A 57671-nucleotide genomic window follows, 5' to 3' on the forward strand; every position below is an offset into this window, starting at 1 on the left:
TAATATTTTATTTTTTGTGTTTGCCACACGGAATAACCAAAACCTTCATTCTTTATTATCATTCCCGGCTGGTATAGATTCCTAATCTTTATGGCTATTTCCTGTTATTTTTAATTGGGAAAAATAGAATTTCAGCTATCTACATTGTTTTGTTTAGATTAATGCACATAACACAGATCTTCGCCCGGAAATTTCAACATTATAATTGAATAACATTTTCTACGCTCTATTTCGAAACTTTTAAAAAGTTCTTAAACTAAAGAAAACACTGCGTTTATTTTAGCCGGCTGCCAGCAGCTTCTTTCAAAGCCTTATCTATCGCAGGCTTCAGCAATTTTTCCATAGCCTCATAACCCATTACAGTAGGGTGTATGCCATCTTCCGCATATTGTTTAGGGAGACCATTGCGATCATCCTTCATGGCGCTATGGTAGTCTACGTACATTATCTTGTTGGCATCAGCATAGCTTCTTATAAGATTATTCAACGCGATAACATCGTCAGCCGGTTTTAAGTCTTTACGCCAGCTAAATTCATATGCCGGCAATATTGAACAGAGGATAACCCGAATTTTATGAAGCCTGGCCAATTCGCACATAGAAATAATATTTCCTAAAATATTTTCCAAAGAGATATAGCCATTATTTTGAGCAATATCATTAGTACCTGCAAGTATCACTACTGCCTTTGGTTTAAGATCAATTACATCCTTCCTGAAACGCACCAGCATTTGTGATGAGACCTGCCCGCTAATACCCCGGTTTGTGTAATTATTTTTTTTAAAGAAATCAGGCCGGTTGTGAATCCAAGCTTCAGTGCTTGAGCTGCCAATAAATACAACACTTCCGGCTGGTACCATTCTATTCTCCTCCTCATATTTTACAAAATTTGCCCAGTCATTTTTTTGCTGCGCCAAAGCAGAAAAAGAAATATAGAAAGAAAAGAATGCTACAAAAAAATACTTCATGATAAATTCTTTTTATTATGTAAAAAATCAGTGCCTGTGTTCTTTGCTTTATTTGAGCGTGCAATATATTAAGATTAAGAGTGGCGCCTTTGTGAAGATCAAAGTAATCTAATAATCTTTGGCTACCGGTTAGCCATCAAATACAAGCTTGTTTACCTATTTATGTACGGCATTCACAGCGGGCGCGCCGATGATAAGTTGCTATAAGCAATGCTTATATAGCAGCATCATCCAGGTATTCTTTCCATAGTTCATCAACAGTTTTTCCAAAAATAGTGCTCCACATGTTTGAATTGTAACGATTTGTTCTTAGCGCATGATCAAATGCTTTGACACAGCCCGGTTTTTTGTTCTCGCACCATACTAAAAACCTTGCAGTAACCCGGTATCCGTTATCATACTTTTGTGAAGATGTTACTTCTGGCAGATGCCATCCTCCTGCAACATTGGCTACGCCGTACTTATAGCGTACATAGTCTGCGATGCCTTCCACCAGCCACCAGGGATCATAAGATGGATAAGATTGTGCAATATGCATGACCTCATGAGTAACTACATCAATGTCTTTAGGGTATTTTGTAAACCAGGCTGAACTATAACGTATTGTATCACCCCATCTTGCTGCTGGATATTGATTAAATGAGGTATCCATCAGGAAGTAAATTGTTTTACTCGCTTCCGGATTAAAATGTTCTATAAGTTGGGGATATACTATAAAGAAAGTTTCAATTAGCTTAGCTCGTGTATCGCCACTAAATTGTGTATCATTACTTTGATAATTTAATACTAAACCATTTCGCTGGAAGGCGATCCATTCGCTTTTCAAAGGATTTTTTGTTGTTGCTTTAAAAGAGCATGACCAGAAAATACTGATAACAACAAATATTACAACACGAAACAACATAATCTACTATTTTTAAAATACCGATAATTAAAATTAAATCAAATTTAAGTGCCAGACAATTCTTTTATACTTCTACATTTCTACATTATAAAGCTGCCAGGAAGGAATCTTTTTGCCTTTTGTCCTGATCACAACCGGCGCGTTATCCAGATTCCATGGGTAATCTTGTATTAGTTGTAGACAGGGTACTTTTATTTATGAGATACATTATTTATCTTCTTTTATATTTCAATTTTTCTATTGTATACATCAATATATTTATTTCACAGGTCACCAGTTCAAATCGAAAACCCATTACGCACATGCACTTTCGCCCGATGCTAAAAGCATCCATTTTTTAGGCTGTCTATAATTTTATCAGGCTGGTATGTCTTTATTTTTTTTATATAGTCTGTAGGCTTCATATTAAATTGTTTCTGGAAATTCCTGCCGAATTGACTTTGAGAACCATAACCTACTGTATAGGCGATTTCATTGATCCTGAAATTTCCCTTACTCATCATTTCAGCTGCTTTCTTTAACCTTGTAACATTGACAAGCTGGTGAGGCGACATACCAGAAAGAGATTTTATTTTCCTGTAAAAAGTGATACGGCTCATATTAAATGCTGCCGCCAGATTTTCTATATTAATACCAGGTGCATCTAAATGCTCGAGAATTAACGTGTTTAATTTTTCCAAAAAATTTTCATCGTCTTTTGAATAGGCCATAGTATTGATATGAACAGAAGGAGATTTAGCAAAATATTCTTTTATTTTAACTCTGTTAGATATCAAATTCTCAATTTGAGTGTAAAGATAATCCGTTGAGAAAGGTTTTTCTATATACGCATCTGCGCCCAGTTTCAGGCCTTCAATTTTTGATTGTAAAGTATCTTTAGCTGTCAATAAAATAAATGGTATGTGGCTTAGTTCAAAGTTTGTTTTTACCTTGCTACAAAATTCAAAACCATCCATATTGGGCATCATGACATCGCTTACGATCAAATGTACTATTTCTGATGTTAATATATCATACGCTTCTTCTCCATCATTCGCCGTCAATACCTGATACTTTCCACTCAGATCTTCTTCAAGAATTTCTAATATCTCTTCATTGTCATCGACCAGCAACAACACCGGTTTTAATTTGAATTGAATGTCTTTCATTTTACAGGTAATTTTAAATGAAATGTATTGTACTTATTGTCGTGTATAAAAAACTCGAGGCTTCCTTCATGCAGCATTGCCAGTTCGCTCGCTATGGCAAGTCCTATACCCGAACCTCTGATATTTTTTACATTATTGGATCTGAAAAATGGTTCGAATATTTTTTCATGCAGTTCCGCAGGTACAATTTTTCCATCGTTGTATACATAAATTGAAATGCTATTACCTATAACTAACATGCGAACCATGACGGTGGTATAAGCATATTTGACAGCATTGTTCAATAAATTGCTAATGATTTTTGTAAATGCCTCTGCATCTACAAATGTTTCAACCGGCGCATTGGAAATGTGTGTTGAAAACTCCAGATAATTTTCCTCGGCAGCAATCTGAAAGGACGATAGTATTTTCAACAACAGCTCTCTTACATCCACCCTTTCTGTATTAAGTGTAATATGCTTTGACTCTATTTTGCGGAAATCAAGAAGTTCGTTAGTGAGAGAAATGAGCCTTTCTGAATTTTTATTTATGGCTAATATATATTTCTCAAAAGCCGGTATATCATTTATATTTTTCATTAGTTTCTCTACCGATGCTCTAATTAAGGTTAATGGTGTTTTGATTTCATGAGCCACATTGGTAAAGAAATCAATCTTTGACTCGGTTAATTCCTTTTCTTTGCTGAGCTCAAACCGTTCCATTTTCCTGGCCTGCTTAACTTTATTTCTTGCATAAATTGCCCTGGCAATAAAATAAGTAATCAACAGGATAATAAATACATAAACGGTATAGGCTATATTGGATTTCCAGAATGGGGGCATTATGGTAATACGTAATGTTTTCTCGTTGTTGATCCATCTACCGCTATTGTTCGTTGATTTTATGTGCAGGTAATAGTTGCCCGAAGCAACGTTCGTAAAATAAACTGTACGATTATTACCAATATAATTCCATGTATTATCCAATCCGTCTATTTTATAAGCATATTGCACACTATTAGGAGCAGTAAAATTAAGCGCTGCAAAATCAATACTGAAATTGGACTGTTTATAATTGAGTTTAATATATTTAGTTAATAATACAGATTCTTCTATAGGTGCACCGGGATCATCTGCATTGATTGTAATATTAGAAATACTTAAGCGTGTAAAATACAACGGAGGTGTATAATCAGTAACTTTTATACTATAAGGATTGAACCTTATAAGACCTTTAACGCTGCCGAAAAGCAAATGAAATTGGCTGTCTGTAAATCCGGATTGATAATTGAATTGGTCATTTAAAAGACCGTCGTTCTTTGTATATATCCTGATGTTCTTATACTTATCAATGCATACAAGCCCTTTAGATGTAGTTGTCCAGATATTGTTTAGCGTATCGCTCACTGCCGTATATATGATATTTCCCGGAAGCCCGTTGCTCATATTATAAGCAAAAACATTTTTAAGATGTTGAACTACATATAGGCCCGCTTCAGTACCTATCATCAAGTTTTTATCAAAGCTTTCATTCAAATACAATATCCTGGTTTCTGCGAGCAGATCTCTATTACCCGATATTAATTTCAACTTATACCATTTGCCGTTGGCGGTAAAAAACAGGCCTTTGTTATGTGTTCCTACCCAAAGGCGGTTTTTGCTATCTTCAGTGATGGCTGAACAGAATTGATCTTTTAATTCGGGGTGAAGGCCGGTAAACTTTTCTGTAAGCGGATCAAAATGGTACACTCCTTTGGAGGTGCCTACAATAATTTTACCTGATTTTGTTTTTTTGACAGCGTTGACAAAATTACTTTTCAGCTGATACATGCTGCTATCTGCCATATAATGCTTTACTATTTTATGATCCTGTATATTCAAAATATAAAGACCTTTCTCGAATGTTCCTACATATAGCAAATTATCATCCGTCATTATACCATGAATGTTAGAGGAGGATATGCCTTTAATACTACTGAATACTTTTTTGTGTATATCGAATTTATTTAGTCCGGCATCTTCTGTACCGATCCAATAACTTCCATATTTATCTTGTGTAATTTCCCTGACTACATTTCCCTGTATAGAATTCTCTGATTTACCTGTAAAATATTTATCAAAAAACAAGGGCTGATTTGGCAGATAATTAATTCCGCCGAAATATGTTCCTAACCATACACCTCCTTCCTTATCTTTGTAAAGTGAATAGATTGCATTGTCTGAAAGGGAATAGGGGTTTATATAATTTTTCCTGACGTTTCTATAGAGCTTCTTATCAACATCGTATATGTATAGACCGTCTTCTGTCGCGAGCCAGTAATATTGGTTATTTACTTCCAGGATATCTCTGACAATAATCTTTTTTTCTTTATAAAAACTGTTTAATACAGAACCGGAAAATGTGTTAGTACTGATATCAAATTTATAAAAACCAGAAGAAGTACCAAGCAAAAGATATTTATCTGTAGCATATATCTTTTCCACTATTGTACCATTTTTCGCGCTGAGCGTAAAAAAGCTGAACTTATTTTTCTTACTATTGTACTTCCCTATGGAACCGTCTTCTGTACCTATCCAGAGGTCACCACTTAAATCAGAGCAAATTGAAGAAGGAATTTTACCGTATGTATTAATTGTGCTCCTGGTTTGTTTATGAAGATCGTATTTGTATAATTGCTTCTCTTCTGCATAGAATATATGGCCATTTTTATTTTGATGAATGAACCTGATATTTTTACTTTCAGATCCTGCGGGTTTTATAAAATTTTCTTTTACAGGATTATAATAAAAAATCCCTTTTACGGTTCCTATCCATAATGTGTTATTACGGTCTTCAAATAAGTAAGTAATAGAGTTGCTTCCCAGGCTTGTTTTATCTTTTTCTATATTTCGGAATATTTTAAATGTATAACCGTCAAACCTGTTAAGCCCGTCTGAAGTTCCAAACCAAAGAAACCCCCTGTGATCTTGAAGAATGCTGATTACCGAGTTGTTAGACAAACCATCTTCTACCTGATAGTGCTTAAAATCAAATGATTGACAATCGGCAAAACAGGGAGCCATAAACATTGCAAAAAGCAAGATGTATTTTATCGACAAATTTCAATAACCTTTTAAATTTCAGAAACAGAATACGGCCTGTCGGTTTTATCGATTCCTCTTTTCTTATTCGGTTGATCTTTCATTTCAAAAATCAATTTGCCTCCGCGAACAATATCCTGGTACGTTATGTAGTTTTTAGTGTAATTTTTTGCGTTTAGTTTCCCTGATTGGATATATACATTATCGTTAGTATTATTTTTTGCTTCTATAATGAATTGCTTTCCGTTCTCCAGCGTAATAGTTGTTTTTTCGAATAGCGGGCTACCCATTACATATTGATTGGTTCCCGGACATACACTATAAAAGCCTAATGCACTCAATACATACCACGATGATGTTTGTCCCTGGTCTTCATCGCCGGGATAGCCGTTTTCCGTAGCATTATACAATTTACTCATTACCTCCCTGGCTTTCTGCTGTGATTTCCATGGCTGGCCGGCATAATTGTAGAGATATATCATGTGCTGAATGGGCTGGTTGCCGTGCGCGTACTGACCCATATTGGCCATGACCATTTCCGTCATCTCGTGTATCAAGCCGCCGTATGTACCTACCTTCACATCATTCGGCACGGAAAATACAGAATCAAGTTTCATACAAAATTTATTTTCACCACCTGACAGCCTGATCAACCCATTCACATCATGAAAAACAGACCACAGATAATGCCAGGCATTGCCTTCGGTATACGGACCACCCCACTCTATGGGATCAAAATTTTCTGTCCAATTGCCATCTTCTTTTCTGCCTCTCATAAAACCAGTGGAAATATCAAAAACATTTTTGTAGTTAAACATATGTTTAGCGAAAGACTCCTCATATTTTTTATTCCCCACCGTTTTTGCCAACGTATAGCCGCAAAAATCGTCATAAGCATATTCCAGTGTTTTGGCCGTGGCTTCGCGCACATTGGGATAAGGAACATAGCCGAGTTTATTATAAAACTCCCAGCCATCTCTGCCGTTTGCCGGCCCCCAGGGGCCTTTATTGTTAGCCTCATGATGATAAGCTTCCAGTGCTTTCTCTGGATCAAAAGTTCTTATTCCTTTTACCCACGCATCTGTAAGTAGGGAAATAGCGTGATTGCCTATCATACTTCCCTGTTCATTCGGAAAAGACCATGAAGGAAGCCAGCCACACTGATCTTTGGCATCAAGTAAAGCCTGCATATACCTGCCGTGCATGGTAGGATACAATAAAGCATTCAAAGGAAACTGCGCACGAAAAGTATCCCAAAAGCCGGTATCAGTAAACATATAACCCATGTGCAGCTTCCCATCATAAGGACTGAAATAATAAGGATTACCATTTTTATCTATTTCATAAAATTTCCTGGAGAAAAGGCTTGCCCTGAAGAAACAGGAATAAAACGTGGCTTTATCTTCTTGAGTACCACCTTCTACTAAAATCCTTGACAGATGTTTATTCCATACATTTTTTGCGTTTTTTTTCGTCGCCTCCAGGTTTTTATCTTTACCAAGCTCGCTTTGTAGATTTTGTGCAGCCTGTTCCGGGCTGATGTATGAAGAAGCCACTTTAGCCTGCACTATTGCGCCGTCGGCAAATTTTATAAAAGCTCCTTTGCCGTTGCCTTCGGCCTCTGCAGCATTGTGCTGGATAGTATTATTTTTGTTTTCCCATGTGCCATAGTCGATAAACGGCTGATCGAACTGTACTACAAAAAAGCTTTTCCAGCCTTTTTGAAAACCATGGCCGTTATTTACCCAACCGGTTATTTTCCTTTCGGAAGGAATAATCTTTACACTACTGATTCTTGTATATCCGTCCAGGATCAGATAATTTGTATGCCCTTTGGGGAAATTAAATCTTATATGTACGCCTCGTTCTGTTGGCGACATTTCAGTAGTGATATTATTTTCAAATTGTACTTTGTAATAATGCGGTTTGGCAATTTCTTTCTCGTGTTTAAACTCTGTAGCGCGGCTATCTTCGTTGACAACTAAACTGTCTATTACAGGCATAAAAGAAAAAACCGCATAATCATTGGTCCAGGAGCTGCATTGGTGCGCCTGCTGAAACCCTCTTATTTTATTTTTAAAATACTGATACTTCCAGCCATCGCCGTTCCTGCCGGTTTGTGGTGTCCAGGTGTGCATGCCAAAAGGCAGCGCCGTTGTTGGATATGTATTACCTCTTGTAAGCTCATGCTTTGAATTGGTTCCCTGCAAAGTACTTACATACCGCGTAAGGTCATTGCTTTGAGCAATAAGAGCATTTGCGACTATGAATAATGAAAAAATGAAAATAAAAATTTTACTGTTCATAAACTTTGTGTTTATATAAAAGAATAAAAGCTATATACAATATTATAAGCTAATATAGCAAAGAACAGCTACTCTGCCACAGGAAATTGGGTTATCCTTAATCTTGCTGCTCCCATTGGGATGAGTGTAACTTGTTCTTTTGGAGATATAGTAGTAACAGGGCTTTGCATTAGTTCTCCGCACAAACCATATTTATCGATGGTCCAACCGTGAACTTGTTTGGCACTGGAAGTAATTTGGATAGGTACTTCTGAAATCGTGAAAGGAAAATTATTTTCCGGCCACGGCTTTTTTACCACTTTAAAAGACAAATTTTTTACGGCAGGCAGATGCAAAGCATAGTTCCAGTTGCTTGCGGGATGAATCTCAAACGAAGGCCACTCATCTTTATCTACATTCTTCTGCCACCTAGAATCTTCTATTGCTGTTTTATCGCTTTCTTTTTTTATATAATTTTCATCAATCTTCAATGAAAAAGTCAGTGGCCCATAGTTGATACTTACGCTGTTTTTATTGTGTTTCCATTCTTTTACGGTCACTTCCATTGGCAACTTTAAAATTATGCGGTCATTGTTTTTCCAATGCCTTTGTATTTTTATATATTTTGAAGCAGTTGCCTGAATGTTTTCTCTTTTACCATTGATAAATAATTCCGCTTTGCCACACCATGCAGGAATACGCAAATAAAGTGGAAAATAAACTGATTTTTCTGAAGTAAAAGTAAATAACAACTCTTCATCAAACGGATAGTTGGTGACTTGCTCAAATTGTACTTCCTGCTGATCGGCTACTTTTGCATTTACCTTACTTGCAGCATACAAAACGGCAGCCAGACCATTATCCGGAGTTGCCATCCATAAATTTTCACTATAGTAGGGCCAGCCTTGTGAATGGTTGTGCTGGCAACAACGCGAGCTAAAAGGATTCATCATTAAGAAAGGCCCTTTATTGAAAATACCCGGACTGTGGTCTTTAGAATCATTCAAAACCATATTAGGCGATGTGATGTAGCGCAGCGATTTAAAATCGGGCATTACAGCCGCGGGGTAAGAATTGAATGCTACATTCTCTGCATTATCTGCCCACATAGCATCTCCTGTTATGCGCAGCATGTGCTCATCTGAATTCATTTCTTCTACAAAGCCACAGGTTTCTGTTCCTTGTCTGGGATCTGTATATCCGGGACGTGAAATTTCATCTCCACCAAACATCCCGCCTGGTACCTGGCCAAAATAATTTCTGATGATTGCAAATACTTCATAGCTCGCCTGTAAATCTTTTTTGTCTTTAGATAGTTGATAATAAGTTGCCGGCTCTCTAAAACCCTGTGCAATATTTACATTGTGCCAATCGGGCAGCAGCTTAAACCAGCCGGGTAGGTTTTTATCGTCGCGCATTGTATTCCTGTTAGACCAACTATTAGAATTTCTGTGAATTTTTCTTGCCAAATCCAATAGCCATGCGTCTCCGGTAAAGTTATAAAGCCACAATACACTATGCAGATTATCGCCGGTACGTAATCCCTGCCAATAATGAAAATGTTTGAGAAATTTTTCTTCAGGGTAATTTAGCTGATAACGAAAGAAATTCTGCATAAAGGGTATAACTCTTTTATCATTGGAATACTCATAATAAGATTGCAGGCAATACAACATAATCATTTTAGGCCAAAAATCTTCAGCATTATTTTTATCAACTGAAGTAGGCCCGAAATTTCCATCTGCGCGCTGGCTGTTTAAAACGCCTTCTATCCAAATCTTTGCTTCATCAATCATAGCCTTATCTCTTAGAATGTAGCCGATATTCGCATAGCCTTTTAACCAATAAGGCACTTCTTCCCAACCAAATTCTCCTTTACCATCTTTGGAAAGCCATGCATTATTTTCTTTTTGCAACCAGGCGCTGATGTTTCCAAGATTACCGGTAAGTCCGCTCCTCTGTCTTTGCAAATATTCATGAAGCCAGCCCATGGGTTGAATGGAGGTTACCGGCAGCTTTATAAAAGCATTCTGCAACAGCGGCTCCCTATTGCTGTAATAATTATTGCTTCGTTTTGTGATATCCGGTTTATCAACCACGGAGATTTGTGCATGTTTATCAGAAATTTTATAAGCCCAACATGAAAACAAACTTGAGAAAAGAAATATAGAAAGTATTTTTTTCACGCAGAAATTATTTTTTATTTGATTAATATTTGCTAAGATGATTCATCGTACAAAATAGTAAAGCATCCATCGACCTAAATAATACAAAGCTGATCAGGGAATGAATCTTTTTCAAAATGCCACGATAAGATTTATGCATTAATATTTGAAAAAAGAAATTAATAATATCACCTGTTTAGTTTCAGATCCAGTACTTTCATCCAATAGGCGCCCAGCACACTTCTGGCCTGGAACCCTTCTTTACGTCCGTCAGTAGTTTCATGCCAATCTCCAAAAGGTTTTCTGTCCGGAGTTTGCGTAGCAAATACATATACCGGATCTGTGAGGGCTTTAAAATGATTCAGATCTCCTGTAAGGCAGGCTGTCCAAATGATCCAATCGCTTTTCGTGTATGTTCTACGGCTGTCTAACGGCAGGCCAAATTTATTTTGATGTTGCAGATAGAATTTCATTTCTTTTTCGGCAACGGATTTTGGAAATATATTAAAGTCTAAAACCCTGTCCCATACCATATTATATTTCTGGCTCCATGTACCTTTTTTCTCAAACGCCAAAGTATAATGGTCGCCATCATCGGCAAGCTTCATCCATTCAGGCACCATGCTTTTTGCAATATTGTGGTATTTATTGTACACTTCATTCTTGCCTAACATTTTTGCCAGCATTGCATAGCCTTCAATAGCCATAATAGCTTTCAAAGAAAGATTCGCATTGCGTGCCATATGGCCGGCAAAATCATCCGTGCATAATTGATTGGCCGGGTCAAAACCTTCTTTAACCAGGTAATCTGTCCAGGTGGTTAATGTATGCCAATGCTTTTCAGCATATTTCGCATTGCCTTCCACCTTAGCAATAGCTGCCGCCAAAATGACCATGTTGCCTGACTCCTCTACAGGCATATCTTCTCCATAAACTTGTCCGTTGGCTATAGGATAAGTACCTATATCGTGTGCAGCAAAAGGTTTCGCCCATTTACCACTTTCACTGTAATAAAATATTCCATTCATCATCCCTTTTACAAGCTCAGGGTTGTATACCAGGTATAGTGGTGCAGATGGGTATGTAAGATCTACCGTGTTAATACAGCCATTACTAAAATTTTCTTTTGAGAGCCATAATAGTTGCCCTTGCGGACTTTCTACTAACTTGTGGGCAGCCATTACCTGGCGGTACACCATTTCGCAAAGTCGCGCATACTTCAAACCACCTGCTTTAAACGCATCATTATAAATACGTGCATCTAAGTCATTACACTTTTTCATTGTAGCTGCATAATCTGTATTGGCCGCTTCCAGTTGTGTTTCGATTGTAGTTTTATTATCTTTATTCCACCAAGGTCGAAGATTTTCTCCGAAGTATTGTATAGACCATATGTCATCATAACCAATCAATATTTTTTCTGTTGCTGATTTTGCATTGCCCAAATTTAGCACAGTCGCCAATGATAATTGCCTGCCATTTTGTTTTGATAATGCATCAGTTTTTTTTGCTTTAGTGAAAATACTTAATACATCATTTTCCGAAGTAGCAATAAATTGTGATGTGGATACATTTGCAGGAGCTGCTACATGCAGATAACCCCAGTCTATCCTCAAATCATCGCCTTTTTTTTGTAATACCGGTTGTTCTACTGTGCCTGCCTTTAGAACAGATAAGTTTTTTGTAGCGTACTTGTTTGCAGTAACTTCCTGCGAAGGCGTATTTACCGCAAGGTTTGATGATGCATTGAAAAGTATTTCTACTTTATGCGCTTTGCCATCGTTAGATTTCGTATGAAAAGTAATGTAAGAAACAGGACGCGCGAGCAAATCAAGATCATTTATAATCAACGGTGATGAAAAGGTAACAGTAAGATTTACCGGACCACAAATAAAGTTGTATTCCGTTTGAGTGGCTTTCAATGATAGGTTTTTTTGTACCGCATTCGCAATATTTGCCAGTAAAGCATTCTCTTTCTCTTTTACAAGGCCAAAATCTAGATGTTGTCCACCCGCCGTATTTTTAATATGCACAGCCAACACATTCCTTCCTTTCTTTAGTATGGAAGAGGCATCTTTGATGGGGATATAAATATATTTATCTACCCAGCCCTGATGTGCGTGTACTTTTGTGCCGTTCAGATAGACTTCTATATTGTCGTCGTAATCTATCTTCAGGTGTAAACCTTTAATATTATTGTCCGATAAAGAAAATTCTCTTCTAACCCATAGGTTATCAGAAGTCCAGGATGTATTGGCTTTATACGCTTTATCTCCATAATTTCCTTTACCGGATTTCCAACCCTGTGGGTGATAGTTTAGGTCTGTCCAGTTGCCGGTTGGCTTTTTTTCTGTATAGAGAGAAGCGTAGGTTCCTTCTTCTGTTGTAGGAATTACTTTATCAAAAGTTTTTAGTTCGCTACCCATGAAACGGTAAATTTTACCATCTATTTTTGCATAGCCGGTTAATGATTGATCTGTGCCCGTCCAATGTTTAGTAGCAGATGCATTCAGTTCATCAGTAAAGGACCAGATGCTTACATACGGGTCATGCATAATTAGCGGATATGCAGGCGCTTTCTGAGTTTGAGCATACAATCCTACTGTCGATAATACATACAAAAAGAAAAGAAAAAAACGTTTTTGCTTAAAAAGATTTGTCATGATAATTACTTGTCGTGTTGTTATATATTGTGTTTAGTTAATTAAATTTATTTTACTCTTTCATAAAGCTCTTAACCACTGAAGGATGATAAGGACCATTTCATTAAAAGGTATCCTTATCAAGAAACTTATAGATAACATAGCCTTTTTTTTACATTGGGTGCTCCTATATGTTTATCTAGTTCCTCTGTATAAATATAATCGGATGTTATGCTTATATTACCTCTTGAAACTTCAACATAATTATGTTTGCTATAAACAATATGTTTAAATGAACCGTTAGCATAAAATATTTTAAAATCATTTGTTACCGGAGACATAAATTTAGTGGCCGTATTGGTGTTTTGCATGCTTACCTGCCATACACCTTCAAATTTCTGCATATTCATTAAAGCATTCTGAGCAATAGTAACGCTTGAAAATGCCAACATACATGTACAGATGATTATTAAAGGTGTGATATATTTTTTCATGTGTATATATTTATTTGTTTTTCAGTTGTCACATGGAATAACCAAAACCTTAATTCTTTATTATCATTCCCGGTTGGTATAGATTCCTAATCTTTATGGTTATTTCATGTGTATATAGTTATTTATTTTCAGTTGTCACATGGAATAACCATTTTTTAGATTAATATTCATTCGCGGTTGGTATAGATTCCTAATCTTTCTGGTTATTTCATGCTGATAATATTATTCTAAAAGAGATTACGGCATTTGCACCTGCTGATCTTCTTCGGGTATTTGTATATTTTTGACTTTTTCAAGTGTCATCGGACCGGTAAATCTGTAGTTTATAGGATATTCCGGATTTGATAAATCACTGAACCAATACTCAAGGTTCATGGTTACATAGGTTTTCTCTAGATAAGGCTGTACCTCATCCATCTTTTTACTAATTGTGTAGGTACCACGTTTTTGGGAGAAATTGATTGCTGAATTATCTGACCATAAAGATACTGTACTGTCTGCATTAAATTTTGCATATACTTTATATTTTGCTCTTTCAAATGCTTCTTCCTCCAATACACCGGCGAAAAAGAAAACTGTGTTTTCATTGACTACCCATGCGGTGCGGGTGCCTACAGACAAAGCTGTCTGCTTGTTTTCAGGAATGTCTCTGTTCCACATCTGGCCTGCATTTGAGTATACTCCTGAATAATCATTAAAAGGAATGATCTGCATTAATGATTTACTAAACCATCTCCTGGTATTTACATTACTTTTGGAAGTAGCAGTAATTTTCAAGGGTAGTATATATTTATTAATCATATCCATTCCTTCCAGTCTTAAATTCAAATTAAAAAAACCTTCTAAGGAATCCTTTGGAATAGTCGTGGTCATTGATTGGAAAGAATAATTTCCTTCGGGAAGTTCTATAAAATACAGATCTTTTCGCAAACGAAAGCGGTCAAAGTTAAGGTTATCCAAAGTATCTTTGTCAATAGCGATGGTCACTTGTATATCTTCATTATTTCCTGTTGAACCGCTAAGTAGTACGGGAACTTTAACAGGAACTACTCCTCCCTGGCTTTTATATTTGGCATATACATTTACCACGCCATTTCTCACAAAAGAAACATCCTTATTGTACAATTCTTCTTCCCATTCTTTATTACAGGATACGGTTGTAATAAGGATAAACAGAAGATATAAATGAGCTTTTTTCATATTTAAATTTTATAATTTATTGATTATCGAAATTTTATTATCCCCGGTTAGTGGGCTATTTTATCGTTCATGGAGATTTAATGTGTATATATTTATTTGTTTTTCAGTTGTCACATGGAATAACCATATTTTAGATTCAATACTCATTCCCGGTTGGTATAGATGCTTAATCTTTATGGTTATTTCATTTTTTGTATATTTTAATTATTTGTCTTTGTTACATGGGATTCACTAAAAATCATTTCCGGTAGAATATTGTTTAATTGAATCGCAGCTTATTGTATTATTCTTATTGTTGTTTAATAAGGAGTAGTCCAGCCGGGATTTTGAGTCAGCCTTTTATTTCTTCTTAGTTCTTCATGAGCAATCGGCCACAAATACATCTTTTTCACAAAAATGGTGGGTATAGAAGAAATAACTATCGGCGTGTGAAATTGGTCGCGTTGAGCGGCTGTCATATCCATGTTACAACCCATGATAGGCATTCCTTCCTCTACCGGCGCGTCTTTCCATCTTCTCAAATCATAATAACGGTGATTTTCTCCCATTAGCTCTATCTGCCGCTCTCTTTTTAAAGATTTTCTAAACAGCTCTTTTGAATTATAAATTGCCTCACTAAAATCCGGAACTCCGCCTCTTATGCGTATTTGACTGATGGCGCTGCTCATCTCCTGGATATTTCTGCCAATAGAATGTGTATTTTTTCCTGTATAGTCAGGAATTGTATACGATCCATTCAATTCATTTAGCGCTTCTGCATATATAAACAATACTTCTGCATACCTGATAGCAGGTTCTATTTTAGGAACTACATATGAGCCCTGGAGCGATGAATTGTAAGAGTCTAAGGGATGTATGTACTTTTTAATGCCGATTCCTGTTCTTATATGAAACTGCGGCGTGGCCGGAGACTTACCATCAGGCAGGCCCCTGTAATAAAAAATCTGTTTTTTCCTTTCGTTTGCATCTAATACGCTTAATCTGAACCAGATACTGCCATTGTAAGCAACCGAAGCGTAAAATCTGGGTTCGCGATTGGCATATTGAAGAGATACACCTTCCGGTAAAGGTAAATGATCAACATCATTCTTTGTATACCCCTGTACCCTTGGGTTAGTCGGTACATCACCGCCATCATTCATATAATAGGCATCGCACTGTTTTTGCGTTAATCCATGTGCATTCCATCCGCCCATTGATAAAGGAAACTGATGATTTCCCAGTTCTCTGATATCTTCTCCTCCCAATTCCGTAACTCTTGAGAAAATCAACTCGGGGTTATCAGAATAAGTTAGTGCACCATTAAATAACTGCCTGTAAGATTCAAACGGATCAATATCTTTCCATCCTTTAGGGAAGCTTGCATTTGAATGTTTTGCGTTATAGGGAGGAACAATTGTTTTCGGTTGTGCCGGCCCCTGATCTGTAGCATTAAAAGGCGCTGTAAAAAGTTTGTAAACACCTAAATCTATGACATCCTTAGCAGCAGCGGCGGCTCTTGCCCATTTTTCTTCATTGTATTGAGCAGGTATTAATGGTTTACCCTGGTCATCTGTAAGTTCTGCCATCTCCGTATTACCGTTAAAAAGCGGGCTTGCAGCATATAGTAAAACTTTAGCCCTTGCCGCAAGAGCAGCGCCTTTGGTAGGCCTTACCTTCTCCCTGTTAGTACGGGTTAATGGAAGATCAACTGCTGCCACAGCAAGTTCTTTTGATATAAAACCTGCACACTCATCATAAGTATTTCTGGCAAAGGCCAGGTCCTGGTAGCTTTGAGTATAATCTACTCCCTCATCCGGTATCAAAGGCACAGGGCCATACTTACGCAATAATAACCAGTAATAATATGCCCGCAGAAAACGGGCCTGGGCCTTGCCGTCGGCAATTTCTTCTTTAGACATTTGGCGGTTGCGATCAATGTTGTAAATATAAATAGTTGCTTTCCTGATTCCCTGGTAGCAAGATCCCCATGAACCTTGAATAAGGTTTTCATCGTATTCGCCGTTTTTATAAGTTTTAATACTTCTCCAATCATATATATCTCCCCTGTCACCGAAAAACATATCATCAGATATCAGATTAAATGGAGTGTTACCCTTACTGCTCACATCTGCATTTTCTCCTCTCAAATGTGTGTATACATCTGCCAGCCATTGATCTGAGTAATCTTTCCTTGCAAATACGGTATCAATACTCAATCTATCTTTGAAGAAATGTTCCATATCCATATACTTCCTGCAAGAACTGATGGATACAACCGTAAGAATGCACAACAAATAAAAAAAATATTGTTTCATTATATAAGGTATTTTAGATTAAAATTTAAAGTTTAAGCCAACGGTTAATGTTCTGGGCAAAGGGTAACGTGTGCCGTCTGAGCTGGCCATTTCCGGATCCCAAACTTTTACTTTATCCCAAACCAGTAGATTATAAGCCAGTAAATAAATACGGGAACTTGATAAGCCTAATTTGTTAACAATTCTGGTTGGAACAGAATAACCCATTTCTAATGTTTTGAAACGCAGATAAGAACCATCTCGCATCCAGAATGTAGATGCGCGATAATTATTGGGACTGCCACCATAACTTAATCTCGGGTATTTGGCATTCGGATTTTCGGTAGCAGGATCTCCTGAAATATCCCTTGATATCCACCTGCTGCCCGGAGACGTTACTTCTGTTAGGATATTTCCCCAGCCGCCCTCAATAAACGGATAGACAGTTGGTCCATTCAGGAAATAGGTAGATCTGCCGGCTCCCTGAAATAACAGATTCACGTCCAAACCTTTCCAGGAAACAGACATGCCCATACCGTATTCAACTGCAGGCCTGTGGCTGGCGCCGATAGGCACCACATCATCCCCATTAATAACGCCGTCACCGTTTACATCTTTGTACTTTATGTCTCCGGGCATATAAGCTCCAAAGGTTTGCCTTGGACTATTTCTTATTTCCTCGTAGTCTTTAAATAAGCCTAACGCTATTAGGCCTCTGCTTTGTTCTGCTCTAAAGCCTTCCTGCATTAAATAAGGATAGTAGTTTTCCTGCTCGTCTCTGGCAAGAACCTGATTCTTATAATAAGTAATATTACTTCTTAGCGTTAAACCAACTTCTCCGAGTCTTTTATTAAACTCAATGCGTCCATCAAATCCTCTGTTATCCATCTTACCCACATTTGCCCAGGGCAAAATCCTTTCCCAATATCCTCCAGGGGCTCCCTGCGGGTCAACCCACCTTTCAGGTATTCCTAAAACAAGGGGCAATTGTCCTCTTATCATATAAATATTGCTACGCGTTTCCTGGAAAATATCTATAGTAAAAGAGAGCATGTTTTGGAGTATATTTACATCTAAACCCAGGTTTTGCTTGCGGGCAATTTCCCAGGTAAGCGCATCTGAAGCTACCTGGGTGTAGCCTAAAGGTGCATAAGTATTAGGATTACCCGGTTCTCCAAAATTAAAATGGTGAATCAATTCATTTTTATCATTTCTTCTATAGTCTATTGAGCTTAAATAAGCAAACCTGTTGTTGCCAAAATAATCATTGCCTACTTCGCCTATAGAATAACGTATCTTGAACAAGTCTAACCAGCCAATATTGTCTTTAATAAATTTTTCTTCAGCAACATTCCAACCCACCGCTATTGCCGGGAAAAAGCCAAATTGATGACCTTTTCTGAAATTTTCAGAGCCGGTATATCCGAAGTTAAATTCGGCAAGATACCTGTTTCTATACCCATACATGGCACGCCCGGAATAAGACAAATTACGATGGGGTATACCATTTTTGATATCAGTACCTACATTCTGGGTCATTCTCACTTCCCTGGCAAAAGTTTTTATCAAAGCCTCCACATTGTGCTTATTGGCAAAGTTTCTTCCATAGTTCAGCTCCAGCTCTCCCTGGTAGACTCTTTCTCCTTCAGAGTAACTTTCTTGAAACATTAAAGATTCGGTGGACACCCTGTGCATAATAAGATTCCCGTTTCTATCGCGCCTTCTTTCTACGCTATACTGTTCAGGCCATTTTTTCCTGTTAATGTTGTTCTTGCTGTCTGCATCAAATGCAATGCGTGCTGTGGCACGAAGCCCTTGCGTAAGCATATCTAATCGCTGGTTTAAAATAACATTGGTTTCCATCTTATTCTGCCAGTACTCGCGGTAACCGGTCTGTGTAGCTAATACCCAGGGATTGGTTCTGTTACCGGTACCATAAGCAGGCACCAGGCCGTTGGAATACATAAAAGGGATGGAAACAGGATTTTGACCCAATAAAGAAAACCAGATGTTCTGATCATTCAGCCCGGGAAAATTCTGTTTCTCCAAAAAGCCTGCAATACCCAATGCCAGTGTAGTTGATTTGGTGATATCCATATCATAATTTACCCTGTAATTCCACCTGTTCATATGTGCATTGGTCTTATAGTCTTTCAACGAATTATCCGATTTGTACATACCCCCTTCATCTACATAGCTTGCCGATACAAAATATCTGGCAATGGTAGCGCCCCCTCCCAGGTTTATAGATGCTCTGTACCTGTTGGCGCCATTTCTTAGCATCTTCTTCTGCCAGTCTACGTTGGGATAAAGATCCGGGTCTAAACCTTCCCTGAACAATTCCAATTCCGTCTCACTATATAAGGGCTCTTGGTTTCTGGTGATCTTCGCTTCATTTACTAATTTTGCATAAGTATAGCCGTCCACAAATTCAGGCGTACGCGTACGCGTAGAATATCCGTATTCTGCCTTTCCTTCAATATTTATTTTCCCGGTCTTTCCTTTTTTGGTGGTTATAAGTATTGCTCCGTTTGCACCTTTAGATCCGTACAACGCGGTGGCAGATGCGTCTTTTAATACAGAGAAGGACTGTATATCTTCTATATTAATTTCATTAAAAGGACGTTCGAATCCATCAACCAGTACCAGGGCAGATTGACTTGCCCCAAAGGTTGATATACCGCGTATCCAAAATTCAGACTGGTTATTTCCTGGCTCCCCGGACAGCTGCATACCAATAATACCTGCCACATTTCCTTGCAAAGCATTCGTGATATTGGAAGTAGGTGTTCTAAGCTGGTCTACATCAACCGTTGTAATAGCGCCTACTACGGTTGCTTTGCGTTGTGCGCCTGCTGCAGTAACAACAACTTCGTTTAAAACGCTTGAATCCGATGCGATCATTACAATGTTTACCAATTCTCTTGTACCAATCTTCACCTCCTGAGTGCGGTAACCGACATGCGAAAAAATGAGCGTACTGTTCGGCTCGGCTTTTAGATTGTATTGCCCGTTCTCATTGGTAATCGTCCCGGTAACCCTGTCTTTAACAGCAATACTGACTCCTGCAATAGTTGCGTTTGTTTCATCTGTAACTGTACCTGTTACTTTTAAGACATCCTGGGCTCTTAGCATTTCAGAAGTTGCTGATAATAGAAGCAATACTAATAGGAATATATATTTTTTCATTTTATATCTTTTATGTTTTTTCTGCTATAAAAAATCACAGCATGCACATCTCAATATTATATGGCGTTTTTATAGCTTTTTAATCAATAAGTGAGACGCTATTCGGTTGCAATTTTTCTGATGCGGCGATTTTTCATATCTGCTACATAAAATACTCCCTGCTCCTTATCATAAATAATACCGTTAGGCTGATCAAATTGAGCATCCCTCAAGGCCCCGTCTGCATATCCGTATCTTTCGGGTCTCCCTGCAAATGTGCTTACAATTCCTTCAGGAGTTACTTTGCGTATACAGTGATTGAAAACATCACAGACATAAAAATTATCATACTCATCGAAAGCTCCCTGATGGGGTTCTCTGAACATAGCATCTGCTCCCACGCCATCTTTATATCCTTGATTATTGATCCTGCCAACAAACAGAACCGGCTGCTCCAAAACCCGGGTTTCCCGATTGTAACGGGCTTTTAGTATATAGTTTCTATTTCTTGATACCATTAACGCAAAATCTCCACTTGGAGCAAATTGTATGTTAAACTCCCATTGATTATCGCCAACCCTGTAGAGTTCTGTTGATGTTCGGGTAGTCCTGTTCCATTTAAAAACCTGTCCATTAGAATAAGAGTTATAGAAAAAGTCCCCGGTTTGCGGCTGCACATCGCCACCATTGCATTGCTTGCTAAAAATCAGCGCATTCCACCTGCTAAAATTATCTCCCTTGGTTGCAATCACTGCTGCAAGCTCGTCCCAGTTGTCTGCATCATTGGTTAAATACATTGTATCATAGGTCGGATTAAATGAAATTGTCCTGGGCCTTCCCCAGCCGTTACCTGTTCTAAACTTGGTGGTTACGGTCGTAAGTGCAGAATCGATCATCCTCAACCCTCTGTATTCTTCCAATAAATAGATATTCTTATGCTGATCAAACTCCAGCCAGTATGGCTCTTCAAACTGAGCTTTTTCAATTGGCCCATCGACAATTGCCGTTCTGCCATCTTTATCGGTAAATCCTGCTAAGGTGCTTACAGCCGGCCTGAATATGTAAGTGAAATTTGTAGTAGAAACAACCTCTTTTGAAGATCCCTTCGCACCCACTACTATTTTTACCGGGCCAATACCTGCACGTGATGGCACTAAAGCATAAATTGCCGTTCCGCTGGAACCGATAACCGGCGCCGGCTTATCATTGACAAATACTTTGATCTGAGAAGTGTCAGTACCAAAATTTTCACCGTAAATAATCATTTGCGTGCTTACACCTCCGCTATCAGGTGTGAATTTTTGTATAGTAACAGGTTTAGCAGGATCATAAGGCTGAAGTACTTTAGTACTTTGCTCTTGCTTGTTACAGGAACAAATGAGTATGCCTCCTAATAGAAAATTAAAGAAAAGCATAAACGATTTGCTAACATTTAATTTAAACATTGTAGACCTTTTTTGTTATAATTTTTATAATTACACTCAAAATTGACTTAATATTAATTAAACAGCTTGACGAATTGTATCATTTTTTAGCAGTTTTTATGCATTTTAGCACTTACATAAATCTTACATCTATACACTTAATGAGTCAACAATGAGCTTATGCCTATTAGAATTATTAAAGGAGTGCAGAAAACAAAATTTTAAAGTATGCCATTAGGGAAATCGCAAGCAACTGTTCATATAATATTAGCAAGAAAGGCAATAAGACAATCATCCAGGTAGTATCAGTTTTACGATAACCGGATAAATGGATATAAAATGTTAGGAAAGCTTTCAATCAACAAACATATCCATTCGGGAAGTTAACATCGTACATTAACCTGCTCCATCCATTAAGCGATGTGGTTATGGAAGAAGAAGCAGCGGCGGCAACTTGGCGGAGTAGTAGTGCAGGCTACATTGCACAGTCGGTCAAGAGAGTGATCCTAATAAAGTCAACGATTTAAACTTCATTCAAAAAAGAAACGAGATTTACGCCCGTGGGCAAATTCAGCTTCTTTCGTAAACGATAACGAGCTATCTCCACGCCCTTCAAAGAAATGCTGAGGATCTGGGCTATTTCTTTAGACGACAAATTAATTTTAAGATAAGCACAAATTTTAAGATCGGCTGGCGTAAGTTCCGGGTAGTTTTCCTTCATTCTTTTTAGAAAATTATTATGCACATCATCAAAATGCATGGAGAATTGTTCCCAGTCATTATTTTGTTTTTCAGTCTCTGAGATCAGTTTTATTACTTTTGTCAAATCTTTTCTTTGCTCTTTCTCTGATAGTTTTTTTGAAGCGCTTGTAATGTCTTCACGCAATTTGGTAAGTAAGCGGCTACGCTTGTAAAGATTCATTGTAATAGTTGCCAGTTCTTTATTTTTATATTTTATTTCCGTTTCGAGATTTTGATTTTTCAAATTGATGATCTCCCTTTCATTGTGTTCAATTTCTAACTCATGCAGGTATTTCATTTGCTGTTGTTCCTTCTCGAATTTTTTTCTTTCTCTTATAAGTTTTCTGCGTACTCCCCTGATTACTGCAAAAATGGCAAGTATAAAAAAGATAGCATAGATGATATTGGCAAGCACTGTCTGATACCAAAAAGGCCTTATGGAAAAGCTGTAAGCTATTTCCGGAGATTCTTTCCTCAAATTGTTTTTAGCTTTTACCTTAAAAATGTATCTGCCATGAGGAAGATTCGTATAGTCTTTCTCATTTTTAACGGACCATTCTGACCATTCTGTATCAAAACCCTCAAGCTTATAAGCATATTGAACATTGCTATTATTTATATAATTGCTGGAAGCGTATTCAAAGTGAATAGAGTTATTATTAGGCGGCAGTTCCGGTATATTTTCTTCTGCCTGCTTCGCCGTTATGATATGGTTACTTATAAAATATCCGTTATGAATAAGGGAATCTTTGCCTGCACCAATACTGATAATTTTATTGAACAGGATTTCCGGAGAACTTTCTAAAGCATTATAAAGATCATAGTTGAGGTGTATAACACCACTGTTAGAACCGAAAAAAATATTTTTATTGTTAAGCGGATAGATATAATTAAATCCGGCAACTAATTTATCAGTCAATTCCGGCAAGAAGGTTACCTTATTCATACGTCGATCAAGCACTGCCACTTTATTGTCTGTTACAAACCAGATTTTATTGTCACTATCCTGGCGTAGATAGAAAATGGGCATTTTTCCGACATTGAAGATAAATTCAGGATGCGGACTAAAACGTTTGGTTTTAAAATTATATAGATATATGCCCTTCTGCGTTGCAAAAATTACACGGGAATCAATTTTAAATACAAAATTTTCCAAATCGGAAGGTAGTCCGGCTTTACTGTCAAGCAGTTCCATTGAGCGTATTTGTTGCAGTGAGCTGTCGGTGCTGAACTTATAAATACCGCGAATGGGATGCGAGGCCCAGATAGTTCTGTTCACAGAGTCTATCTCAACAAATCTAAGTGATTCAACATCCTGATGATAATGATTGAAAATTGATAAATTGCTGTCTTGTCCTTTTATAAAATACAACCCTTTATAAGAACCCGTAACAATATTTTTTCCTGGAAGCTTCCTGAATATCCATGCACCATTGTGGAAAATTGAAGTTAGCTCTTTGTCTATGATAAAAGCCCCTTCGTGATGTCCCATAAATAATTTATTGCCTATACTTTCCAAACTCCAAACCTGCCCATCTGTCCCTGGTATCTTTTCAAAAGAGCCCTGTGAAAAGCTTAGATCTTCTTTTGCCGGTTTAGTGAGTTTAGAAAAAAACAGACCGTCGGATGTGCCTATATACAGATTATTTTTAAAAACATTAATAGCGTAAGAAGCTATTGTACTATTCACACCTACATGAATATATTGAAATGCAGAATTGCTGTTGATCAGGCTGAGCCCGTCATCAAGTCCGGTCCATATATTTTTCTCTTTATCGATAAATACAGACAATACAATATTATTGCTTAGACCATTGGAAGCCGAAATGTGCCTTATTGTGTACCCGTTTTTATTTATAAAATACACACCGTTGGAGACAGTTCCCAAAGCGTACATCTCATCATTTATTTTCGCGGAAGAATATATTTGGCTGCTGATAATTTTTTTATCTATGGGCAATTGATAGAATTTACTCCCGGTATAGATAAATATACCGCTTTTGAGCGTTGTGATCATCATAGAATCTTTGCCGTACTCTAAAATGTTTCTGACATTTCCAATACCTGAAGTTGAGGAGGCAGCCGGAAGGAATTTTCCGCTTATATATTGAAATAAGGTATTTTGAAAGTCGCATGCATATATTTTTCCGAAACACGAAGACATATTTGCCCATTCACTGCCTGTTTTTGCTTCATAGCTTTTTATATATTTGCCATCATAAACAAATATCCTGCTACCCGTACGAAAAAAAACAATATGGTTCTGTGCAACTATATTCCACACATCGCCAAACTCTTTTTCATTGTCTGGAACTAATTGGTTCAGCGAATGAAATTTTAAAGTACCGGATTCATCAGGAAAAAAATAGCCAAATTCGTCCTGCCCCCCTACAAATATTTTTCCGGAGCTATGCACTAATACTGAGCGGGCTATTGTTTTATGTGGTAATCTGAAAAGCTTCCACTCTTTGCCGTTGTACGTGATTAAACCACGATTATTTGCCACGTACATAGTTCCAAATCTGTCCTGGTCTATAGCCCAGTTTTGTGTGCCGGCAGACATTTGTTCATGAGAAAAGTTAATAATCTTGGGAATGCCTATAGTGTTCTGCGGGGAAACTTGTTTGGTATTCAACAGCAAAAGCGCAAAAAGAATCATTACTCTCTGCATAACAATAATCACATTTTTTTAAACAATAAAATTATAAAAAAGATTCAACAATTTGATTGTTTAGTTTTAAACTATTGATAATCAATCAAAAATATTTTTATTGTAGTGTTATTGTAGTGTTAAAGAAATATACATTGAACGTTAGTTGATCTTACATTTGTGGAGTAATGCTTACCGAGCATATACATATCACTGTTAAAAATTTATAGTATGATTAATCAAAAAACGCATTATTTAAGAAACGTATCCACTACTTTTTTACTCGGTTTTTTTGCTGTTCTGCTGTTTCCGGCTACTGTATTTAGTCAGCAAAAGACTATTTCCGGTGTCGTAAAAAATGAGATCAATGAAGTGCTTTCAGGAGCCACTATAAAGAATGCAGCCACCAGTGCAGGCACCTTTACAAATGCCGATGGTATTTTCAGCATTTCTGCTGCTCCTTCGGAAGTACTTGAAATTTCTTACGTAGGGTATAATACCGAATTTATAACTGTTGGCGAGCAAAAGAATATCACCATTGTCCTGACACCATCGGTTAATACCGAACTTTCAGACGTGGTAGTAATCGGCTACGGAACACAGAAAATAACGAATGTATCGGGAGCTGTTGCCACTATAAAGAGTGCAGATATTGAAAGACTCAGACCGGCACGTCCGGAAGAGGCCATACAAGGCAGGGCCGCTGGTGTCAATATCATTCAATCTGGTTCTCCCGGGTCTAAACCAACAGTGCTCGTGAGAGGCATTCCTTCTTTTTCAGGCACTGATCCTGTGGTTATAATTGACGGTGTGCCGCAATCATTAAATGATTTCAATTCTATTAATGCTGCTGATATTGAGAATATAAACGTTTTGAAAGATGCTGCAACTACAGCTATTTATGGCGTAAAAGGTGGAAACGGCGTTATTGTTGTAACGACAAAGTCCGGCCGAAAAAATCCGAAGCCTGAAATAACTTTTTCTGCTAACTATGGCATTCAGCAAGTAGTGAAAAAAATAGATATGTTGAATGCAGGTGAATATGCCGGAATGATAAACGAAGGCAGTGTGGCAAGTGGCGGCAATATCATATTTCCCGACCTGTCTTTAATGGGGGAAGGAACGGATTGGCAGAAGGAGGTGTTTAAAACTCCGTCAGATCAGACTTATAATCTTGGCTTACGAGGAGGTAGTGATAATGTATCTTATTTCCTCTCTGCCGGTTATTTAAGTCAGGGAGGTATTGTTGGCGGATACGATAAATCGCGTTTCAACAGAACAAACCTCACCGCTAACATGGATTTTAAGATTACATCTAAATTAAAACTCATACTTAATAACACGTATGTTTTACTCAACAGCAGAGGTGTGCAGGAGAATTCTTTCAACAGTATCCTGGGAAGCGCTTTGAATTTTGATCCTACTGTATCGGTTTTTAACACTGATCCGGCTGTAAAAAGTACTTACGGCTATAGCAGCCTCATACTATCTGAGGTGTTTAATCCGCTTACAAAATTGGAAAATACACACAACAGAAACACAGGAAACAAGTTGTATGGTAAAGCTGAATTACAATTTGATATTCTTTCTAATCTCAAATTCACTTCCCGTTTCGGCTATACAAAAATATGACGATAATGCAAAGTCCTTTACTCCACTGGTATTTTACGGACCTCTAAACGTAGAAAATACTATGGACGCAGCCGGTAACAGAGTTGAAGGAAGGCACAACCAGGTGTCCCATACCAAAAACAGTAATCAGAATTTTACATTTGAAAATTTTGCGAACTATAATTTTACGTTACAAAACGTACATAATTTTGAGACAGTTCTGGGAATGTCCATTGCTAAAACATCAGGCAATGCTGCATCTGCCACAAGACAGGACGTTCCTTTCAATTCATGGATTTTTGCAGACTTTACCGCTGCAACGGGTGCAAATACCAGCGATAATCCAAACGCGGTAACAGGAAGTTACTATCAGTATTTCAGAAAGAATCTCTCTTATTTCGGAAGAATATTATATGACTACAATGATAAGTATCTTGCCTCTTTTTCTCTAAGAAGAGATGGCTCTTATGCATTCGGTCCCGATAATAAATTCGGCAATTTTTTCGCCGGATCTTTAGGTTGGGTGGTTTCAAAGGAAGACTTCTTCAGGTCTGACTTTATCAATTTCTTGAAAATAAGAGGAAGCTATGGCTCCTCAGGAAATGAAAATGTAAATCCTCAGCTGGTGTCTATCATTACCGGCGGGCCCAGCTATGATCCAATGGCAAACAGTAACGGATATACTTTCGGAGAGTTATTTATACCGGGTTCTACCATAGGCTCAGCTGCCAATACAGCTTTAAGATGGGAAAAACAAAACCAGGTGAACATGGGTTTTGATATGAGCCTATTGCAAAATAAAATTTCTTTATCTGCTGATTATTATCAAAAACATGTTGATGGGCTCTTATTCACTCCTTCCGTTTCTTTATACTTAGGCACAGTACCCATACCAACTGCTAATATTGGCACTACAAAAAGCAGCGGTATAGACGTAAGCCTAAACTACAGGGAGAAACTTGGCAGAGATTTCCTCTTTAATACTTCACTGGCATTCACAACGGTTAAAAGTCTTGTAACAGCTACTAATGACGACGGTACCGCAAGAATTGTAGGCGGAAGTTATTTTAATGGCCAGTCTCAAACGGTTTCCGTGTTTGAAAAAGATATGCCGCCTGGATATTTTTATGGATACAAAACAAACGGCCTGTTTCAGTCAGCAGACGATGTAAACAACTGGGCACGTCAGGACGGCGCAAGGCCAGGAGATATACGCTACGCAGACCTTAACGGAGACAGTATTATCAATGCACAAGACCAGACAAAAATAGGAAACCCGTTCCCGGATTTTACATTAGGCTGGAATATAAATATGGAATATAAAAACTTTGATTTTACCGTTTTTACTTATGCTTCTGTTGGCAATGACATTTACAAAGCTTATGACAGAAATGCCAACTATACCAATAAAACCAGGGATATCCTGAACCGCTGGACAGGACCAAATACAACAAATGATGCAAGATACCCCAGGTACTCTTTCACCGATAACAATAACAACGCACGCGTGTCCGATCGTTACGTGGAAGACGGATCGTTTGTTAAGATCAAGAATATACAGTTGGGGTATAATTTTCCAAAAGCATTGCTCCGCAATACATTCAGTGGGGTGAGATTGTATGTGCAGGTAAAAAATGCCTTTACATTTACCAACTACTCGGGTTATGATCCTGAAATTTCAGGAGGCATAATGAGTACAGGTATAGATTACGGAACTTACCCGCAGGCAAGATCTTATTCTGTAGGCTTAAATATTAAACTATGATGCACATACATGTTTTTAGCATAATTCCATACACAAATCAATTGTCAAATTACGAGCATTAAAAATTTTTATTATGAAATATATAAACGCGTCTTTAATTATAGTATATCTGTTCTTTGTCGGTTCTTGCAATAAATGGGTAGATTACAACCCTCATGACGATTTTAAAATAACAGACCAGGATTACCTGAAATCAGAAAGCGATTACCGGTCAATGGTTGTAAGCGTATATACACCTGTTCAGTGGCTGAACCAGATGGTTCCTGTAGGGGATATTGCTTCAGACGATGCAGTTGCTGGTGGTGAAAGTGCATCGGATATACTACCATTGCAACAGATAGATGACTTTACTGTAAACCCCGTGAACTCTACATTACGCGATCTGTGGCAATCTGCTTATGAAGGCATTAACAGAGCCAATTATATATTGCAATATAAACAAACCAACATGGCTGGCGAAACCATTGAGTTCGCAGGTAAAGATGCCTTGTTTGGAGAGGTTTATTTTTTAAGAGCATTTTATTATTTTTCTTTGGTAAAAATGTTTGGCGATGTTCCACTTTTTACAAATAAAAGATTAACGCTATCAGAATCCAGGAAACTCACAAGGGCCCCCAAAGCTGAAGTATATGTACAGATAGAGAAGGACCTGCAGGAAGCAATAAGCGTATTGCCAAATGTGCAGGTACAAAAAGGGCGCATCACCAAATATGCAGCACAGGCATTGCTTGGCAAAGTATATATTTATCAGCATAAACACAACGATGCAATTCCTGTTCTGGAAAATATTATTTCTTCCAAAGCTTATTCGCTGGTGGAAGACTATGCATCTATTTACCTGGTGTCAGGTGAAAACGGTCCCGAATCTGTTTTTGAAATTCAATATTCTAATACATCACCCTATTGGAACTGGGGCGGCCCTACGCGCGGACAGGGTAATTATGCTGTGCAGCAGGCAGGCGTAAGAGGCATTAGCGGAAGCGCTGAAATGCCTTATGCGCCCGGATGGAGCAGTAACCTTCCTACAAAAGCACTTGCAAATAATTACCAGGCCGGAGACCAAAGAAAAGACGCTACCTTGCTTGATATTGAAGCATATAAAAATGCGCATCCTACCTATAATGTTACTTACCAGGTAGCGCCTTATAAAAACACAGGCTTGTACAACAATAAATTGCAGCCAAGAAAGGGACAAACTTCCGGACAGATAGAACTGAACTATCTCAATAATTACAGAACTATCCGTTATTCGGATGTATTGCTGATGGCAGCTGAAGCTTATAACAAAACCGGAAATGATTTGAAGGCACAGCAATATGTGAATATGGTAAGGCGTAGGGCTTTTAAAGATGATGCACACAATATCGTACAAACAGGAACAGCTTTGTTTGATGCTATTATGAACGAAAGAAGATTGGAATTTGCAGGCGACGGAGAGAGATTTTTTGATCTGGTGAGAACAGGGAAAGCAGCTACAACGCTTTCAACCTTAGGATTTGTAGCAGGCAAACATGAAGTTTTCCCTATTCCACAGGAAGAGATCAATATTTCTAATCTTACACAGAATCCTAATTATTAAACTTAAATAGTTGATCGGTGAGAATGCAGACGTGTTGGCTCATTAATAATGATTAAAAGTAAACCCAATGAAGAAAATATTTGTTATTACACAACTCGCATCATTAATGCTTATAGGATGTACTAAATTTAGCAATGGTGATCTGAGCTTTATACAAACAGGAGATGCTCCGGCTGACATTACAGCCATGTATGATATTACACAAGATAATTCAGGCATGGTGACTATTTTGCCGAATGGTAAAGGTGCAGCTTTCTACGAAATATTTTTTGGTGACGCTGCGAAAGAACCTGCAAAAGTAAATGCAGGAAGCAGTACCAGCCATAAATATCCTGAAGGTATTTTTGATGTTAAAATTATAGGCCATGATCTTACAGGAAAAACAACAGAAGCTGTTCAAAAGCTGACTGTTGCCTTTAGAAAGCCAGAAAATTTTGTAGTAAATGTAGCTAAAAATCCCGGCAATGCATTGAAGATAAACATCAGCGCAACGGCTTTATATGAAACACTTTTTAAAGTTTATTTCGGAGATGTTGAAAATGAAATACCTGTTTCATTTTTAGAGGGCCAAACGCTTACACATGAATATAAAAAAACAGGAACCTATACGATAAAAGTTATAGCGCTGAGTGGCGGTGCTGCTACGGCAGACTATTCAACAACTGTGAATATTGTAGACCCACTGGTATTACCTGTTACATTTGAATCTTCTACCGTTACCTATGGATTTAATGATTTTGACGGAGGGCAGGCCACAGTTGTTGACAACCCTTCAAAAACCGGAATCAACACGAGCAACAAGGTTGGTAAAATGATAAAAAATCAGGGCGAAGTATGGGGCGGAAGCTGGATCGGACTTGGCAACCCTGTTGATTTATCGGCCAATAAATATTTCCGGATGAAAGTATTTTCACCAAGAGCAGGTGCAAAAGTTTTATTGAAAATAGAAAATGCATCCGACCCCAATAAAAATTATGAACAAAGCGTAACAACTACTAAAGCCAATGAATGGGAAGAATTAGGATTTGACTTCACAGGAGCAAACAAAGAAAATACCTATGAACACATTGTACTGATATTTGAATTAGGAACAAAAGGAGACGGGTCTGCCAACTTTACGTTTTATTTTGATGATATAAGACAGGCAAGTACGCTGAATGATGAGATGCCTGCAGTGAAAATTCCTTTAACCTTTGAATCAACTTCACTGATATATGATCTCTCCGGATTCGATGGCGGCGAACTCTCAATCATTGATAATCCACAGCAGCATGGCATCAACAGTTCCGGTAAGGTTTTAAGAATGATAAAATATGCAGGACAGCCATGGGGAGGGGGTGTACTTACGTTGCCTGACCCGATAGACTTTTCAAAGAATATCTTTAAAATGAAAGTATTCTCGCCAAGAATAGGCGCTAAAGTTTTATTAAAAGTTGAAAATCTTAAAAACAGTGGAATTTATTACGAAAAAGAAGTACTGACTACAAAGGCTAATGAATGGGAAGAACTAATTTTTGATTATTCGGGAATAAACACAGCCAATGCTTACCAGAAAATAGTATGGATTTTTGATAACGGTACAAAAGGTGACGGAACTGCCAATTATACTTTCCTGATAGATGACATTGCGCTAACTAATTAATAAAAACATATGCGATGAAATAGCCATAAAGATGAATAAAGGCTATTCCATGTGGCAACTTAAAAAATAAAAAATATCACATGAACTACATAAAATTAATATTGCTTTTAATGACAATCTTTATAAGCAGTTGTGAAAAAAAAGACCACACCTTCGGCCCGCTGACGGCCCCCGATCTGCCGCAACTTGATATACAGGTAGCTGGCAAATCAACAGTTAATCCTAATGGAGATGGCAGTGGCAAAGTCAGCGTGCATGTAATGTCTGCTAATGCTATTAATTACAGGATAGATTTTGGAGATGGTTCTGAACCGCTGACCAATACGGTGAATTCACAAACACATCTATATACACATGTAGGAACGCAGGATTTTATCATTACTGTAACTGCCAGTGGCAGAGGCGGCATATCCAGTACTTCTTCGCAAAAGATTACTATAAGAAGAGACTTTGTTGCCAATCCTGAATTGGTAGAAATGCTTACGAACAATTCTTCTAAAATATGGGTCGTGGACTCTCTTGCCCCTGCACATTTCGGCGTAGGCCCGTCAACATCCCTGTCGCCGGATTGGTGGTCGGCACCTCCGCTTGATAAGTCCGGATTGGGAGTTTATGATGATGAATACGTCTTTAAAAAAGAAGGAAATTCCTTTACGCACATTACTAATAATTCATTGTACGGCAAGCAGGAATATCTTAAAGATTTTGATGCCGGGCTTACAGGAACAGGAGATTATACATTAACAGGGACAAAAGCTGCGGCCTACACAGAAACATTTAGTTACGACGGCTCTGCAGACACAGAATACATCATTTTTTCTGCTAAAGGTCATTTGGGTATATATCTCGGAACTCACAGATACCAGATATTAAGCAGATCCGGCACACAAATGTCTCTAAGAACTATCGGTAAAGACGGTAATGCGTGGTATGTAAAAATTAAAGCGAAATAAATTTAAATGAACAATATTATGATCAAGACTTTTTTCTTCCTTTTTGCTGTATTCTTTTTCGGATGCAGCAATAAAAGTGTATCTAAGGCAGACCCTTCACCGTCAAACCTTACCTTAACAGCTGCTGTACACCCTGCAAATAACGGGAGCGTTAATTTTGTAGCTACGGCAAATAATGCTACAAGCTATGAATTCGACTTTGGTAATGGCATTCATGAATCATCAACAAGCGGCAAGGTCACCTATGTTTACCCTGTATCAGGAAATTATACTATAAATGTGAAAGCAAAAAACTCATCTGGCACATCGGTTTCTAAATCTTTGCAAATTGTTGTAACCAGGGTGGCATCACTGGTATGGTCAGATGAATTCGATGAGCCTGGAACACCCAATCCTGCAAAATGGAATTATGATCAGGGAACAGGTGACAACGGATGGGGAAACAATGAACTGCAATACTATACCAACAGGCTTGATAATGTTTACATTTCTAACGGCACGTTAAAGATCGTAGCTAAAAAAGAGGACTATAGCGGCAAGCAGCATACATCTGCGAGGTTAAAGACACAAGGCAAATTTGATTTTAAATACGGCAAGGTAGAAGTAAGGGCAAAACTACCTGTAGGTGTTCCGGGTGTATGGCCGGCTATCTGGATGTTAGGTAGCAATATCACATCCATTGGCTGGCCTGCCTGCGGAGAAATAGACATTATGGAATATCTTACCCGTGATCCTGAATATATTTATGCTACTTTTCACTATCCGGGAAGATTTGGAGAAACAGCAGATGGAAACAAAATTAAATATACCAATGCTGCAGCCGAATTTCACCTGTTCGCTGTTGAATGGACTCCGGAACAATTAAAAATATATGTAGACGAACAACTTGTACATTCAATTAAGAACAGTGTTGCACTGCCCTTCAATAACAATTTTTTTATTATTTTAAATATGGCATTAGGAGGCAATTTTGGAGGAGCGCTTGATGCGGCGTTTACAAACGCTGTCTTTGAAATAGATTATGTAAGGGTGTATCAATAAGGCCTTTTCCTTGTGGGTACACAATCATTAAATAAAAAAAATAGTATTTAGGAAAAGTTTGTACTCTTAGCTTTCATAAACCATTACCGACGCACATCATATCGTATAAGCCTTGAAAACAATACGTTTCAGGGCTTTTATATTTAACAGGCTTCTCTTGTCAATACATCTTGCTGCTTGCATTCCCTTTTATTAATCAAACTTGCTCAATATAATTAATTTTGCTTAGTAAATACTCCTGCTTGAAAACAGCATTGTTCTTAGTAACTTTATTTTGCCTGGCTCAATAACGAAATACGTTTATAAAAACGGTAGGCGGCTTTCGGTATCATTTTCTATACGTTGGAACTGGGGGGGAAATTCATAATATCCTTACTCATCATTTCAGCTGCTTTCTTTAACCTCGTAACATTGACAATCTGGTGAGGCGACATGCCGGAAAGGGATTTTATTTCCTGTAAAAAGTGATACGGCTCATATTAAATGCTGCCGCCAGATTTTCTATATTAATACCAGGTGCATCTAAATGCTCAAGAATAACCAATCTGGCTTAAACAAAAATTGTAGTTAGTTTAAAACAATAACACTATACAATAACTCATTCACTGAATTATTTTAATCATTTCAAATTGTTGCCCTTTTAAAGGTATGTTTTTAGCTTTCATAAAAGCTTTTACTGACGCACAGGTGCTATCAGTATTGATCATTTTGATAACCTTACTTTTATTAAGCTTTACAGCTTCAGCCAGCAACGCAGAACCTATACCTTTGCCTCTGTGGTTTTCATGAACAGCTATTTGAGTTATATCTCCTGAAGCCGGCTCAAAAACGCAATATCCTGTAAGAATGTTTGCTGTAAAAGCTTTCAGCATTATAAAACTTCCGGGATTCCTTTTTATCGCATCAAAACTATTCTGCCAGGAGGGACTAAAATCCCAAAAGCCGGAAATAAGTTGCGGAAAAACCATTTTTGTCTGCTTAACGTTTGCATAAAAAGTTTTTTGCCCAACATGCACCTCTTCATTGAACTGTTTATAATAATTAAATTCACGTGTGATTGTAAAACCCAGCTTTGTATAAACCGATAAAGCTTTTGTATTATGTTGTAAAACCTCCAGAAGATATTGCCTGATGCCTTTTTGTACTAAACGAGGTATTGAATGCTCAAAGATTTTTGTAGCAAGGCCTTGTCCACGAAATTTCATAATGGTACCGGTTCCTGTATCATATGCTGTAGGCGTTGCGTTAAAACTGCCGGTTCCATTCAGAGTAAACGCTGCTATCTGATTTTCATGAAATGCTGCAAAGGACATTGCCGGATCAAAACCGCGTCTTTTTAGCATTGTTTGCAATTCCTGCCTGTTTAGTTGAAGTTCATAATCAGCAAAAGCCTGGCTAAATGATTCATAAATCCTATCAAATGCAATATTTTTTAGAGACAATATTTTCATCTGTTTATTTTTTAATTTTTCTGTTTGTCAGATGGAATAGCCTAAATGATCATCATTTTCGGGTGTGACAACCACTCCTGGCTATTTCATAAAAATTATTTAAAAGCTTGCATTTTCCCAGCAAAACTAAACTGTTTATTAGCAGTAATGAAACCGTTACTAAATTTATTTCTACCCTTTTATCACGCCTCAAGCCTCGCATGTAAAAAAAAAGATTTTATTAAACCATAGTAACAAGTTCATTGTATAAAAATGCTATCTTGTGATTAAAATTGGCAGGATAGTTGACTTATGCTATTTAATCTAACTGTAAAGATCACTGCTTTAATCTGACTTTTCTTTTAAAGTTTCCAGGCAGACTTATTTTTATATTTTAAACAAATTTAAAACACGATTATGGAATTAATTGTTTTTTCGCACTTACGCTGGAATTTTGTTTATCAGAGACCGCAGCACCTTGTCAGCAGGTTTGTAAACCTCTATAGAGTATTTTATGTGGAAGAGCCCGTGTTTACTGAGCAACCGGATGGATATTCATGTAATGAAGCGCCTGATAAAGTACAGGTAATCACACCCCATTTAAACACCGCAGATACCGGTGATCATAATATGCGTATGGAGGCTATTGCGCAGCAGGCATTCCGCGATTTTGAAATAAAGAATTATATTTTCTGGTATTATTCACCTATGGCACTATTGTTCACCTCATCATTCAAGCCTACACTTATTGTCTACGATTGCATGGATGAATTGTCGGCCTTTAAGTTTGCACCGCCGATATTGATCGATATGGAAAATGAATTGATGCAAAAAGCAGACATTGTATTTACCGGCGGCAAAAGCCTATACGAAGCAAAGAAGAATAAACATCAAAACATATATTGTTTTCCCAGCAGTATAGACAAAGCGCACTTTAACACAGCAAGGCATACACATATTGATCCCGCAGACCAGCAAAATATCCCTCACCCGAGATTAGGTTTCTTTGGCGTGGTTGATGAACGTTTTGACATTGACCTGGTTGGCGAGTTAGCCGTTAAGAAACCGGAATGGCAGATAGTGATCATAGGCCCGGTTGTAAAGATCGATGAAGCAAGCCTGCCGCGGCATGCAAACATTCACTATCTCGGCATGAAATCCTATGGCGAGCTGCCGGCCTACATCAGCACCTGGGATATAGCCATTATGCCATTTGCCATTAATGAATCTACCAGGTACATCAGCCCTACCAAAACGCCTGAATATTTAGCAGCAGGTAAACAGGTGATTTCTACAAGGATTACGGATGTTGTGCATCCTTATGCAGAAACAGGGCTGGTAGATATTGCTGATACGGCAGATGAATTTATCAAATACGGAGAAAAAATATTATCGAACCCGGATGATGCCGGATGGCTGGCTGAAACAGATGAGTTTCTAGCAGATGTATCCTGGGACAGAACCTGGGAGCAGATGAATAAGCTGATAGAAGAAGCAATAGACATAAAAAACATTACTAACAAACTAAAACCTTCACAATGTACGACTACTTAATTATCGGAAGCGGATTTGCAGGAAGTGTTCTGGCAGAAAGGCTCGCTTCGCAATTGAATAAAAAAGTGCTGATCATAGACAAGCGCAACCACATCGGCGGCAATGCTTATGACCATTACGATGAAGCAGGCATACTGGTACACAAATACGGGCCGCATATCTTCCATACCAATTCCAAAGATGTATTTAATTACTTGAGCCGCTTTACAGAATGGCGCCCTTACGAGCATCATGTACTGGCGAGTGTTGACGGCCAGCTGGTGCCTATTCCTATCAACCTGAATACCATTAACATGCTTTACGGCGCTAACTTCACCTCTGAAGATGTTACAGGTTTCCTGGAATCCAAAGCAGAAAAAAGGCATCCTGTGCTTACATCAGAAGATGTGGTGCTGAATGTAGTGGGCAAAGAATTGTATGAAAAATTCTTTAAAGGCTATACACAAAAGCAATGGGATCTTGACCCCTCTGAACTGGATGCATCAGTAACGGCGCGCGTACCCACCAGGATCAATAAAGACAACCGGTATTTTACCGATAAATACCAGGCCATGCCATTGCACGGGTATACCAAAATGTTTGAAAACATGTTGGCGCATCCCAATATACACATCATGCTCAACACAGATTTCCGGGATGTAAAAGAGCATATTGCCTATAAAAAAATTATTTATACCGGGCCAATTGACGGCTTCTTTGATTACCGTTACGGCAAGCTGCCCTACAGGTCTATTGAATTTGACTTCCAGACCATCGACAAGGAAAATTACCAGCCTACCGGCACCGTAAATTATCCGAACAGCAATGCGTATACCAGGATCACCGAGTTTAAATTTTTGACCGGTCAGCAACACCACAAGACATCCATTGTATTTGAGTATCCTGTGGCAGAAGGCGATCCATACTACCCGATTCCGAGAAAAGAGAACCATGCTTTGTACAATAAGTATAAAGCCCTGGCGGATTCACTTGATAATATTTATTTTACCGGAAGGCTCGGTACCTATAAGTATTATAATATGGACCAGGTGGTAGCCCAATCCTTAGCTCTGTTCAAAAAAATTCAGCAGGAAACCTCGCAGCTAAATGGTGTGGGAAAGCATACAGATAAGGTAGCTGCAGGACAAGAAAGGGCTTGACATAAAAACAAACTCATGAATTTATTTAATTCTTTCTGGATGGCGGGGTTTGAATGCAGTGACCAGATGAATGCTTTCGGCAACCGTGTGGACCTTCTGAAAAAAACCGGCCATATTGAATATATACGTGAAGATTACAGCAGGCTGTACGACCTCAACATAAGTACAGTGCGCGAGGGTATCAGGTGGAGTGTGGTTGAAAAGAGTCCTTTTCAATACGACTGGACTGATGTGATTGTACAGCTTGAAGCTGCAAAAGAGATGAATATACAGATCGTATGGGACATGTGCCACTTTGGCTATCCCGACGATCTCACACCGCTACACCCGAAATTTGCACAACGCTTCGCTGCTTTATGCCGTGCGTTTGTAGAACTGTTCAGAGTCTATAACCCGCATGAGCCGCTCATTATAACACCAATCAACGAGGTGAGCTTTATCTCGTGGCTGGGCGGCGATGTAAAAGGTACTGTTCCATACTGTATCAACTATGGCTGGGAAGTAAAGTATGCGTTGATGAAAGCTTATATAGAAGGCTGCGCTGCCATCAAATCAACAGATGCAAATGCACACATACTAATTACCGAGCCGTTGATTAACATAGCGCCTTCTTGCAATGAACAATATCTGGATGATTGTAAAATCAAGAATGACGAACAGTTCCAGGTGCTGGACATGCTTACAGGGCGCATATGTGCTGAGCTGGGCGGCAGGGAAGAATACCTGGATATATTAGGTTTTAATTATTACTCCAACAACCAGTGGAGGTATCCGGAACAGGAATTTATCTGCTGGAAAACACAGGATGCCGAAATGGGATGGCGGCCTTTTCATGAAATGGTAGCCGAAGCCTGGGCACGCTACGACAGGCCGTTCATCATTGCCGAAACCAGCCACCCGCAGGAAGACAGGCCACTGTGGATGAGCTATATTGTAGAGGAAAGCAGGGAGATGATTAAGGCGGACCTGCCTCTTTCCGGTATTTGCCTGTACCCGATCATTGACCGGCCAGACTGGGACCATACAGACATATGGCACAAATCAGGCGTATGGGATATTTATGATACGCAATCACTCGCAAGAACACTGCACAAACCTACGTTTGACGCCATACTTGCGGGCCAAAAACAAATACAGGAGTTACAGGAAACATTCATTCATATTTAAACAAACAAAAACTAAAACAAATGAAAAAACACATGCTACTCATCTGCTGTGCTGCAGCCTTAACGCTTACAGCCTGCAACAGCGACAACACAGGCAACGATGCACAAGAAGAACATCCACCTGTGCAGACCAATACTCCATCAGGTATGGGTACAGATCTTTCTGACACAAGCAATATGCAAGACAGTTCAAGATTAGGAATGGATTCTGTAGTTATCCCTTAATAACCATTTCCAAACACTTAAAAAAAATTATCATGGACATCACAAAAAACAGTGCTCACCAGGAAGGTGAAATGACGAAAAAAATTGAAAACCAGACCGCGAAACTACCCTCTACCGTTTATCTCGGCTTAGCTTTGGCCAGCATGGCTATATCTCTTGGGTTAAAAGTTGCCAAACAAAACCACCGTGCTTTGTTTGTAGGCCAATGGGCTGCCCCATTCCTGCTTATGGGAATTTATAACAAGATCGTAAAAGTGGAAGGCAACGATTAATGACAACCAACTGCAATTACTGCTATTGAAAATTTAGTGTGATGGGAAAGAAGAAAAGAAAAGTACAGTAACAGTTAAATGTTCGCAGACCAGGCAGGAAAATAAAGCCGCTATAGAAAAAAGCGGAAAGCAGGCTGAAACCAATGATGTAAAGAAAATGCCTTCATAAACGGTTTAGTCTAATTTAAGCAATTGTAATGTCCGCCTCAAATCCGTTCTTGTACTAAGGATGGAATTTGAGGCGGTTTTATGCAGCCCACATCTTTGAGATTATTTCGGCATATTTTTCTTTGATGATACATAAACTTTACCAGGTGAGCATTGCAGGCGCGGTTTTTGTTTAATATATCTCTACAAAATCTAAACGCAGGAATGAGCAATATAGAAAAATCAGTAATTTTTGATACGCAAGTAACCAATAAAATTAAAAAAGCGCTTATAGCCAGCGAGGAAACCATTGCTGTAGCTGAAAGCGTTACCAGTGGCCTGTTACAGGCGGCTTTAACACAGGTAACAGGCGCTTCATCATACTTTCACGGGGGAATGACTTTGTATAATCTCGGCCAGAAAGCAAGGCACCTGAAAATAAATACCATACATGCAGAAGCCTGTAATTGCGTATCTAAAAGAGTGGCGGAAGAAATGGCGCTATCTGTCAGCGAGATGTTTGGGAGCGAGATAGGCCTTGCTGTAACAGGCTATGCGGCGCCGATGCCCGAAAATGGTATTGATGAGATCTTTGCATACAGCGCCGGCGCCTACAAAGGCAACATACTTTTTTCTATACGCATATCAGGAAAAAATGTTGAAGAAGGCCTGGATGCACAGCTTCACTACGTAAACAAAACGTTGGATAAATTATATCAATCACTGACTAAAAAATAAAACTATGTATAGAGACGGCGCTAATAAAAGCCTTTGGCAGGCTGAAATAAAAAAGTATTCCTCTATGGCGGAGCTTTTAAATGATTCTTACGATGTGGTAATTATAGGAGCCGGCATCACCGGCGTTACAAGCGCGCTAAACCTGCAAAAACAAAACAGGAAATGCCTGCTGGTAGAAAGCGCCAACATTGGCTTTGGCACTACCGGCGGCACAACGGCACACCTGAACAATTTCTTTGATGCTACCTATAGCGATGTGATCAAAGACTTTGGCCTGGATAATGCAAAGCTGCTGGCACGCGGTGGTAACGAAGCTATAGATATAATCAGGCAAAATATAAATGCATATGGCATTGATTGCGGCTTTGCAGAGAAGACCGGCTATCTTTTTTCCCTGGATGAAAAGCAAACCAAAGAACTGGACGACATTATAGAAGCTTCTAATGAAGCGGGTGTGCCAATGAAGGAAGTGCAGGAAAACCCTTTCCCCATCCCATACGATAAAATTGCTGAAGTGCCCGGCCAGGCGCAGTTTCACCCAATCCAATATATCCGCGGACTCTTAGACCAATACCTGGCAATTGGCGGTAAAATGATTGAAGAATGCCGTGCACTGGAAGTAGAAAAGCAGGAGGAAGAACTGGTGGTGATCACTACACTGGGCATTGTGAAATGTAAAAATGTCATTTACGCAACGCACATTCCACCGGGCAAAAACGTTTTGCATTTCAGAAATGCACCATACAGGAGTTATGCATTGGCAGTTAAACTGCGTAATGGAATTTATCCTGATGCATTAGGCTACGACCTCTGCGAACCTTATCATTATTACCGTTGCCAGGAAGTTGATGGCGAGCAATATCTGATCGCAGGCGGCGAAGACCATAAAACGGGTGAAACAGAAAATACGGAAGCGAGTTTTCAGAAACTGGAAGCCTATGTATTGAAATATTTTGATGTTAGTGAGATTGTTTACAGGTGGTCGTCTCAATACTATGAGCCGGTAGACGGGCTGCCATACATCGGTCAGCTACCCGGCAACCCGGATAATGTATATGTGTCTACAGGTTACAACGGTAATGGTATGATATTCGGAACGCTTGGCGCACAGATCTTATCGGACCTGATTGTACATGGCGAAAGTGCGTATGCGCAACTGTTCAGCCCGGCAAGGGTGAAGCCTGTAGCTGGTTTCACGAGCTTTGTAAAAGAAAACGCCAACGTTGTGAAGCACCTGGTAATGGATAAAATTACCGTTGAAAAAATACAGTCCCTGACCGAACTCAATGACAATGAAGCAAAAGTTGTAAAATACAATGGTGAAACCATGGCGGTATTCAAAGATGCACGCGGCAGAGTACATGTGCTATCACATACCTGTACGCATTTAGGCTGCAATGTAGTATGGAACGAGTCTGAATTATCGTGGGACTGTCCATGCCATGGCTCCAGGTTCGGCATAGACGGTGAAGTGCTTACTGCGCCTGCTGTGAAAGGACTGGATAAATTTTCTCCGGAAGAATAGATCAGATAGACAGCAACAAATAGCAAAGAAGCATGCTGACGGATGCCTAATGCAGGGAGCCGGGAAATTACTTTTCAAAAATGCGCTTACGGCGCATTTCTTTTATTTGGCTTACACATTTTTTGTACAGGAATGGTTGCTTTGATTTTTGTACCGCTGCCGGGTGATGTATTAATCTCAAAGTGCCCGCCCATGTCTTCAGTCCTTTTCTTCATATTGGCCAGGCCATTACCTTTTAAACCGGTTTTTTGCGGGTCGAATCCTTTGCCATCGTCCTCAACAGAAAGAATATAATTTTTATCTTTACAATGCAGCTCAACTTTTAAAAAGCTGGCGTTGCTGTATTTCAGCATGTTGTTTATGGCTTCTTTTATTATCAGGAAAACATTCTTTCGCCACAAAATATTTTCCGTTTCATGAAGGTCGTGTATTACATCTATTTCATATTTAATACCGGTTGGCCCCAAAACTTCACTGATAAAATTCTTAATTCTCCCAGACAGGCTTAGTGAACTTGAAGACGCGTCTTTTAGACTCCATATTATATCTGAAATATCTTCGGCAATCTTAGCGGAATTATCAGTAATATGTTTCAACATCACTTTGGATTTTTCTTTATCTGTATCAACTAAATTGTAAGCTACTTCACTGTAAATCTGCAGGCTGCTGATGGTTGATCCTATATCGTCGTGCAGGTCTGCCGTGATCCTGTTGCGTTCCTGGTTAAGTTTAAATTTCTGATCCCACAACCGTTTTTCTTTTATTAATTTGTTACGATAAAAAATGTATCCTATAAGACTAAATAATACAGCAATGGCTAATGCTATGAACCAGGTGCGTAAGTAAACCGGTGCTATTACTTTGAAATATATGGTCAGCGGCTTTTCATTTATGTTATGGAGGTTGGAAGCTTTTACCAATAATTTGCGGTTGCCGGGCACCAATTCCAGGTTAAGGGTATTATTCTGCATTTCCGTCCATGTGGCTCCCTCATCAAGACTATACATCAGTTTTTTTAGATGCCCTCCCAGATTAGCGCCCGAAAATTCCATTTTGACAGACCTGCCGGAATAGCGGAGTAAATAAGCGTTTTTAATTTCCAGGTCTTTATTGTTCACCACCATACGTGTGAGGTAAAGCCGTATTCTTTCAGGCGGTTCAATCATTTTTTTATGCAAATAACAAATACCTTTTTCTGTGGCAACATAAATAAAATCTCCGTAACTAACTATATCGTTCACAGTGTTGGCAGGCAGTCCGTCTGAAACATAAAAACTGTGTACGCTATATTCAAAGTTATTATGAATGAACCGGTACTTTATTTTATTTAATCCATTTCTTGTGCCTACCCATAAGGAATTATCTCCGGCAAACCTTAGGGATGTAATTGCATTGTCTGACAATAGTGAGTCATTGATATGCTTAACTATATTATCATTATAAACAATGTAGAGGCCGCTGGCAGAAGTGCCAATGCTGATCAAATGATTGCCTGTACTTTCCAATGCCGTTATTCTTTTACCGGATAACGGCGATTTGTACGAAGGCGGATAGGCAGCATTTTTTACATAATCGTATTTATATATCCCGTTTAAAGTACCCACATATACATACCTGTTGCTTACCTGCGCCATGCAAGTAATACTGCCAGCATTCCAATTTAATTTTGATACGTTTGCGGTAATGGTATTTAATTTATACAACCCTTCTGAGAGATTAACGCCACCTATAATAATAATACTGTCGTTAAGCGCTACCGCTGTTTTTGCCTGGATTATAGTTTTATTCGGGAGAAGCAACCGGTTTTTATAATCTACAGTACTTCCCTGCTCTGAAAATGTGAATACCTTATTTTGCGAGACAATAATTTTTCTTATAGCATTTATTTTCCTGTCTGCAGCGGTTAAATTTATAGCATAATTTCCCGCATTATATTTCAAGACTTCTCCAAAGTTATTACCCGAATAAATCTCACCTTTTTTGTCTACCTGCAAACTCAAAAAATTATCATTAACCTCATATCCACGTAAACTTAAAAGATGTATATAATTTTGTTTATACAGCATAATACCCGCGGCACAAGTGCCAACCCATACGTTTTTATTGCGGTCTTCCCAAACACAATTGGCTATAAAATCTCCTTTTATGACATAGCTTAGCGCTAGGCTCTGCATGTCATAGCTATAGATTTCTCCGTACTTTGTAATGATGTTTATTTTATCGTTTGTAAGCTTTAGAGATGCCGGCTCCCTGCCTGTGTTTATAGAATCTATGCCAAACCTGAAGGGTGTTTTATTAAAACACCCGGCAATATACAAGTTGCCTTTGCTGGTAAGTGTAAATAATTTTTTATCCTTGAGTAATGTGATATTGGTAATGTTTTCTTCTATTGGCGCAAAATACAAGAGTACACTGTCAATTTTATTATTTTCTTTACAATAAATATAGTTGTATAGTTTATCTTTTACAATATTTTTTGAATAAAATAGTACCCGGTTTTTATTGTGAATAAATGAGTATACAGTATTTGGCGAAGGCTTTATAAGTTTCCTGTCTTTAAAAACAAATGCTCCATGTTCGTTATAAAAGGCAATTCCGCCTTCTTCAAGCGGGCTACCGGATATAATAAGTTTACTAAACTCTTTATTTACATCCATAGCTTTTAAAGGGTCAATAAAAATATTTTTTTTATCATCAAAATAAAAGGGGCCCTGCTTAAAAGTATTTACCCATATGGTACCGTCTTTTTCTTTGAAAACATCAAGTATTTCATTATCCGGCAAGCCGTCGTTTGTATTGAAAATCCTGAAATATTTACCGTCGAACCTGGCAATGCCATTGTCAGTTGCGATCCACAAAAAACCTTTATCATCTTCCAGAAGAGCATGTATTATATTACTTGGAAGACCGTCATTGACTGTAATATTTTTTGTTACCCGAAATGCCTGAGCTTTAGCATGCAATGATGTAAAAAAAAATACTAATGCAGGAAATAAGAGCATCAATAGTTTATACACAGAATCAGTATGTTTATCCTAAATTATCCCAAAAGCGGGAAATTAGCATTTTAACAAATGTATAGACTTAGGTATCTTGTAAATGTTTAAAATACATATAATAAGATACAAATATTTATATACCGATATTTTTATAATAATAAGCTATGGCTTCTCCTGCTGAATCGATTTGCAATTTCTCATACATTCTTTTGGTGTGTGTGCATACGGTATTAAAACTTATGTTCAGCTCGGAAGCTATCATTTTATAACTCAATCCTGAAGCCAGCAGGGAAAGCACTTCGTTTTCCCGGGCACTCAATGGAGATAAATCTTTGGAGGGCCTGAAAAATTCAATTACCTTTTGCGCAATATCAGGGGTCATTACGGCGCCGCCATTATAAACATCATAAATGGCTTTTATGAGATTCTGAGCAGAGTCTCTTTTTAATATATACCCACTTGCCCCGTTCCGTATACATTTAAAGATCTTATCACTATCCTCAAACACAGTCTGCATCAGCACTTTAATGTGAGGATACATTTTTTTAATCTGTATTAACCCGGTAATACCGTCACATTCAGGCATATTAATGTCCATGAGGATAATGTCCGGATAAGTCTGCTCAATATCGTTAATTATATCTGAGCAGTTAGAGGCATTTCCCGCCACTTCAAGTCCGGGCGATTCTTCTATAAGAGTTTTTAAGCTATTTGTTCTGGATGTGTTGTCATCGTATATAAATATTCTGATATCCATGATGCAATTTAGATTTTTATGTATTAGTTATGTGTCACCAATTTTAATTACTTCAACGTTTAAGGTGGTAGGGGTATAATGCGCTTAAATGCAACAATATCAATGATGAAGTGGGATAATTAATAACTTAGTTAATTAAATGCAAATATTCTTTCCACAATAAAGCAGATAATTATATGCTAAACCTATACCAAAAAATAGTTACACACAAGGATTGCTTATACTACTATTTTTGCAACCAGTGAAACTCGTTTCCATTATAACCGTTAATTACAATCAACCCGGCGTAACAATAGAATTTTTACGTTCGGTAAAAAAACATGCAGCTTCAGATAATATTGAAATAATAGTGGCAGATAATGCTCCTGTTAAAGATTACGAACAAGCCTTCAGAGAAGCATATGCTGATATAAAATACATTTATTTAAACGATAATCTTGGTTTTGCAGGAGGAAATAATGCAGGAATTAGGATAGCCGCGGGAGAATTTATATTGCTGCTTAACAATGATACGGAAATTACGGAAGGCTTCATACATACTATGGTTGAAACAATGGAGCAAAACCCGGGAATAGGCATGCTTTCTCCATTAATAAAATATTATGACGATAAAACTACAATACAATATGCGGGCTTTACCAAAATGAATTACCTCACTGCCAGGAACAAAGCCATCGCTTACAAAGAAAAAGATTGCGGACAATATGATGGAAGAAGCTATCCAACACATTTTTGCCACGGGGCTGCAGTAATGTTTCGCAAAGCAGACCTCAAAAAAACCGGCCTGATGCACGAAGACTATTTTTTGTATTACGAAGAAATGGATTGGAGTGAAAGATTTAAAAAAGCGGGGAAAGAAATATGGTTTACCGGCAAAGCTAAAATATACCATAAAGAATCTATGAGTGTAGGCAGGCAAAGCCCTATAAAAACCTATTTTATTTCGCGCAACCGGATGTTGTTTATCCGCAGGAACACTTCCCTACTTAATACTTTCTTATTTAGTATTTATTATACCTGCTGCGTAATACCTAAAGAAATTATCTTTTACTTAAAAAAGGGTAGAAAGGATCTGGCAAAATACACTTTAAAGGGGCTGAGCTGGAACTATAAAAATAATAAAGAAGCTAAGAATACGGGATTAAAAATATTTAAGCTGTATTAAACCCCGCAGCAAAGAAAAATAAACAATCATGACAGCAATATTCTGGTTAAGCGCTTTTATTGTATTCTATGCTTTTGCAGGTTATGGAATACTGTTGCTCTTCCTGGTAAAGATGAAAAAAATATTTAACAAGAAAAAGCATACCACATATAACGGCATTTATCAACCTATGGTTACTTTGCTGGTAGCGGCCTATAATGAAGAAGATTGTATTGAAGAAAAAATACTTAATTGTTTTGAACTGAATTATCCTAAGGAGAAATTACAGATCGCTTTTGTCACGGACGGATCAAACGACAGTACGCCTGAAAAAATAAGCAAATACAAAGATATACACCTATTTCACCTACCGGAAAGAAATGGTAAAATGGCCGCGATAAAAAGAGTTATGCCGCATCTACACAGCGAGATCATTGTATTTACAGACGCTAATACCAGGTTAAATCCGCAGGCTATAGACGAGCTGATCAGGCATTACCAAAACCCGAAAGTGGGCGCTGTGGCCGGAGAGAAAAAAATAGTTGTCTCTGCATATGCAGATGCCAGCTCGGCAGGAGAAGGCTTTTACTGGAAATATGAATCAGCCCTGAAGAAGCTTGACTATGAATTGTATTCCAACGTTGGGGCAGCGGGTGAATTGTTCAGCATCAGAAAATCACTGTATCAACCGGTTGAGTCAGACACCATCATTGACGATCACATGATTGCTATGCGTATAGCTGAAGCGGGATATATAATAGCTTATGAACCAAAAGCTTTTGCAATAGAAACCGGGTCGGCCAATAGCCAGGAAGAACTAAAAAGAAAAATAAGGATCGCTGCAGGCGGTATCCAATCTATATTACGGCTGAAAAAGTCTGCCAATCCGTTTCATAATTTTATACTCACATTTGAATACATCAGTCACCGCGTTTTAAGATGGACGATCACGCCTTTCCTGCTGATTTTAATCTTTGTGCTGAATATGTTTATCGTAGCGCAGCACCAGCAGATCATTTATAAAACCACGTTGCTTTTACAGATATTTTTTTACCTGATGGTGGTGCCGGGTTATTTTCTGGAAAGAAGAAATATTAAAATCAAAGTTTTCTTTCTACCCTATTATTTCTGCCTGATGAACTATGCTGTAATAGCCGGCATCAGCAGGTACGTGCGCAGCAAACAAAGCGCGGCCTGGGAAAAATCAAAAAGGAAATAACAGCGCTTCAGAAATTATTTCCTAACACTGTGTTTGCATCAGAAAAGTAAACCCGCATTTGCTTATCTGAAGCATAGCAAATACATGCTGCATAGTTATGGAAAACAGTAAAGTCGTGGATGAAGCAACAACTAATATCCGGATCGTTGTAGCTGAAATAATTCACCTCATCACAAAGCTGCAGGAGTTTTAAATTATCTGTCAGGCCGGTGCCTATACATTTTAGCACCGCTTCTTTCCTTGTCCATAAACGTAAAAATCGCTCAGCCGGCAAAGTGCCCTGCTGCAAGAAAACTATTTCTTTTCCGGTACAGATATCATTTATCATACATCTATAATCTGTGTCTACTATCATTTCAACATCAATACCAACGGGAACCCTGGCTATGGCTATAACTACAACATTGGCACGATGAGACAAATTGAAACAGGATATTTTTAATGCTCTGTTATACCTGTGCAATGCCACAGGTTTATTGTATTTACCGGGGACTAAAACAATATCTTCCGGAAGGCAATTATTCAGCCTGCTCAATAATAAACGCACAAGTATCCTACCCGTCATAAAATTTGCAGCATCCTCAGCTTTTCGGTATCTATCATAAGTAGCTTTTTCACTATCGGATAATAAAAATTTAAAGCAGCCTACTTTGGCGATAGCCTCCTCAACATTACAGTGAAACACTATAATATCGCGCTGCGGATTGTAACCAGGCTTGCCCACGCTGCTGATTGCTGTATTTTTAATTTGCAATTGTACTAATTAAACAGTTAGAATTTAACCTGTAAAAGTATTACAATACAAAAAATATGTTTGTAATAAAAATTGGTGACAACCGGAGTTTGAAGATAGCTATAAATTGTGCCGTAAAAAAACCTAACAATCCATGTTTATATGCATTAGAAAATATTCGCTCCTACTTATATTAATCACCTCATCAATATTAAATACTTCATGCATTAAAGGCAACTCAAGAAAGGGTAATAATGATACAACCAATGCGGGCAACTCTACAGATCCTACGGAAATCTTATCCAGAAATAAAATACCTTTTGATAAATTTATAGGTGTAAACGGGTTTCACGAAGATGATGTAAACAATATTAAGGCAGCGGGACTCTTACGTGCATATTGTAACTGGGACTGGTTCCAGGGTGATAATCCTAACGATCAACTAATCTTTCAGAACTCGCGCGGCGGCTGGTATTTTGACGATGCCTTTACAAAAATTAAAGACGCAGGCATTACCATAGCAATGTGCTTTCAGGGAGCTGTCAAGAACTTACATGGTACAGGGAATTTTAAATTTAACGACAAACCTGTTGACAAACCTGGATTGAGCACTACAGATCCGGCATCGTATACTGCTATCTCCCATACTTTATTTCAGATAGCCGCCAGGTATGGCAAAACAAAAGTAGCTGCCAACAAACTGAATGTGCCTGCAAGCCAGGCTGTGAGCGGGCTTGACCTGATTGAATACATAGAAGTATGGAACGAGCCCGATAAAGACTGGGAAGGAAAAAACGCACAATTTTCGCCGCAGGAATATGCTGCCATGCTTTCGGCCTGCTACGATAAGATCAAGGAAGCAGATCCGCATATGAAAGTGGTTATGGGAGGACTTGCCACATTAAGCGTTGATTATATAAAGGGAATGAAAGCATGGTTTGAAGCCAACAGGGCAGACAAAAAATTTGCCGCAGATGTAATAAATATGCACATCTATGCCTTCAATAATAAAATCAACTGGAGCAATCCTGTACAAAAACCCGCGGAAACGCCGGAAGATGCGCTCTTTAAAAATAAAACAGCAGCGCTGGTAAATTATTGCGAAAATAATATTCCACAGGCATTGGTATGGATATCGGAATTCGGTTGGGATACCAACCCCGAATCTGTATTGTCGCCAAAAAAAATAGCAGGTTTATCACTAAATGAAGTACAGGCCCGCTGGATCATCCGGGCCTTTCTTGAATTTGCAGCTGCAAGGACAAATCATGCCCAGGTCTTCGCATTGACAGACCCAAGCCAGAATTATATCTCTACCTGGTTTGGCACATCCGGGCTTATTGACAGAACAGAAAACTTCAAAAAGAAAGAATCATGGTATTACACATCAGCATTGAAAAATATATTGGAGAATATGGCTTTTGCAGGCGAGCAAAAGGCTTCTGACAAAAATGTGCTGATATATAAGTTTAAAAATCTCAATGGAGAAAACGGTGTATATGCTGTGTGGTGTAAGACAAGTGAAAATAAAATTATCAGCAACTTTTCGCTCCCTGTTTCTGTTCATGCAAAAAAAGCGGAGAAAATAGAATTAGTGCCAGGCAAAGACAGCGGAGAGAAATCTGAACTGATCATTAATAAAAAAACAGTAAGGTTACGCATCTCTGAAAAGCCAGTCTTTATTAGCGTTGACAATATTTAAAAAACGTAATGAAAAGCGAACTGTCAACATCTTGCATATACTGAGCAAGTATCATTTAGGCGGCTTGCACCCGGCAATAAAAGAAAAAATACAAAATAAAGCGATGAAACACCGGATATTATATTTCTTGAAAATACTGTTTTCCATACCATTGATGTTTAGTTTTTTGTCTTGCAAGCATACAAGCCATTCAATAGGATTTATTAACAACTCTATGCCGGGGCGCAATCCGGGCAAAAACCCAGCAGAACCGGCAAAACCTGGGCCTTCGGATATCATGAAGTTTGAGATTCTTTTTCATACTTTGCCGGCAAAAGCAACAGCAAAACCGGCCAAATTAAAATACAACAAAAACGGCTGGGTTAGTGAAGAGTGGGATGACAATTCGCTGAGCGCGCTCAAAGCCCTGGAAAAACTAAAAACAAAATTCTATACAGATGGTTGCGATAATAAAATAGCATATACAGCAGCTATAGCCGTGAATGGAAGAAGCAATTATAATAATGAAGAAATAGGCTTGTCAGTTAATAATATAAACTACACACAAATGAAGCAGCTGATAGCTGCGGGCTGGGACATTGAAAATCACAGCTACTATCATGAGCCATATAACAATTTTAACTTCGGGAACGACCGGGCAAAAAACATCATCGCATTGGATACGCTGATACTGAAAAAAATAAATTACAAAATGCACGGGCTGGTTGTGCCTTCCGACCATAGCGGCTTTCCAAAAGCGGCGAAAGAAGCAGGTTATATTTTTTCCACCTCGCAGGGTACATTTGACGGATTACCGCCTGGAGGTGTGCCCGTATATAAAGATGTGCAGGATTTTGATCTTGCTCCCATCACATTCAGTTCTTTCAACAGAATGTTTTATGACAACTGGACAGAAATGGAAAACAATGTAAAAAAAGCCATAGACATTATTGTACAAAAAAACCATCATTACTTCCGCTTCGCTTCGCATGGCATTGATGAAGCTGCCTATAACCGCATCATAGATTATTTTGAAACAAAAACCAATGACAAAATATTATTTATTCCCACAAGGGAAATAATGGAGTACAGGCTGATGGCATCCCTGCCCATCAGTTACCAGCTAAGCCATGATAGATTAGTAATAGAGATCAATACAGCATCTTTACCTGCAAGATGCAGATGGAAAGATTTAAGTTTTATAGTAAGCAGTGATGCGCAAATAAAATCAATAACCCTTATCAACGGTATTGACAGAGCTACTTTCAATGCACAAACCAGTCTGGTAAATATTTTTAAACAAATAACCTCATGGAATTAATTTAAAATTCTTTGCTATGAACTTACAAGATATTTATTTAACCACTTTAAAAAAAGTTTCGGGACTTTTTGTAAAAATATATCACCGGCGGGTGCCGGATAATTATAAATATTTTTACAGAGATACGTATGTATGCAAGATCAACCAGCTGCGGTTCTTCCTGAAAGATTATTTTTTCAGAAGCAAATACAAAACAATTGAATACAGAGGCGAGTTTGCCGCCGAAATACAATTCGCCCTACCTTTTGCATACTGGCATTATAAAAACGGCACGCTAAAGAAAACAAGGTCTTTTCCCGCAACCAGAGAATTGTATTTCTTCTCAGAAGATCATGAAGAAGTATTCACGGAAAGAACAAACGAAGGAAACTACAACTTCGAGTTGCCGCGGATTGTTTACAGCCAGGACTATAATTTAAAAAAATGGTTTCCCGTACCATTAAAACAGTATTACGGCAACAATGTTTACGTTTATAAAAAACCTATCCTGGTCATTGCCAATAAATACAACTCTGAGTGGGATGGCGCTCCCGTAAACTACATGAACATTGAAGTACTGAACGAGCTGATAACATATTTACAGAAAAAATACACCCTCATTTACAACAGGCCTCAACCGAAACATATTGTAAATGATAACAGCACAATTTATGACCTGCAGGAATTTGACTGGCTGAAAAAGTACCACCCGGATGTAATGCTCATGCAGGATCTGTACCGGGAAAATAAAATTAACGCAAGAAATTTTAATCATTTTCAATTATGCGTATATGCCAATTGCGATCATTTTATTTCCGTACATGGGGGCACAGCCACGCTGGCGAGCTACTTCGGGGGGAAAAACCTGATACTTTCTAAAACAGGCCCCGAACATTATTTTAATTGCTTTAAAAAACTGTACCCAAAGTTTTCCAACGCAGAGATCATCCATGCCAAAACAGATGAAGAGTTGGTATTACAGTGCAAAGATAATTTTTAGTAAAACAACATTTATGTCTTCAAAATATTGGCTAAAAAACGGGTTAATAAATATTTCGCAGAATGTTCTTACGGTATTATTCGGCTTCAGCAGCTTTTACATGCTGATCAGGAGCCTCACAAAAGAAGACTATGGAACATGGGTACTTTTTTTGAGTGTGGTAAGCATTATAGAAATGGCCAGGAACGGCTTAACGCAGGATGCTGTGGTAAAATATTTATCGTCCGCAGATGAAGCGGATAAAAGGAAGATAAATACCGCTACCTTTTTCATGAACGTGATGACCACGATAATTATTATAATCATCTTATTGATTATCGGCCCATGGTTAAGCGCAAGCTGGCACGCACCTGAAATCAATACGATGCTTCACTTGTATATTGTGGTGTTTTTCTTTTCAGGGATTTTAAACCAGTTGAATTGCATTGAACAGGCCAACTTAAATTTTACCGGCATATTTTATTCTAACATTGCAAGGCAGGGTATCTTCCTGGCATACGTATCCTTTTGCTTTTTTACAAGAGCGGAAACCAATGTATTACTCCTGACGTATGCGCAAATATTCAGTATAAGCATAGCTATTTTAATAGCCATTGGTTATACTTACAGGAAAATAAACATCGCTAAAAAAATAGACTGGTTCTGGGTGAAAAAAATATTTCATTTTGGAAAATATACGTTCGGTGTTTCTTTAAGCTCCATACTGGCGGGTTCTATAGACCAGATGATGTTAGGTTCACTGCTTTCAAAAACAGCCAGCGGATCCTATAATGTGGCCGTAAGAATCACCAATCTTACTGACATCCCTACTACTGCAATGGCAGCCATATTGTATCCCAAGAGCGCTATAAAAATATCTAAAGAAGGCGAACAATCTATCAAATACCTGTACGAAAGATCCGTTGGGGTGATATTGGCCCTGCTGTTGCCGGTGGTAATTTTAATATACATATTTGCCGAACCTGTCATTCATATTATTGCAGGAAACAGGTACGAAGATTCCATTCCCCTACTGAAAATAACCTTGCTCACCTGCCTCCTTTCACCTTACGGCAGGCAATGCGGTTCCATTCTTACAAGCGCCGGAAAAACAAAATTCAATTTCTTTCTTGTAGTAATAACCACTGTTTTAGTAATCGCATTCAATTTCCTTTTTATCAAAAATTTCGGGGTAGTGGGCGCGGCGTACGGCACATTGCTGGCTACCGCCATTAGCTTTGCAATAGCCCAATTTTATTTGAGGAAATACTATAAGATCAACCCGCTGAACCCGTGGATATACGCGTATAAATTTTATCCTGAATTTTACCTGACATATATCGGCAGGAAAAAAATGCAATCGTGTAGATCCCAATTATCCGGCGGATAATGTTTGTAGTATAATATCCGAAATGTTATCTACCCGTATTTTCCAGGTATTTTTCATGGCTATTTCCAGTCTTTCTGCAAGGCGGCTTTGCGAATTATACAACGCTTCTGTCAATGCATCACTAAAACTCTGCACATCGTGCACATAACTTACTGTATCGGCAGTATATTCTTTTAAATCATTATTAAAATCAGTTACAATTACCGGCTTGCCAAGGCCGAGATACTCAAACAATTTCAGAGGGAAAATACTTTTGCTGTCATTATCTTTTTTAAACGGAATGAGGCAGACGTCAAAAGAATAGATCATGTCCGGAACTTCCGAATATGGAATAGGAGGAATAAGATAAATATTAGTTTGGCGGAAAAACCAGCCCGGCACATGCTCAGTATATACCGGTCCTGCAAATACAAAGTTTATATGTTTATTTTCTTCCGTAACTTTTTTTAATAAATCAAAATCCAGCCTTCTTTCAATAGCGCCTACATAGCCTGCAACAGGGCGCGGAATGTGAGATACGGCCTTATGAATGGAAAAATTCTTGTTTGCCTGCAAAGTATCTACCAGGTCAGAAGCATTTGGAACAAAATAAGTATTATTATTGATTCTTTTTTTTTCAAGAAACAAAGATTTGCTTGTACACACGACTACATCCGAACCGGCAACAATTTTGTTTTCAGCTTCTACGCCGTGCCTGCTGTCATATTTTCCCACAATAGGATCAACACAATGATATACAGACAATGCAGGGGATAACCTTTTCCCGATATTGGGAAAATGAAAATTATAGGAATTGATAAAAATATATTCCTTAATATTTTTTTCTTTGATAATTCTCTTGATACGATGTAAAATAAGGCTTTCATTTATATATAGCAAACTGTTATACAGCCTGCCTTTCGGCAAAAACGCAATAGGCAACACAGGATAACTGATAACTACATTTACACCATCTACTTTCTTACTGAGCAATCCATTTGAAAGAAGATTCATGCCTTCTTTCCTTGCAATGTACTGTTCACTTTTTTTATCAAGCATCATGTAATCTTTTAAAGTATAAGGCTGCTCAAGATAGTACACTTCATTATGCCTGGCCAGGTATTTGGCAACGGTAAAATTTGTTGAAGCAAGCCCGTCAAACTTCATCAGGCTCAATATAAAAATCACTTTGTTCTGGAGCATAATTTAAAATAAATTCATTACTTTTTTAATCAGTCTGTTTGTAAGCGTGCCGTCTGAAACCAGCTGCCTGCCTGATGTCCAGGCAAAACTGTTCTTATTTGATATTTGCACTAACCTGCCAAACCTGTTTCTTAATTTCAATGCCAGGTAGCCGTCTTCATTAGCGCCCGGCGGATGCTCGTAAGCATCTACCATTAGCGCCTGTTCTTTTCTATAGGCCGAAGAGCAGCCGTACACATACATTGCCTTGTCCTTTAAAATACCGTTTATCATTTTATAGATATCCCCGAAGGTTTCATAAACATAAAAACCGATACGGCTGTTATTTCTTTCGGTAATAAAAGCAAACTTCCCGTAGGTCATGGCAATATCATCGTGATTATGCAATGGCATTATTAAATCTTCGATCCAGTAAGGGGAATAAATTGTATCAGCATCAGCGTTGATGATGTATTTACCTTTTGCATAGTGAAGGCCCCTGGTTCTTGCTGCCTTCACGCCTTTCTTACCTTCAAAAATATACTTGCAACCCGAGCGTAGTATCAAAGATTTGGTATTGTCCGTTGAGTTGTTGTCTACCACAATTACTTCTGTTTTAAAATTGGTAACAGACTGCGCTATGGATGCCAGCGTCCTTAATATATTTTCCTCTTCGTTGTAGGCAGGTATGATCACGGAAACATCGGGATGGCCGCTGTTTAGCCTGTGAAGCTTATTTTTTATGGTGTCCACATTTTTTTCAAACCATTCCGCAGGTTTTAGAAAGCGTACTATATAGTATGGTGAAAATAACGGCCGCATAGAATTACATCATATTATAAATAGACAATAAATTTTCGGCGGATCTTTTCCATGTAAATTCAGCAGCACGTGCAAATCCTTTTTGAATAAGCTCGTTTTTCAAGGGCGTATTCGTAAGGACCTCAGCTATCTTTTCTGCAATATCATTTGCGCTGAACGGATCTGCAAGCAAAGCCGCATTAGCAGATACTTCCGGCATGGATGAGGTGTTAGACGTAATGACAGGCGCTCCGCAACCCATCGCTTCAAGTATAGGCAAGCCAAAACTTTCTCTGAGCGAGGGATACAAAAATAATGTAGCTGCATTGTAGATCAGCGGCATTTCATTGGAAGAAATAAATCCCGGGAAAATAAAATTGTTTACAAGATCCTGCCTGTTGCACTTTTTTAACTTTTCTTCCAACAGGCACTTATCATAATCCGGAATGACCAAAGGGATAGGTTCTGAAAAACTATCGCAATACTTTATGTAAGCATCTACCACGTTGTTTGTATTTTTTTTGGGGGCAGTATTACCCAGGAACAGGATAAAGTGCTCAGGCAAATGATGTTTTTCCCTGAAATCTTTTATTTCCGGTTTAGAATAATTGTTATTGAACTTTTTATTGACTGCGTTATAAACCACTTTGATTTTTTCTTCAGGCACATTTAGTTTTCTCATTATTACATGCTTCTCAAAATTGGAAACGGTAATAATATACCTGCTTTTTTTTACAATCGCAGGTACAACCAACTTACGATAGAGATTACCAAAATTCTGGTAAGCCGTACCCTTAAAATTTAATTCCTCCAGGTAAATAATATCATGCAAAGTAAGCAATAGCGGTACTTTCAGCCTCAGCGCCGATGTATTGCAGGTAGAATGTAAAAAATCTATTTTCTCTTTTCTCGCAGCTTTGGGAAGAGAAATTTGTTCCCAGTCCATGTAGGTGCGCCCGGTGATGGTTTTAAAACTTATATTTTCTGTATCGGCAAAAGATTTTTTATCTTCATCGTCTTTCGCAAAAACTACAAAACTGTCTGCCGTTTGCATTTGCTTCAGTTCATTGATGAGCTCCATTGCTACCACTTCCATTCCGTGTTTTTTCTTCCTGAATAGCCGTTGTACTTCTATGCCAATTTTACGCATGTTATTTTTTATTTATAGTCAGAAGATTTGTGTTCTGTTGCTACGGACAGTTTATTGGCCGATTTAGCTTTGCATGCAGCTACCACCTGCCACCATATAAACCTGGGCATGCGCAGCAGCGATAAGTAAATGATTTTACCTGATTTGAAATAAGATAGGGCTGTAAAAAAAACAATCATAAATACCAGCACTACAGCCAGCCAAAAAATTAAGAAATATGGCAGGAATATTATGTCTGATAGAATAGAAACAAATACAATAAAGAAAAGCACAAACAACGGCGGCCTTAAAAGCATGATGGAAAAAGCAAACTGGTTCCAGGAAAGATTCCTGGCAGAACGGTCCAATAATTTTAAAGCCAATACCCAATATTTAAGCCAGGTATTTATCCAGCGTGCGCGCTGTTTAACCAGTTGATCGGATTTGGTTGTTTTACCGTCATACACT

The 57671-nt window shown here is 38.3% G+C and carries 38 protein-coding genes and 1 pseudogene (1 of these 39 running past the window's edge); 18 read left to right on the forward strand and 21 right to left on the reverse strand.

Going from position 1 to position 57671, the window contains the following annotated elements:
• Window positions 1-274: 274 nt before the first annotated feature.
• From OD355_RS06440 to OD355_RS06500, 13 genes are all read right to left on the reverse strand, one after another.
• A complete protein-coding gene (locus tag OD355_RS06440; RefSeq protein WP_263037636.1) occupies window positions 275-967 on the reverse strand; it encodes a GDSL-type esterase/lipase family protein in 693 nt (230 codons plus the stop codon).
• A gap of 214 nt (window positions 968-1181) precedes the next feature.
• Window positions 1182-1871 (reverse strand): basic secretory family protein, encoded by a 690-nt coding sequence (locus OD355_RS06445; protein ID WP_263037637.1) that lies wholly within the window; start codon window positions 1869-1871, stop codon window positions 1182-1184.
• A gap of 320 nt (window positions 1872-2191) precedes the next feature.
• Entirely contained in the window at window positions 2192-3019 is an 828-nt protein-coding gene (locus tag OD355_RS06450) for a response regulator transcription factor (RefSeq protein WP_263037638.1), read from the reverse strand.
• Window positions 3016-6078 (reverse strand): ligand-binding sensor domain-containing protein, encoded by a 3063-nt coding sequence (locus OD355_RS06455; RefSeq protein ID WP_263037639.1) that lies wholly within the window; start codon window positions 6076-6078, stop codon window positions 3016-3018. The genes OD355_RS06450 and OD355_RS06455 overlap by 4 nt, the downstream gene beginning before the upstream one ends.
• 32 nt (window positions 6079-6110) lie before the next feature.
• Window positions 6111-8384, reverse strand: a complete 2274-nt coding sequence (locus tag OD355_RS06460) for a GH92 family glycosyl hydrolase (RefSeq protein WP_263037640.1) — start codon at window positions 8382-8384, stop codon at window positions 6111-6113.
• Between the two features lie 68 nt (window positions 8385-8452).
• Window positions 8453-10549 (reverse strand): glycoside hydrolase family 127 protein, encoded by a 2097-nt coding sequence (locus tag OD355_RS06465; protein WP_263037641.1) that lies wholly within the window; start codon window positions 10547-10549, stop codon window positions 8453-8455.
• Window positions 10550-10716: 167 nt separating this feature from the next.
• Complete coding sequence (locus tag OD355_RS06470; protein WP_263037642.1) at window positions 10717-13191, reverse strand: glutaminase family protein; 2475 nt, start codon at window positions 13189-13191, stop codon at window positions 10717-10719.
• A 128-nt stretch (window positions 13192-13319) separates the two neighbouring features.
• On the reverse strand, window positions 13320-13664 hold the full coding sequence (locus tag OD355_RS06475) for a DUF4488 domain-containing protein (RefSeq protein WP_263037643.1): 345 nt from the start codon (window positions 13662-13664) through the stop codon (window positions 13320-13322).
• A gap of 237 nt (window positions 13665-13901) precedes the next feature.
• The gene (locus tag OD355_RS06480) at window positions 13902-14864 is read right to left on the reverse strand and encodes a DUF4973 domain-containing protein (RefSeq protein WP_263037644.1); all 963 of its coding nucleotides are present in this window, start codon (window positions 14862-14864) and stop codon (window positions 13902-13904) included.
• Between the two features lie 299 nt (window positions 14865-15163).
• The gene (locus OD355_RS06485) at window positions 15164-17161 is read right to left on the reverse strand and encodes a RagB/SusD family nutrient uptake outer membrane protein (protein ID WP_263037645.1); all 1998 of its coding nucleotides are present in this window, start codon (window positions 17159-17161) and stop codon (window positions 15164-15166) included.
• Between the two features lie 18 nt (window positions 17162-17179).
• Complete coding sequence (locus tag OD355_RS06490; RefSeq protein WP_263037646.1) at window positions 17180-20329, reverse strand: SusC/RagA family TonB-linked outer membrane protein; 3150 nt, start codon at window positions 20327-20329, stop codon at window positions 17180-17182.
• A gap of 98 nt (window positions 20330-20427) precedes the next feature.
• The gene (locus tag OD355_RS06495; RefSeq protein WP_263037647.1) at window positions 20428-21753 is read right to left on the reverse strand and encodes an IPT/TIG domain-containing protein; all 1326 of its coding nucleotides are present in this window, start codon (window positions 21751-21753) and stop codon (window positions 20428-20430) included.
• 502 nt (window positions 21754-22255) lie between these two features.
• Window positions 22256-25144: a triple tyrosine motif-containing protein gene (locus tag OD355_RS06500; protein WP_263037648.1), complete on the reverse strand. Its 2889-nt coding sequence runs from the start codon at window positions 25142-25144 to the stop codon at window positions 22256-22258.
• Between the two features lie 210 nt (window positions 25145-25354).
• On the opposite strand from OD355_RS06500, the pseudogene OD355_RS06505 reads away from it, so the two are divergent.
• From OD355_RS06505 to OD355_RS06525, 5 genes and pseudogenes are all read left to right on the forward strand, one after another.
• A pseudogene (locus OD355_RS06505) lies at window positions 25355-28499 on the forward strand (SusC/RagA family TonB-linked outer membrane protein).
• Between the two features lie 73 nt (window positions 28500-28572).
• Window positions 28573-30078 carry a RagB/SusD family nutrient uptake outer membrane protein gene (locus OD355_RS06510; protein ID WP_263037649.1) on the forward strand — a complete coding sequence of 502 codons (1506 nt, stop codon included), beginning with the start codon at window positions 28573-28575 and terminating at the stop codon, window positions 30076-30078.
• A gap of 67 nt (window positions 30079-30145) precedes the next feature.
• Entirely contained in the window at window positions 30146-31720 is a 1575-nt protein-coding gene (locus OD355_RS06515) for a PKD domain-containing protein (protein WP_263037650.1), read from the forward strand.
• 80 nt (window positions 31721-31800) lie between these two features.
• Entirely contained in the window at window positions 31801-32673 is an 873-nt protein-coding gene (locus OD355_RS06520; protein WP_263037651.1) for a PKD domain-containing protein, read from the forward strand.
• Window positions 32674-32691: 18 nt separating this feature from the next.
• Entirely contained in the window at window positions 32692-33714 is a 1023-nt protein-coding gene (locus tag OD355_RS06525) for a family 16 glycosylhydrolase (protein WP_263037652.1), read from the forward strand.
• 602 nt (window positions 33715-34316) lie between these two features.
• Here OD355_RS06525 and OD355_RS06530 read toward each other — a convergent pair.
• Window positions 34317-35165, reverse strand: a complete 849-nt coding sequence (locus OD355_RS06530; RefSeq protein WP_263037653.1) for a GNAT family N-acetyltransferase — start codon at window positions 35163-35165, stop codon at window positions 34317-34319.
• Window positions 35166-35561: 396 nt separating this feature from the next.
• Between OD355_RS06530 and OD355_RS06535 the strand changes: the two genes are divergently transcribed.
• From OD355_RS06535 to OD355_RS06565, 7 genes are all read left to right on the forward strand, one after another.
• Window positions 35562-36698 (forward strand): glycosyltransferase family 1 protein, encoded by a 1137-nt coding sequence (locus OD355_RS06535; RefSeq protein ID WP_263037654.1) that lies wholly within the window; start codon window positions 35562-35564, stop codon window positions 36696-36698.
• Complete coding sequence (gene glf, locus OD355_RS06540; RefSeq protein WP_263037655.1) at window positions 36683-37837, forward strand: UDP-galactopyranose mutase; 1155 nt, start codon at window positions 36683-36685, stop codon at window positions 37835-37837. The genes OD355_RS06535 and glf overlap by 16 nt, the downstream gene beginning before the upstream one ends.
• A 15-nt stretch (window positions 37838-37852) precedes the next feature.
• The gene (locus OD355_RS06545) at window positions 37853-39004 is read left to right on the forward strand and encodes an amine oxidase (RefSeq protein ID WP_263037656.1); all 1152 of its coding nucleotides are present in this window, start codon (window positions 37853-37855) and stop codon (window positions 39002-39004) included.
• 20 nt (window positions 39005-39024) lie between these two features.
• Complete coding sequence (locus OD355_RS06550) at window positions 39025-39228, forward strand: hypothetical protein (RefSeq protein WP_263037657.1); 204 nt, start codon at window positions 39025-39027, stop codon at window positions 39226-39228.
• 32 nt (window positions 39229-39260) lie between these two features.
• A complete protein-coding gene (locus OD355_RS06555; RefSeq protein WP_263037658.1) occupies window positions 39261-39500 on the forward strand; it encodes a hypothetical protein in 240 nt (79 codons plus the stop codon).
• Window positions 39501-39872: 372 nt separating this feature from the next.
• Window positions 39873-40385 (forward strand): CinA family protein, encoded by a 513-nt coding sequence (locus tag OD355_RS06560; RefSeq protein WP_263037659.1) that lies wholly within the window; start codon window positions 39873-39875, stop codon window positions 40383-40385.
• Between the two features lie 4 nt (window positions 40386-40389).
• Window positions 40390-41910, forward strand: coding sequence for an FAD-dependent oxidoreductase (locus OD355_RS06565; protein WP_263037660.1), 1521 nt, complete (start codon window positions 40390-40392; stop codon window positions 41908-41910).
• An 86-nt stretch (window positions 41911-41996) separates the two neighbouring features.
• On the opposite strand, the gene OD355_RS06570 is transcribed toward OD355_RS06565, so the two are convergent.
• Together OD355_RS06570 and OD355_RS06575 are read right to left on the reverse strand one after the other, a co-directional pair.
• Entirely contained in the window at window positions 41997-44927 is a 2931-nt protein-coding gene (locus OD355_RS06570) for a sensor histidine kinase (protein WP_263037661.1), read from the reverse strand.
• Window positions 44928-45042: 115 nt separating this feature from the next.
• Complete coding sequence (locus tag OD355_RS06575; RefSeq protein WP_263037662.1) at window positions 45043-45666, reverse strand: response regulator; 624 nt, start codon at window positions 45664-45666, stop codon at window positions 45043-45045.
• Between the two features lie 214 nt (window positions 45667-45880).
• On the opposite strand from OD355_RS06575, the gene OD355_RS06580 reads away from it, so the two are divergent.
• Together OD355_RS06580 and OD355_RS06585 are read left to right on the forward strand one after the other, a co-directional pair.
• Window positions 45881-46831: a glycosyltransferase family 2 protein gene (locus tag OD355_RS06580; RefSeq protein ID WP_263037663.1), complete on the forward strand. Its 951-nt coding sequence runs from the start codon at window positions 45881-45883 to the stop codon at window positions 46829-46831.
• A gap of 28 nt (window positions 46832-46859) precedes the next feature.
• Entirely contained in the window at window positions 46860-48029 is a 1170-nt protein-coding gene (locus OD355_RS06585) for a glycosyltransferase family 2 protein (RefSeq protein WP_263037664.1), read from the forward strand.
• A gap of 7 nt (window positions 48030-48036) precedes the next feature.
• Here OD355_RS06585 and OD355_RS06590 read toward each other — a convergent pair whose 3' ends face one another.
• The gene (locus tag OD355_RS06590) at window positions 48037-48783 is read right to left on the reverse strand and encodes a 4'-phosphopantetheinyl transferase family protein (RefSeq protein WP_263037665.1); all 747 of its coding nucleotides are present in this window, start codon (window positions 48781-48783) and stop codon (window positions 48037-48039) included.
• Between the two features lie 133 nt (window positions 48784-48916).
• Between OD355_RS06590 and OD355_RS06595 the strand changes: the two genes are divergently transcribed.
• The 4 genes from OD355_RS06595 to OD355_RS06610 all read left to right on the forward strand — a co-directional run bounded on the left by OD355_RS06595 (window position 48917) and on the right by OD355_RS06610 (window position 54112).
• Window positions 48917-50464 (forward strand): hypothetical protein, encoded by a 1548-nt coding sequence (locus tag OD355_RS06595; protein WP_263037666.1) that lies wholly within the window; start codon window positions 48917-48919, stop codon window positions 50462-50464.
• 277 nt (window positions 50465-50741) lie between these two features.
• A complete protein-coding gene (locus OD355_RS06600) occupies window positions 50742-51764 on the forward strand; it encodes a polysaccharide deacetylase family protein (RefSeq protein ID WP_263037667.1) in 1023 nt (340 codons plus the stop codon).
• A gap of 16 nt (window positions 51765-51780) precedes the next feature.
• On the forward strand, window positions 51781-52743 hold the full coding sequence (locus OD355_RS06605) for a hypothetical protein (protein ID WP_263037668.1): 963 nt from the start codon (window positions 51781-51783) through the stop codon (window positions 52741-52743).
• Between the two features lie 13 nt (window positions 52744-52756).
• Window positions 52757-54112 (forward strand): flippase, encoded by a 1356-nt coding sequence (locus OD355_RS06610; RefSeq protein ID WP_263037669.1) that lies wholly within the window; start codon window positions 52757-52759, stop codon window positions 54110-54112.
• Here OD355_RS06610 and OD355_RS06615 read toward each other — a convergent pair.
• The 4 genes from OD355_RS06615 to OD355_RS06630 all read right to left on the reverse strand — a co-directional run.
• A complete protein-coding gene (locus OD355_RS06615; protein ID WP_263037670.1) occupies window positions 54098-55294 on the reverse strand; it encodes a glycosyltransferase in 1197 nt (398 codons plus the stop codon). The two genes, OD355_RS06610 and OD355_RS06615, sit on opposite strands and share 15 nt — an antisense overlap.
• 3 nt (window positions 55295-55297) lie before the next feature.
• Complete coding sequence (locus OD355_RS06620) at window positions 55298-56026, reverse strand: glycosyltransferase family A protein (protein WP_263037671.1); 729 nt, start codon at window positions 56024-56026, stop codon at window positions 55298-55300.
• A gap of 73 nt (window positions 56027-56099) precedes the next feature.
• The gene (locus tag OD355_RS06625) at window positions 56100-57224 is read right to left on the reverse strand and encodes a glycosyltransferase family 4 protein (protein ID WP_263037672.1); all 1125 of its coding nucleotides are present in this window, start codon (window positions 57222-57224) and stop codon (window positions 56100-56102) included.
• An 8-nt stretch (window positions 57225-57232) separates the two neighbouring features.
• Window positions 57233-57671: the 3' end of a glycosyltransferase family 2 protein gene (locus tag OD355_RS06630; RefSeq protein WP_263037673.1), read on the reverse strand. It continues 716 nt past the right edge of the window; only the last 439 of its 1155 coding nucleotides appear in the window; its start codon lies off the right edge, out of view; its stop codon occupies window positions 57233-57235.

Source organism: Haoranjiania flava, from assembly GCF_025631005.1.
Classification (GTDB): Bacteria; Bacteroidota; Bacteroidia; order Chitinophagales; family Chitinophagaceae; genus Haoranjiania; species Haoranjiania flava.

Bases quoted from the DNA above. Each gene is read 5' to 3' on its own strand.
- OD355_RS06440 (WP_263037636.1), bottom strand. From the start codon at position 967: ATGAAGTATTTTTTTGTAGCATTCTTTTCTTTCTATATTTCTTTTTCT.
- OD355_RS06445 (WP_263037637.1), bottom strand. From the start codon at position 1,871: ATGTTGTTTCGTGTTGTAATATTTGTTGTTATCAGTATTTTCTGGTCA.
- OD355_RS06450 (WP_263037638.1), bottom strand. From the start codon at position 3,019: ATGAAAGACATTCAATTCAAATTAAAACCGGTGTTGTTGCTGGTCGAT.
- OD355_RS06460 (WP_263037640.1), bottom strand. From the start codon at position 8,384: ATGAACAGTAAAATTTTTATTTTCATTTTTTCATTATTCATAGTCGCA.
- OD355_RS06470 (WP_263037642.1), bottom strand. From the start codon at position 13,191: ATGACAAATCTTTTTAAGCAAAAACGTTTTTTTCTTTTCTTTTTGTAT.
- OD355_RS06475 (WP_263037643.1), bottom strand. From the start codon at position 13,664: ATGAAAAAATATATCACACCTTTAATAATCATCTGTACATGTATGTTG.
- OD355_RS06480 (WP_263037644.1), bottom strand. From the start codon at position 14,864: ATGAAAAAAGCTCATTTATATCTTCTGTTTATCCTTATTACAACCGTA.
- OD355_RS06485 (WP_263037645.1), bottom strand. From the start codon at position 17,161: ATGAAACAATATTTTTTTTATTTGTTGTGCATTCTTACGGTTGTATCC.
- OD355_RS06490 (WP_263037646.1), bottom strand. From the start codon at position 20,329: ATGAAAAAATATATATTCCTATTAGTATTGCTTCTATTATCAGCAACT.
- OD355_RS06495 (WP_263037647.1), bottom strand. From the start codon at position 21,753: ATGTTTAAATTAAATGTTAGCAAATCGTTTATGCTTTTCTTTAATTTT.
- OD355_RS06500 (WP_263037648.1), bottom strand. From the start codon at position 25,144: ATGCAGAGAGTAATGATTCTTTTTGCGCTTTTGCTGTTGAATACCAAA.
- OD355_RS06510 (WP_263037649.1), top strand. From the start codon at position 28,573: ATGAAATATATAAACGCGTCTTTAATTATAGTATATCTGTTCTTTGTC.
- OD355_RS06515 (WP_263037650.1), top strand. From the start codon at position 30,146: ATGAAGAAAATATTTGTTATTACACAACTCGCATCATTAATGCTTATA.
- OD355_RS06520 (WP_263037651.1), top strand. From the start codon at position 31,801: ATGAACTACATAAAATTAATATTGCTTTTAATGACAATCTTTATAAGC.
- OD355_RS06525 (WP_263037652.1), top strand. From the start codon at position 32,692: ATGATCAAGACTTTTTTCTTCCTTTTTGCTGTATTCTTTTTCGGATGC.
- OD355_RS06530 (WP_263037653.1), bottom strand. From the start codon at position 35,165: ATGAAAATATTGTCTCTAAAAAATATTGCATTTGATAGGATTTATGAA.
- OD355_RS06535 (WP_263037654.1), top strand. From the start codon at position 35,562: ATGGAATTAATTGTTTTTTCGCACTTACGCTGGAATTTTGTTTATCAG.
- glf (WP_263037655.1), top strand. From the start codon at position 36,683: ATGTACGACTACTTAATTATCGGAAGCGGATTTGCAGGAAGTGTTCTG.
- OD355_RS06545 (WP_263037656.1), top strand. From the start codon at position 37,853: ATGAATTTATTTAATTCTTTCTGGATGGCGGGGTTTGAATGCAGTGAC.
- OD355_RS06550 (WP_263037657.1), top strand. From the start codon at position 39,025: ATGAAAAAACACATGCTACTCATCTGCTGTGCTGCAGCCTTAACGCTT.
- OD355_RS06555 (WP_263037658.1), top strand. From the start codon at position 39,261: ATGGACATCACAAAAAACAGTGCTCACCAGGAAGGTGAAATGACGAAA.
- OD355_RS06560 (WP_263037659.1), top strand. From the start codon at position 39,873: ATGAGCAATATAGAAAAATCAGTAATTTTTGATACGCAAGTAACCAAT.
- OD355_RS06565 (WP_263037660.1), top strand. From the start codon at position 40,390: ATGTATAGAGACGGCGCTAATAAAAGCCTTTGGCAGGCTGAAATAAAA.
- OD355_RS06575 (WP_263037662.1), bottom strand. From the start codon at position 45,666: ATGGATATCAGAATATTTATATACGATGACAACACATCCAGAACAAAT.
- OD355_RS06585 (WP_263037664.1), top strand. From the start codon at position 46,860: ATGACAGCAATATTCTGGTTAAGCGCTTTTATTGTATTCTATGCTTTT.
- OD355_RS06595 (WP_263037666.1), top strand. From the start codon at position 48,917: ATGTTTATATGCATTAGAAAATATTCGCTCCTACTTATATTAATCACC.
- OD355_RS06600 (WP_263037667.1), top strand. From the start codon at position 50,742: ATGAAGTTTGAGATTCTTTTTCATACTTTGCCGGCAAAAGCAACAGCA.
- OD355_RS06605 (WP_263037668.1), top strand. From the start codon at position 51,781: ATGAACTTACAAGATATTTATTTAACCACTTTAAAAAAAGTTTCGGGA.
- OD355_RS06610 (WP_263037669.1), top strand. From the start codon at position 52,757: ATGTCTTCAAAATATTGGCTAAAAAACGGGTTAATAAATATTTCGCAG.
- OD355_RS06615 (WP_263037670.1), bottom strand. From the start codon at position 55,294: ATGCTCCAGAACAAAGTGATTTTTATATTGAGCCTGATGAAGTTTGAC.
- OD355_RS06625 (WP_263037672.1), bottom strand. From the start codon at position 57,224: ATGCGTAAAATTGGCATAGAAGTACAACGGCTATTCAGGAAGAAAAAA.